General features: G+C 59.1%; 41 protein-coding genes. 21 read left to right on the top strand and 20 right to left on the bottom strand.

Features of this window, described 5'->3' with window-relative positions; translation table 11 throughout:
- Window positions 1–368: 368 nt before the first annotated feature.
- Window positions 369–656: a hypothetical protein gene (locus VNM72_06605; protein ID HXF05071.1), complete on the bottom strand. Its 288-nt coding sequence runs from the start codon at window positions 654–656 to the stop codon at window positions 369–371.
- Complete coding sequence (locus VNM72_06600) at window positions 653–1,105, bottom strand: helix-turn-helix transcriptional regulator (GenBank protein HXF05070.1); 453 nt, start codon at window positions 1,103–1,105, stop codon at window positions 653–655. Before VNM72_06600 ends, VNM72_06605 begins: the two co-directional genes overlap by 4 nt.
- A gap of 721 nt (window positions 1,106–1,826) precedes the next feature.
- Here VNM72_06600 and VNM72_06595 point away from each other — a divergent pair.
- Complete coding sequence (locus VNM72_06595) at window positions 1,827–2,435, top strand: Uma2 family endonuclease (GenBank protein ID HXF05069.1); 609 nt, start codon at window positions 1,827–1,829, stop codon at window positions 2,433–2,435.
- 17 nt (window positions 2,436–2,452) lie between these two features.
- Here VNM72_06595 and VNM72_06590 read toward each other — a convergent pair whose 3' ends face one another.
- Window positions 2,453–2,794, bottom strand: a complete 342-nt coding sequence (locus VNM72_06590; GenBank protein ID HXF05068.1) for an STAS domain-containing protein — start codon at window positions 2,792–2,794, stop codon at window positions 2,453–2,455.
- Complete coding sequence (locus tag VNM72_06585) at window positions 2,781–3,233, bottom strand: ATP-binding protein (GenBank protein HXF05067.1); 453 nt, start codon at window positions 3,231–3,233, stop codon at window positions 2,781–2,783. The genes VNM72_06590 and VNM72_06585 overlap by 14 nt, the downstream gene beginning before the upstream one ends.
- Before the next feature lie 182 nt (window positions 3,234–3,415).
- Between VNM72_06585 and aroA the strand changes: the two genes are divergently transcribed.
- From aroA to VNM72_06570, 3 genes are all read left to right on the top strand, one after another.
- On the top strand, window positions 3,416–4,732 hold the full coding sequence (gene aroA, locus VNM72_06580; protein HXF05066.1) for a 3-phosphoshikimate 1-carboxyvinyltransferase: 1,317 nt from the start codon (window positions 3,416–3,418) through the stop codon (window positions 4,730–4,732).
- Complete coding sequence (locus tag VNM72_06575; protein ID HXF05065.1) at window positions 4,729–5,244, top strand: shikimate kinase; 516 nt, start codon at window positions 4,729–4,731, stop codon at window positions 5,242–5,244. The genes aroA and VNM72_06575 overlap by 4 nt, the downstream gene beginning before the upstream one ends.
- Window positions 5,245–5,643: 399 nt before the next feature.
- Window positions 5,644–7,248, top strand: coding sequence for a hypothetical protein (locus tag VNM72_06570; GenBank protein HXF05064.1), 1,605 nt, complete (start codon window positions 5,644–5,646; stop codon window positions 7,246–7,248).
- Between the two features lie 105 nt (window positions 7,249–7,353).
- Here the strand turns inward: VNM72_06570 and VNM72_06565 are convergent, their stop codons facing one another.
- Together VNM72_06565 and hutI are read right to left on the bottom strand one after the other, a co-directional pair.
- Window positions 7,354–7,647, bottom strand: a complete 294-nt coding sequence (locus VNM72_06565) for a hypothetical protein (GenBank protein ID HXF05063.1) — start codon at window positions 7,645–7,647, stop codon at window positions 7,354–7,356.
- A 226-nt stretch (window positions 7,648–7,873) separates the two neighbouring features.
- The gene (hutI, locus tag VNM72_06560) at window positions 7,874–9,127 is read right to left on the bottom strand and encodes an imidazolonepropionase (protein ID HXF05062.1); all 1,254 of its coding nucleotides are present in this window, start codon (window positions 9,125–9,127) and stop codon (window positions 7,874–7,876) included.
- Window positions 9,128–9,242: 115 nt separating this feature from the next.
- Here hutI and VNM72_06555 point away from each other — a divergent pair, with 115 nt between their 5' ends.
- Genes VNM72_06555 through VNM72_06540 form a run of 4 tightly spaced genes read left to right on the top strand, consistent with a single transcriptional unit; the run spans window position 9,243 to window position 14,494 of the window.
- Window positions 9,243–10,424, top strand: a complete 1,182-nt coding sequence (locus VNM72_06555) for a phosphotransferase (GenBank protein ID HXF05061.1) — start codon at window positions 9,243–9,245, stop codon at window positions 10,422–10,424.
- Between the two features lie 11 nt (window positions 10,425–10,435).
- Window positions 10,436–11,272 carry a sugar phosphate isomerase/epimerase family protein gene (locus tag VNM72_06550; protein ID HXF05060.1) on the top strand — a complete coding sequence of 279 codons (837 nt, stop codon included), beginning with the start codon at window positions 10,436–10,438 and terminating at the stop codon, window positions 11,270–11,272.
- Window positions 11,265–13,349, top strand: a complete 2,085-nt coding sequence (locus VNM72_06545) for a thioredoxin domain-containing protein (GenBank protein HXF05059.1) — start codon at window positions 11,265–11,267, stop codon at window positions 13,347–13,349. The genes VNM72_06550 and VNM72_06545 overlap by 8 nt, the downstream gene beginning before the upstream one ends.
- Window positions 13,346–14,494 carry a glycosyltransferase gene (locus VNM72_06540; GenBank protein ID HXF05058.1) on the top strand — a complete coding sequence of 383 codons (1,149 nt, stop codon included), beginning with the start codon at window positions 13,346–13,348 and terminating at the stop codon, window positions 14,492–14,494. The genes VNM72_06545 and VNM72_06540 overlap by 4 nt, the downstream gene beginning before the upstream one ends.
- 305 nt (window positions 14,495–14,799) lie before the next feature.
- On the opposite strand, the gene VNM72_06535 is transcribed toward VNM72_06540, so the two are convergent.
- The 7 genes from VNM72_06535 to VNM72_06505 are packed head-to-tail and all read right to left on the bottom strand — an operon-like array spanning window position 14,800 to window position 21,086.
- Complete coding sequence (locus VNM72_06535) at window positions 14,800–15,303, bottom strand: c-type cytochrome (GenBank protein ID HXF05057.1); 504 nt, start codon at window positions 15,301–15,303, stop codon at window positions 14,800–14,802.
- A gap of 56 nt (window positions 15,304–15,359) precedes the next feature.
- The gene (locus tag VNM72_06530; GenBank protein HXF05056.1) at window positions 15,360–15,890 is read right to left on the bottom strand and encodes a quinol:electron acceptor oxidoreductase subunit ActD; all 531 of its coding nucleotides are present in this window, start codon (window positions 15,888–15,890) and stop codon (window positions 15,360–15,362) included.
- Between the two features lies 1 nt (window position 15,891).
- Complete coding sequence (locus VNM72_06525; protein HXF05055.1) at window positions 15,892–16,056, bottom strand: hypothetical protein; 165 nt, start codon at window positions 16,054–16,056, stop codon at window positions 15,892–15,894.
- A 38-nt stretch (window positions 16,057–16,094) separates the two neighbouring features.
- Window positions 16,095–17,444, bottom strand: coding sequence for an NrfD/PsrC family molybdoenzyme membrane anchor subunit (gene nrfD, locus VNM72_06520; protein HXF05054.1), 1,350 nt, complete (start codon window positions 17,442–17,444; stop codon window positions 16,095–16,097).
- Window positions 17,425–18,129: a 4Fe-4S dicluster domain-containing protein gene (locus tag VNM72_06515; protein HXF05053.1), complete on the bottom strand. Its 705-nt coding sequence runs from the start codon at window positions 18,127–18,129 to the stop codon at window positions 17,425–17,427. Before VNM72_06515 ends, nrfD begins: the two co-directional genes overlap by 20 nt.
- Window positions 18,130–18,133: 4 nt before the next feature.
- On the bottom strand, window positions 18,134–20,491 hold the full coding sequence (locus VNM72_06510) for a molybdopterin-dependent oxidoreductase (GenBank protein ID HXF05052.1): 2,358 nt from the start codon (window positions 20,489–20,491) through the stop codon (window positions 18,134–18,136).
- A gap of 16 nt (window positions 20,492–20,507) precedes the next feature.
- Window positions 20,508–21,086: a cytochrome c3 family protein gene (locus VNM72_06505; GenBank protein HXF05051.1), complete on the bottom strand. Its 579-nt coding sequence runs from the start codon at window positions 21,084–21,086 to the stop codon at window positions 20,508–20,510.
- 571 nt (window positions 21,087–21,657) lie between these two features.
- Between VNM72_06505 and VNM72_06500 the strand changes: the two genes are divergently transcribed.
- From VNM72_06500 to VNM72_06475, 6 genes are all read left to right on the top strand, one after another.
- A complete protein-coding gene (locus tag VNM72_06500; GenBank protein ID HXF05050.1) occupies window positions 21,658–22,017 on the top strand; it encodes a hypothetical protein in 360 nt (119 codons plus the stop codon).
- A gap of 474 nt (window positions 22,018–22,491) precedes the next feature.
- A complete protein-coding gene (locus tag VNM72_06495; GenBank protein ID HXF05049.1) occupies window positions 22,492–24,294 on the top strand; it encodes a long-chain fatty acid--CoA ligase in 1,803 nt (600 codons plus the stop codon).
- Window positions 24,295–24,367: 73 nt separating this feature from the next.
- Window positions 24,368–26,770: a 3-hydroxyacyl-CoA dehydrogenase/enoyl-CoA hydratase family protein gene (locus VNM72_06490; GenBank protein HXF05048.1), complete on the top strand. Its 2,403-nt coding sequence runs from the start codon at window positions 24,368–24,370 to the stop codon at window positions 26,768–26,770.
- A gap of 119 nt (window positions 26,771–26,889) precedes the next feature.
- A complete protein-coding gene (locus VNM72_06485) occupies window positions 26,890–28,071 on the top strand; it encodes an acetyl-CoA C-acyltransferase (protein HXF05047.1) in 1,182 nt (393 codons plus the stop codon).
- Between the two features lie 249 nt (window positions 28,072–28,320).
- Window positions 28,321–30,105 carry an acyl-CoA dehydrogenase family protein gene (locus VNM72_06480; protein ID HXF05046.1) on the top strand — a complete coding sequence of 595 codons (1,785 nt, stop codon included), beginning with the start codon at window positions 28,321–28,323 and terminating at the stop codon, window positions 30,103–30,105.
- A gap of 70 nt (window positions 30,106–30,175) precedes the next feature.
- Window positions 30,176–31,336 carry an aminotransferase class V-fold PLP-dependent enzyme gene (locus VNM72_06475; protein HXF05045.1) on the top strand — a complete coding sequence of 387 codons (1,161 nt, stop codon included), beginning with the start codon at window positions 30,176–30,178 and terminating at the stop codon, window positions 31,334–31,336.
- 92 nt (window positions 31,337–31,428) lie between these two features.
- On the opposite strand, the gene VNM72_06470 is transcribed toward VNM72_06475, so the two are convergent.
- The 3 genes from VNM72_06470 to VNM72_06460 all read right to left on the bottom strand — a co-directional run bounded on the left by VNM72_06470 (window position 31,429) and on the right by VNM72_06460 (window position 35,041).
- On the bottom strand, window positions 31,429–32,766 hold the full coding sequence (locus tag VNM72_06470; GenBank protein HXF05044.1) for a DUF1015 domain-containing protein: 1,338 nt from the start codon (window positions 32,764–32,766) through the stop codon (window positions 31,429–31,431).
- A 346-nt stretch (window positions 32,767–33,112) separates the two neighbouring features.
- Window positions 33,113–33,547, bottom strand: a complete 435-nt coding sequence (locus VNM72_06465; protein HXF05043.1) for a DUF1761 family protein — start codon at window positions 33,545–33,547, stop codon at window positions 33,113–33,115.
- A gap of 231 nt (window positions 33,548–33,778) precedes the next feature.
- Window positions 33,779–35,041 (bottom strand): Phenylacetic acid catabolic protein, encoded by a 1,263-nt coding sequence (locus tag VNM72_06460; protein HXF05042.1) that lies wholly within the window; start codon window positions 35,039–35,041, stop codon window positions 33,779–33,781.
- 355 nt (window positions 35,042–35,396) lie between these two features.
- Between VNM72_06460 and VNM72_06455 the strand changes: the two genes are divergently transcribed.
- Window positions 35,397–39,242: a TonB-dependent receptor gene (locus VNM72_06455; GenBank protein HXF05041.1), complete on the top strand. Its 3,846-nt coding sequence runs from the start codon at window positions 35,397–35,399 to the stop codon at window positions 39,240–39,242.
- A 739-nt stretch (window positions 39,243–39,981) separates the two neighbouring features.
- Here the strand turns inward: VNM72_06455 and VNM72_06450 are convergent.
- The 3 genes from VNM72_06450 to VNM72_06440 form a co-directional block, all read right to left on the bottom strand.
- Window positions 39,982–40,866, bottom strand: coding sequence for a zf-HC2 domain-containing protein (locus tag VNM72_06450; GenBank protein ID HXF05040.1), 885 nt, complete (start codon window positions 40,864–40,866; stop codon window positions 39,982–39,984).
- Window positions 40,867–40,936: 70 nt separating this feature from the next.
- Entirely contained in the window at window positions 40,937–41,554 is a 618-nt protein-coding gene (locus VNM72_06445) for an RNA polymerase sigma factor (GenBank protein ID HXF05039.1), read from the bottom strand.
- A 756-nt stretch (window positions 41,555–42,310) separates the two neighbouring features.
- Window positions 42,311–42,838: a hypothetical protein gene (locus VNM72_06440; protein ID HXF05038.1), complete on the bottom strand. Its 528-nt coding sequence runs from the start codon at window positions 42,836–42,838 to the stop codon at window positions 42,311–42,313.
- A 1,182-nt stretch (window positions 42,839–44,020) separates the two neighbouring features.
- Between VNM72_06440 and VNM72_06435 the strand changes: the two genes are divergently transcribed.
- The 5 genes from VNM72_06435 to VNM72_06415 all read left to right on the top strand — a co-directional run bounded on the left by VNM72_06435 (window position 44,021) and on the right by VNM72_06415 (window position 53,721).
- On the top strand, window positions 44,021–45,115 hold the full coding sequence (locus VNM72_06435) for a VCBS repeat-containing protein (protein ID HXF05037.1): 1,095 nt from the start codon (window positions 44,021–44,023) through the stop codon (window positions 45,113–45,115).
- Between the two features lie 743 nt (window positions 45,116–45,858).
- Window positions 45,859–46,290 carry a hypothetical protein gene (locus VNM72_06430; GenBank protein HXF05036.1) on the top strand — a complete coding sequence of 144 codons (432 nt, stop codon included), beginning with the start codon at window positions 45,859–45,861 and terminating at the stop codon, window positions 46,288–46,290.
- A 432-nt stretch (window positions 46,291–46,722) separates the two neighbouring features.
- Window positions 46,723–47,292 (top strand): hypothetical protein, encoded by a 570-nt coding sequence (locus VNM72_06425; protein ID HXF05035.1) that lies wholly within the window; start codon window positions 46,723–46,725, stop codon window positions 47,290–47,292.
- Window positions 47,293–47,486: 194 nt separating this feature from the next.
- Window positions 47,487–52,658 carry an AAA domain-containing protein gene (locus VNM72_06420; protein ID HXF05034.1) on the top strand — a complete coding sequence of 1,724 codons (5,172 nt, stop codon included), beginning with the start codon at window positions 47,487–47,489 and terminating at the stop codon, window positions 52,656–52,658.
- Between the two features lie 505 nt (window positions 52,659–53,163).
- Entirely contained in the window at window positions 53,164–53,721 is a 558-nt protein-coding gene (locus tag VNM72_06415) for a hypothetical protein (protein ID HXF05033.1), read from the top strand.
- Between the two features lie 975 nt (window positions 53,722–54,696).
- Here the strand turns inward: VNM72_06415 and VNM72_06410 are convergent.
- Entirely contained in the window at window positions 54,697–55,422 is a 726-nt protein-coding gene (locus VNM72_06410; GenBank protein HXF05032.1) for a hypothetical protein, read from the bottom strand.
- Between the two features lie 214 nt (window positions 55,423–55,636).
- Here VNM72_06410 and VNM72_06405 point away from each other — a divergent pair.
- Window positions 55,637–57,671, top strand: a 2,035-nt coding sequence (locus tag VNM72_06405; protein ID HXF05031.1) for a CHAT domain-containing tetratricopeptide repeat protein, incomplete at its 3' end; no start/stop codon positions are given.

Genomic DNA, 57,671 nt, shown 5'->3' with positions numbered 1-57,671 from the left:
ATGTCCACTCACGTTCCTGGCCGTAACTGGCGGGAGGGCTGCTCCAGCGGCGAGTCGAGCCTCCGACCTCATGAGCCGCAGAACGTTATTGACTCGCTGAAGTTTTGCCCCGGTCAAAAAGTTAAGCGTTGCAGAGCAAATCAACAAGAACCCAAAAATCATAAGAACACTTCGGCTGTGTCCTCCAACCACACTTCCCCTTCCCTTACGCCTGTCGAGCGACGATTCCATCACCCGATTTTTCCTCTCAGGGAATGATAGTATTATCCTGGCAAATATGTGGCCTGCCCTGCATGCACTCTGGATATATCGTCACGCAGGTGCAGCCTATAGGACAATCAACTTGGTATTGGCAGCAGATTCTACGATCACCACAGTAACCCTCCTGGCACGTTGCGAAAACTCGATCTATTGCCAGTTGCTGTGCGGAATAGGCTATCGCTATCAATGAAAAAGCGCATACAAGCAACAGTTTTCCCTTTAATGCTGCTCGAATTATTGAGTTTCGCATAAAGAATGGAATTTTTTCTCTCATTTTGGCCTCCCGTTTTTGAACGATCTTTCGCGGCCATTATATACAACCACTCTTTTGCTGTCTCGTCATTTTGTCTCATTTTTGCGGCAAATTGTCTCATTTTTCCGTCATTTTGTCTCATGGGGGCCGCCGGCGCCCTTCTGGCTCCGCGGGCACGGGCTCAGACAGCACGTTCTTCCGATAGGCTTTGGGCGTGCAGCCGACCCATCGCTTGAACGCTCGCTCAAAGGAACGCAAATCGGCAAACCCAACAGCCCAGCAGACCTCGGTCACATTGAAGCGCCGTCTCGAAAGCAGGGACTTGGCCTTTTCCACTCGCAGCGCCATCAGCACCTGCAGGGGGCTTAAGCCTATCTCCTGGCGGAAGAGCCGATAGAGCTGAGATCGGCTCACCAATGCCTGGGAGGCCACGTCTTGCATCGTGACGGCCTGGTGAAAATGATCGGCCAGGAAGCCGAGTGCCTTGGCCACAGGTCTCGAATACGAATTCAATATCTCGGCCTCACCTTCGAGCAACGCACGAATCAACTTCGCCAGAGGCTCATCCATCACTGCACGCCTTGCCATCATGTCTCTCCCCCCTCTCAGAGGACATGGCTTGTCAGCCTCATCACGCTCATCGGCGGCTTGATTCTCATTGGTTTCAGTGCAGCATCGGTGCTCCTTGAGGGACTCACCTCACCCTGCGCCTTCGGTCATAAGAGTGAACATTCCCGATCTCTTGGGTCGCTCCCCGACCGTCTGAAAAAGATCCAGCCGATTCTCACCTAGATCACGCGGATGATGAGGGCGTCCAATCCCCCTTCGGCGCTGCTGGCGGAAAGAAGTCTCTCGTTCCTTCTAGAACACGTCCCCAACGCAGTGATCACATGCACTGGCCTCCGAGATGTCCTTATCCTCAGCCTCTTTCTGAGGGAGGATTTCGTTCGCTGGAGGGGAGATTTTACTTCTGCCCTTGGGCTAAAAACAAGATAAGTTTGATCTCGTTCTGATTTGGTCAGACTCCCGTGGCTGGTGGATCTATCGGCCGGATCGTCATCTCGGTAACTTTCTCTCTGCCCTCTTTCGATACACTCTCCGGGCGAGCAGGATCACATTAACTTTCGAAGTGTTGTCAACCCCTCGGTCCTGCGCTTCAGTCGTCCCGAATGGGGCGTTGCTGTCGTCGCACCAGGAGGGGAGCTCGGTCTAACGATTTCTTACTGCCTCTCTGGCTCGGAGGTGCGTTGTTCCCTTCGTTTGACCGTGCTATGATTTGAATCTAATTGCATCTCATGGGGGAGACACAGTTATGGCCTCGGAGGACGTTCTCAAGGAAATTCAACCTCGACTGGTCACCGAGATTGCTCAATTGTGGCCCCTGCAGAGAGAGTGGACTGAAGCCGACTATTTTAGTTTGCCGGATACCAACCGACTTATCGAACTCTCCGATGGAGAGCTTATTATGCCTCCCCACCCAACCGAAACCCATCAGCGCGTTGTTGGCCGATTGTACAGATTGTTGGTTTCCTTCGTCGAGACTCATAATCTCGGCATTGTTCGATTCGCACCTCTGCCGGTGCGGCTCTGGCAAGACAAAATCCGCGAGCCGGACATTCTTTTTGTCTCTCACGCCCATGCTGACCGTATCAGCGAGCAGGTCTTTGGTCCCCCGGACTTGGTAGCAGAGGTAATCTCGCCGGGCACACGCCGCATTGACCGGGACGACAAATTTGTGGAATATGCCCGCGCCGGCATCAGCGAGTACTGGTTGGTAGATCCAGAGGTTGAGACCATCGAAGTCTACACCCTTCAAGAGGGCGCCTACACCCTGCTGGTCAAAGCCGGTCCGGGCGAGAAAGCCCGGTCTCACCTGCTGGGGGGATTCGAAGTAGTGGTGGATGAAGTCTTTGCCCGCTAGGGCGATCGGGTTCTTTTTCAGGAAAAACTTCCCACAGCGCGGAATTCATCATCGAAGACCTCGAAGATGGTGAGAAGTTTCGTGATTCTCAGGACATCTTCGATGGAGGGGGGAAGGTTAAGGAGTTTCAGTTTGCCCTCACGATTACTGAGCGTTGTATAAGCACTGATAAGCTCGCCGATGCCCGAGCTGTCTATATGAGTGACGTTGGCGAAATTCAGGATGATTTTCCGTCGGTCCCGGTCGGTGAGGGAACGGAGGGCATCGCGGAAGGGGAGCGTTCCCTCGGCGATGGTCAGCCGGCCGGACAGGTCGAGGATCGTCACGTCACCGATGTCGCGCTGGCTAATGGTGAACATTCTTCGGTTCCGCCTGCCTCATCTTCTTCTTGGTTAATCGCACGACCGTGCCGCCGCCCGGTCGCGGGGAATACTCGACTTCGTCCATAAACGCCTTCATATAAAAGATGCCGCGACCGCTCGGCTTGAGAATGTTTTCCGGATCGAGGGGGTTAGGAGCAGTCGTCGGATCGAAGCCTTCACCTCGATCGCTGACCCGAACCGAGAGGCTGTCGTGGTTGATCATGTACTGGATGTCCACGCATTTGGATCGGTCTTCCTTATTTCCGTGGCGGATGGCGTTGATGACGGCCTCGCGGATGGCCATGCTGATCCACATCGCCGCATCATCGTCGAATCCCACCTGATGAGCAAGGATGGCTGTGACCTGCTCGGCGACTTCGACGTAACTGAGGTCACTGGCGATGGTCAGCCCGACCACACATCGTTGGCGTCGCATTATTGGCCCACTCGACTCGGCGGAGTTAGAGGCAGGGGCGTGATTGAATCCGGATGCATCACCCGTATAAGTTGATCTCGCTTCCTCTGGCGCGTGTTCCGGTACGACCACGTCATGACTCAATCAGGCACTTGCCTCTCTAGCGCAATCGGAGGGTCTTGTGTAACATAAGGCGGCTGGCGATGTCAAGCACGGTCATCAACCCCGCTCGGCGTATCCGCGGTGAGATCGTTCCACCCGGCGATAAATCGCTCTCGCATCGAGCGGCGATGATCGCGGCGTTGGCCGATGGGACATCGCAGGTCACCAACTTTTCTCCCTGTGAGGATTGCCAACGCACGCTCCAGTGCCTTCGGGCGCTCGGTATTGCCGTTGGTCAGTGGCAGACCGAGAAGGGTTCCCTTGTGGAGATCGCCGGGAGAGGGCTTTATGGATTTCGGCCCCCGGAAGGAGTGCTCGATGCCGGCAATTCGGGATCAACCATTCGGATGCTGTCGGGAATTCTTGCCGGGCAGCCTTTTGCCGCCACGATCACCGGTGATGCGTCGCTGCGACGGCGGCCCATGGATCGCATCGTTCACCCCTTGCGTCTGATGGGAGCCACGATTACGGCCTGCGAGGATCGGTTCGCTCCCCTGACGATTCGCGGAGGCGAATTGCGCCCCATCAGCTACCACCTGCCGATTCCGAGCGCCCAGGTCAAATCAGCCATCCTGCTGGCCGGACTTTACGCCCCAGGAGTGACCATCGTTTCCGAACCCGTGGCGAGCCGAAACCACACGGAAATTATGCTCAAGGAATTCGGCGCTGACGTGACCACCGACGAGGGGAAGACCTCGGTTGTTGGACGATCCGGGCTAATTCCCCAATCCTACGAGATCAGCGGCGACCCTTCGGCGGCGGCGTTTTTCATTGCGGCGGCTGCCGCCCTCAGGGGATCGGAACTGGTTGTGCGGCGGATGCTCGTCAATCCGACGCGCACGGGATTTTTCGATGCGTTAAAAGAGTTGGGCGTAACGCTTGACCTTGTCCGGGAGAGTATTGTTCACGGCGAGCGCGTGGCCGATGTCATTGTTCGGTCGGAGAGGGAGAGTCTTCGGCAGCGTTCCGAACCATATCTTGTCGCGGGGCGACGCATCCCCATCCTGATTGACGAAATTCCCATCCTCGCTGTTTTAGCGACGCAAACGCGTCACGGGGTGATTATCCGCGATGCCCATGAGTTGAGAGCTAAAGAAAGCGATCGCATCCGCACAATCGTTACCAATCTCCGGCGGATGGGAGCGCACGTCAGCGAGCAAGACGACGGGATGATCATCCCCGGCGATCAGAAACTCCGGGGAGCGGAAATTGACCCCGCGGGCGATCATCGCATCGCCATGGCCTTTGCCATTGCTGGACTCCTGGCCGAGGGCGAGACCGTCATCCGAGACAGCGAGTGTGTGGCCGTCTCATTCCCCGGGTTCTTCTCCGTGCTCGATCACGTCGTTGAACGATGATGCGTATTTTTCTGGTCGGCTTCATGGGATCGGGAAAGACGACCGTGGGCCGTCTTCTGGCGGAAAAGCTCGGCTTTGAGTTTGTGGACCTCGACGACGAAATTTCCCGGCGAGCAGGAACAACAATTCCCGATATTTTTGAACGGGCGGGCGAGGCCGCCTTTCGCCAGATGGAGACGGAGACGCTCAAAGAGATCGTTCGCCGGACCAACATTGTGGTCGCCCTCGGCGGTGGCGCGTTCGTCGGGCAGGAGAATCGTCGGCTCATCCGGCAACATGGAGTCTCCATCTGGCTCGATTGCCCCCTATCGGTGATTCTCGCACGACTCGATGGAGTGACGGATCGCCCTTTGTTTCGTACTCCCTCTCAGGTCGAAGCCCTTTATCATCGCCGCCTTCCCAGTTATGCCCTGAGCGACATCCGGATCAACGCCGGAAGGGTAAGCCCGGAAGAAGTCGTTCACGAAATCCTCTCCCGTTTGCCGGAATACCTCACCGGAAAATCTTCTTGACGATGCCTGAGGGGTTTGATATAAGTAGCCGCTGGCTCGTGAAAAACGATGGAAATAAGCGAAGGCCCGGCCAAAACTCGACGCAGGAGTTGTTCGTGCCGCTTAAGCGATGCCCGGAAGCTGACAACCAAAGATTCACGGTCTTTCTCAGCCAAGGGCTGACGTCGATTTCGGAAATTGTTCACGATCTGCGAGCTTTTGATCGTTCGCGCAGACAGACGCAGGCACACCTGCCTGCGCGACCTGTTTGAGGGAAGGGGGTTCACCATGATGAAAGGCAACTTTTCCTTGCACAAATCGGTATGGCGAGGGGATGCCGGCCGCGTACTCATAACCTGTCTGGCTCTCCTGGTTGGAGGGGGAAGCGCTCTTCCCGGGCCGGCGGCGCAGTCAGGCTCGATGAGCATTGATTTGAGAAGCGATGCCGGTGTGGCCACTATGGTGGGCATGGGATTCGGCGACGGCGTGAGGGTATCAGGAGCTGGCTCGATGGAGGGTCAACTCAATGCGATCGCGGCCGATCTGAACAATGATGGGTTGTCGGACCTCATCATCGGCTTTCCGTTTAACGGTGGGCCGGACGGCAGCCGAACCAATGCCGGAGCCGTCTTCGTCCTCTTCAGCCGGCCCAATCAGCCCGGTAGTGGCGTGCGGGACCTCGCCGGCGTCAAACCCGATGTGATTCTTTACGGCGCTGATGCCGGAGACCTGTTCGGTTTCAGCCTGGCCGCCGGTGATGTGAACGGCGATGGTCGTCCCGATCTGATCATCGGGGCCCCCCAGGCGGATGGTCCGGACAATTCTCGAACCAATGTCGGTGAGGTCTACGTCTTCTTCGGTGGTTCTTCATTGGCCGGCGCTCCGGTCCGGGACCTGCGTAGCTCATCAGCCGATGTAACGATCTATGGGTGGGGCGGGTTGCCGAACGCGAAGAGTCCCGATCAGGCCGGAAGCGCCGTCGCTGCAGGTGATGTCAACGGCGACGGACTGGCCGATATTGTCGTCGGCGCACCCGGCGTCAGCGGCCCCGATGGCAAACGCGACCAGGCCGGCGCAGTCTACGTCTTCTTCGGTACGCCCGGGCTGCTGAGCGGGACGGTGAAAGATGTCGGAAGCTCCCCCGCATCCGGCCCACAGGCTGTGGATATTCTCGTCTACGGGCAGGCCACGCCGATCTCATTTTTCGGACTACTGACGACTCGGGTGGGAGAAGCTTTGGGAACGGCGGTCGCCGTCGGCGATATGAATGGCGATCGCATCGGTGATATCGTCATTGGTGCGCCGAACTTCAGCACCACGAGCGAAGTGTCCAGGGGTCAGGTCTACGTTGTCTTCGGCAAAACCAATCCCGATAAGATACGTGATACGCGCTCGCAGAATCGTGTGGGTCCGCAGCCTGATGTCATTATTCAGGGTAAAACAGTGTTTAGCTTTCTCGGCAACCCGTTGACCGTCGGTGATGTCAACGGCGACCGCTTCGACGACATCATTATCGGCTCGACCATCGGCAATGGTCCCACGCAGGATCGCTTCGGCGCCGGCGAAGTCTACGTGATCTTCGGCAGCGACAAACTTCGAGGAACTCGTGATCTGGGCAAAAAAGGCCAGGAACAGGACATCACCATCTTCGGCGCAGATGCGGGGGACAGCCTGGGATTCCGCGTGGCCGCCGGCGATTTCAACGGAGATGGGATTGCCGATATCCTGGTGAGCGCACCGGCTGCCGATGGGCCGAATAATGAGCGAGATGGCGCGGGCGAAGTCTATGTCATTATCGGGGGGAGAAGTTTAACGACCGGACTGGTCCTCGACTTCGCTCAACAGTTGCCCCCCATCGTCATCTACGGGTCGAACAAGGGAGACCAGATCGGTTTCGCCCTCGCCCTGGGCAATTTCAACGGGGACGGCAAGCCCGATCTCGTCGTCACATCTCCCTTCGGTGACGGTCCGCCCGATGTGCGTCGTCCCAAAGCCGGGGTGACCTATATCATCGCGGGGCGGTGAAGCAAAGAAAGGAGCGCGAACTTTTCCAGTCTGGGGGTCTTGCAACGGCGAGATTGGGCGAGAAGCTCGCTGCGATGGCTAGCCTCCTGAGCACTCCGCCCTTACTCAAAGCTTGAACAGCGAAAGGAAGGGACTCTCCGGTCCAGGCGCGACTTTCTGCTGTGTGCAATCCACAAGGAGGTCGAGCGCTTCCAGCACGATTTGCCCGATCAGAGGTTCGCTCGCCGGGGGTCCGACGACATAGGTAACGCTTGTGGAGCGACCCGCGGTTCGGACCGTAACGACTCCCGCCAGCGGGCGCTCCTCTCTTCGTTCGTCGGCATAGGCAAATTGCCTTCCGTTACCTGCTAACTGTTCAGAACCCAGGGCCTCCACTACATCCTGAGGAAGGACCAGCATGGCCGACCCGCCGTCAACCAGGGCATGGACTTTGGTCGAGCGGATCTGATTTTTTTGATGTAGCGGAGACGGTAGAGTTCCCGATCCGTTGGGTTTTCCAATTCAATTTCGACCTTCAGTTGTCCCATCGCGGTTGGCCTCTAACTACGAATCTTCGCACTGGGGTGAAACCCCTTTCCAGGATGCCTCGCGCCTTTTGAAGCGGCATCGCTGACGTGGTGAAGCCTCACGGCGCGGGATGAACGAGGCGTCCTCGTTTCATCACCCGCGCGACGTGGTTGACGCCGAAGAAGTAGGGAATCTGGCGATAGTCCGAGCAGTCCATGATCACGACATCCGCCTGCTTTCCGACCTCCAGCGATCCGATGCGGTGGCCTCGATCGAGGCTATAGGCAGCATTGATCGTGGCGGCAGTGAGCGCTTCGGCAGGCGTCATCTGCATCTGCGTGCAGGCGAGCGTGAGGACCATCTGCATGTTCGGTGTGGGCGACGTTCCGGGATTAAAATCCGTCGCCACAACGATGGGCACACCGGCCTCAATGAGCTTACGTGCCGGCGGATAATCGTGGCCACCCAGGGCGAAAACGGCTCCCGGCAGGAGGACGGCAATAGTCCCCGACCGAGCAAGTGCGAGGATGTCCTCGTCGGTGATTTTCTCCAGATGGTCGGCAGTCGTCGCCCGAAACTCGGCGGCCAGGCGACTCGCTCCGGTGCGATGCCATTGCTCGGCATGGATGCGGAGCTTGAGTCCGTGCTCGACGGCAGCAGCCATCAGTGTCCGTGTTTCCGCCGGCGTGAAGGCTCCCCGGTCACAAAAGACGTCGTGAAACTCGGCCAAACCTTCGGCAGCCACCTGCGGGAGAAGCGATTCGGTGATGAGCCGGATGTACAGAGAGCGATCGTGACTGTACTCCGGCGGAACGACGTGCGCCGCCAGCACCGTGGGGACAAGTTCGAGCGGCCCCCGCTGATTGAGCTGGCGAATCACCCGGAGCAACTTCAGCTCATCGTCAACGGTCAGGCCGTAGCCACTTTTGGCTTCAATGGTCGTTGTGCCGTGTTCGATGAACCATTGCAGGCGGCGGGACGCGAGGGCGAGCAACTCGGCCTCTGAAGCCTGACGGGTTTTCCTCACCGTCGTAAGAATGCCTCCGCCTCGCCGGGCAATCTCCTCATAACCCAACCCCATCGTTCTGAGTTCAAATTCATCGGCCCGGTCGCCGGCGAAAACCGGATGAGTATGGGCATCCACCAGTCCCGGCAGCACGACTCCGCCGCCCGCATCAATTCTCTGCGCATCCGGCGGGGCGAGGGCTTCGACTTGAGCGCGAGGGCCAACCGCAGCGATAACCTCGTCGGTGATCAGGAGAGCGCCGTCTTCGATGATGCCCAGCTCGCTCATCTCTCGTCCCCGGCGGGGACGTGCCGGACCGGCCAGAGTCACCACTTGCCGCGCTCCCGTGATGAGAAGAGCCGTCATAAGCCCGGCTGATTCTACGAGGAGACGCTGCCCAGAGGCAACATCGGGGATTTTCCTCCAGGCAAGCATCGGAAGCGCCGGCAATCGCGTCGCACCGCTTTCCGGCCGATCCGGGTTGAAACGCCTCGACCTTCACCGATCGCCGACCTTCTTGAAGCGCCCGGGGGTCTTCTCCGATCCCTTGATTGCAGCATCACTTCTGATCGGCTATACTCCCGGCGTGAGTGAGGAAAAGGTCCACGTGGTGTCGGAAGAGATGCAGGTAATTCGGGAGTATGCGGGAGATTTCTTCTGCACCGATCCCGAAGACATCGCCGTCGAGAAGCTCGCCGGGGATGCATCCACCCGACGATATTTTCGTCTCCGGCTCCCGGATGGAACGAGTTTCGTCGTTGCCCGCTACGCAGAGCCTTTTGATCCAGCCAGCCATCCCTATTGTGATGTCACGGCCTTATTCCTCGCGGCAAACCTCCCCGTCCCCGATCTCTTCGACGTGAACGGGTCGCTGGGGATGATGCTTCTTCAAGACCTCGGCGATCTTCGCCTTCAGGACTGGGTGCCCCGCGCGACGCCAGGCGAGCGGCTGCGAGCCTATCGAGAATCGGTGGATCTGATCATCCGCATCCAGGAGGCCACGCAGCTTGCTTTTGACCGGGGATCGGTCGCATCCAGATTGGCCTTTGACGAGGAGAAGCTCGGCTGGGAACTTCGTTTCTTCTACACCCATTTTTTCGAGACCTATCTCCGGGACCCACTCTCTCCGGGGGAGAAGGAAAAAGTCCTCGCCGAGTGCGAGGGGATCGCCCGCGCATTAGCCGCTCTGCCGCGTGTGCTCACGCATCGTGATTTTCATTCGCGCAATCTCATGCTCTGCAATGGTCGGCAGTACATCATTGATCATCAGGACGCTCGTCTCGGTCCGGCCAGCTATGATCTGGCCTCGCTGCTCGGCGACCCCTATGTCGTGCTCGATCAGGAGCTGGTCGAGGAGATCTTTGCTTACTTCATCGAGAGGAAGGCCGATCGGGAGGGAGAATGGGCGCGCCCTTCCCGGCGGCGCGAGTTCAAACAGGAGTTCGATCTCATGACGGTTCAGCGGCTGCTCAAAGCGACCGGGACGTATGCCTACCAAACGACGGTGGTGGGAAATTCCGTCTACGTGCCCTATATTGGCCGTGCGCTCCAGAGGGCACTTGTCGCGCTGGAGCAAGTCAATCGCTTCCCGGCGCTGCATCGGGCCGTGGCGCGTGCTCTTGACATTCTCGAGCAGTGCGACGGCGCGCTCACCGGGGAATAGGAGGGCGACAAGTGGAATTTGGACTCTCAACGCACATTTTCTTCTCGGACCGACTCACGCCGGAACATCTGGAGCGGATCCGCTTGGCGGGATTCGAGACGACGGAAATTTTCTGCTCCTGTCAGCACTTTGATCACCACGACGAAGAGCAGGTTGCGGCGATCGTCGGCTGGTTGACGAGGCATCACCTGCGCTTGAACTCTCTTCATTCCCCCTTTTATGTCCGGCTTGAATCGGGGGAGCGAGCGTACCTCTCCATTGCTTCCGCAGACGAGGAGGAACGCCGACGGGGCATTGCCGAAATCGCCGCCGCTCTCCGGCTGCGGGAGATGATCCCCTTTCGTTATCTCGTCGTTCATCTGGGAGCGACCGGTCAGCGCCACCAGCGCGATAGTGCGAAACAGGCCAGGCGGAGTCTCTGCGAGCTGATTGATCGGGCCGGAGCACAGGGGGTGACGATAGCCGTCGAGAATATTCCCAATACTCTTTCGACGAGCGATCAACTGGCGCAACTGGCGGATGAATTTGAGGAGATCCGCTTCTGCCTCGACACCGGTCATGCCCACATTGAGGGAGACGTGGCGAGTGTGGCGCGGAGGCTCGGCGACCGGATTGTGACCACTCACATTCACGATAACTTCGGCCGGGAGGACGAGCACCTGCCTCCTTACGAGGGGAGCATTCCCTGGACGGAGTTGCTTGATGCGCTTGTGCGCATTCCCTACCCGGGCGCTTACATGTTTGAAGTTCGCGGAGGCGTTCACCTCGAACGCAACCTGACGGCGACAATCGCCGCCCGAAGCCGGTTTACTCAAGTGATCGAAAGCACGAGGAGGGGTGATGACTGAGCAGCGCCAGCCGAATCGCTTGATCAAGGAAACGAGCCCCTATTTGCGTCAACACGCCTACAATCCTGTTGACTGGTACCCCTGGTGCGAGGAAGCATTTGAGCGGGCCCGTCGAGAAGACAAACCGATTCTTCTCAGCATCGGCTACTCCGCCTGTCACTGGTGCCATGTCATGGAGCGGGAATCGTTCGAGAATGAGGAGATCGCCCGGCTCATGAACGAGCTGTTTGTCAACATCAAAGTGGATCGAGAAGAGAGGCCGGATCTCGATGCCCTCTATATGGCGGCGGTTCAGGCGATGACTGGTCACGGGGGATGGCCGATGACCGTTTTCCTCACGCCCGATGGCGTGCCTTTTTTCGGGGGGACATATTTTCCGCCGGAAGATCGTTATGGGCTGCCGGGATTTGCCCGCGTGCTGGTCGGCGTCGCCCGCACCTATCGTGAGCGTCGTCAGGATGTTCAGCAAGCGGGACGCGAGTTGATGGCGCATCTCCGACGGTTGCACGATGTCGCTCCCTCACCCGAAGAGCCGACGGCCGACCTGATGGACCTGGCCTTCGCTCATTTTTCCCGCACGTTTGATCCCGACGAAGGAGGTTTCGGCGGGGCCCCGAAATTTCCCCCCTCGATGGCGGTGAATTTTCTCCTTCGCTATTTCCACCGGACGGGGCGCGATGAGGCCCGTGAGATGGTCGAACGAACGCTTCAGAAGATGGCACGGGGTGGCATTTATGATCAGTTGGGCGGCGGCTTCCACCGCTATGCCACGGATGCCCGCTGGCTCGTCCCCCATTTTGAGAAGATGCTCTATGACAACGCGCTTCTGGCCCGCGCCTATCTCGCGGCATACCAAGCGACGGGAAACCCGCTCTATCGGCGCATCGTCGAGGAGACCCTCGACTATGTCATCCGGGAGATGACCGATCCCTCCGGAGGGTTTTATTCCACTCAGGATGCCGATAGCGAAGGGGAGGAAGGGAAGTATTTCGTCTGGACCCGGCAGGAAATCCTCAACATTCTGGGAGATGCTGAGGGTGACATCGTCTGCCGCTACTTTGGCGTGACCGATCAGGGGAATTTCGAAGGCAAGAACATTCTCTCCATCCCGCGAGAGAAGGAGATCGTGGCCCGACTCGAAGGTCTTTCCGTCGAGCAACTCGAAGAAATCGTCGAAAGAGGACGACGCATTCTTTTCGCCGCCCGTCAAAAGCGCGTTCCACCCCATCGGGACGAAAAAATCATCGTGGCCTGGAATGGCCTCATGCTCCGCGCCTTTGCCGAAGCGGCGGCAGTGCTGGAGAGCGACGGGTATCGCCAGGTGGCCAGGCGGAATGCCGAGTTCCTCCTGTCCCGACTCCGTCAGGAAAAAGGACTCCTCCATTGCTTCACGGATGGTGTGGCGAAGATCCCTGCGTTTCTCGACGATTATGCCTGTTTGTGCGATGGACTGCTCGCTCTGTATGAAGTGGATTTTGATCTCCGATGGTTGAAAGAGGCAGATGCGCTCGCCCGGGAGATGATCGAGCGTTTCTGGGATCCGCAGCTGGGCGGATTCTTCTACACCTCGAGTGCCCATACCGATGTCCTCGTTCGTCTCAAGGATTTCTTCGACAACGCCACACCATCGGGAAACTCCGTCGCTGCGGATGTCCTTTTGAGGCTCAGCCGACTGCTGGATCGTGAGGAGTACCGGGAGAAGACGACGACGATTCTCCGCCTCGCGCGGGAGGGAATGAGCCGTTTCCCCGGTGGATTCGGCCATCTTCTTTGCGTCCTCGACGCCCTGCTCTCACCGTCGAAGGAATTCGTGCTCGTGGGGGAACCGGACGCCGAGCCGACGCGAGCCATGCTGCGAGTTATTCATCGGCGGTTTCTCCCCAACAAAGTGATCGTCGTCGGTCGTCCCGACGATGATCACGCTCCGGAGGTGATTCCTCTGCTTCGAGGTCGAGTCCCGTCCTCCGAGCCGAGCGGATGCACGGTATATGTGTGTGAGAACTACACGTGCGGGATGCCTGTCGTCCGCAGCGAAGACCTGGAAGAGCAACTGGTCGGAACGGGCCTGCAGAGGTGACGGCGAGAGCAGGACGGATCAGCGGCTTCACAGCCTGTGATGTGAAGGTCCTTCAGGTCGGAAAATTTTATCCTCCTCATTACGGTGGGATCGAGACGGTATTGCACACGCTCTGCCGGGGATTGAGTCGGCACATTTCCCTTCGCGTGCTCGTCGCCAACGATGCAGCCGAAACGACGACCGACGTCATCGAGGGCGTGACCGTGACGCGCGTGGCCCGCTGGGGCACGCTCGCAGCAACCCCCATCTGTCCGAGCTTCCCTCAAGCGCTCGCCCGGTGGGAAGCTGACATTTACCATCTTCATGAGCCCAATCCCCTGGCGACAATCTCCTACCTTCTCGTGAAGCCGAAGGGGCGACTGGTCGTGACCTTTCACAGCGATGTCGTGCGCCAGAAAATCCTCGGCGCCGCCTATCGCCTGGCGGTGCATCAGTTACTGGAGCGGGCCGACAGAATCATCGTTGCGACACCGCACCATCTCGCCTGTTGTCCGGTTCTTCGCTCGATGCACCGAAAGTGCGTGGTCATTCCTTTCGGGGTGGACATTTCGAAGTTTCACCGCGAAGCCGATACGGAGCGCCGCGTGGAACGGCTCCGGGCGCGATTCGGCGACCGGATCGTCCTTTTCGTCGGGCGGCTGGTCTACTACAAAGGGGTCGAAGTGCTGATTCGGGCGATGACGCAGGTTGCCGGTCACCTGCTCATTGTCGGTGAAGGACCGTGGGAGAAGAAACTTCGGCGACTCGCTCGACGACTCTCGCTGGAAAACAAAGTGAGTTTCCAGGGGGAAGTCAGTTCGGATATGCTCGTCGCCTACTACCACGCGTGCGACGTTTTTGTCTTGCCCTCAACGCACCGGAGCGAGATGTTCGGTCTGGTTCAGTTGGAAGCGATGGCTTGCGGCAAGCCCGTCGTGAGCACGGCACTACCGACCGGCGTCTCCTGGGTCAATCAGCACAATGTGACGGGATTGCTCGTCCCACCGGGAGACGCAGTGGCCCTGGCCCGCGCGATCACGCATCTGCTCGATGATCCCGATCGGCGAAATCGGTTGGGTGAGGCCGCTCAGCGGCGCGTCGCCGAGGAGTTCACCGCAGACCAAATGATCGAGCGCACTCTCGACCTTTACCGCCGCCTTCTCTAGGAGCGGCCCCTGATCGGGGGTCGCTTCAAGACGATCGGGGCCGGTTCAGGTCGGTCCGCAGACCTCCTCCCCCCACGGTCGTGAAGGTGCCGTCTTCTGAGCATGGCCGCAGACCCGGCCTTCAGAAGACAACCAGACGTACAACGTCCGGAACGCGGGCCGATAAAGATCGGCGCATTGAAGAGGTGCCCGGCAAATAGTGCGATGGTCAAATGAGGCGGCGCCAGCGTCCTTCAGACCGTAGGGAGACGTGAAACATCCACCTCACTCGAAGTGAAGCCTCTCGGCTTCGGAACAACCCGATCCTACTTGGCGAACGTTCGGATGTAATTCACAATGTGCCAGATGTTCTCCTTGGAAAGCGTCTTTTCATATCCCGGCATCGGGAGCTTTCCTTTGCTGATCATCCAGAACAGTTCGCCGTCGGTGAATTTCCCCATGAGGTTTTTGTCGGTGAAATTGCCCGGTTTTTGCTGAAGGTTCGCGGCCATTGGACCCTGACCATCACCTTTCTCGCCGTGGCACATCTGGCAGTTGGTCTTGTACAGCTCTTTCCCTTTGGCGACGGATTCCGGCGTAGCCTTGATCGGATTTTTGGTCTCTTTGGCATTGGCCGGAAGCTTCCACCCTTCAGCTCCTTGACCGGCCGCGTTCCGGAAGGAGATGGGAGAGGCCACCACGTCGCCGGAAGCCCTTCGCACGGTGAGCGTGCGAGACGATGGCATATGATCGCGTAAGGCCAGCGCGATGTTTAAGAAAATGACGATGAGACAGAGAATAAAAAGTCGGCCCATGAGAGATTTCCTCATATCACGCTCCTTGTTCCCAAAGATGATCGGTCATCAGTGCAAAAAGAGTTCGGTTGCTATCGAACCCTGACAATGGCTGCTCCCGCCTCTTCCAGGACGGTCGCTGCCTGGGCGACTTCCTTCTCGCTCGGGCAGTGGGCGCTCAACAGCAAAGCTCCATCGGCGACGGCCCGGGCGAGGTCCGGTTCATCCAGGTCCGGGGATCGGAGACCACGCCCCAATCCCGTCTCGGCGATGAGCGAAATGACGGTTCCGAAGATCGCCCCGAGCGCTGTCAGCTCGAACGTGACGATACCGGTTGGTCCTGGAGCGATGATCGGCATTGCTCCCGTCACAAGATTCATCGTCATCGAGGTGAACGCCGCCAGCGAGAACCCCACGGCACCACCGAGAAGCCCTCCCAGAGTGGCAAAGAAGGGGATTCGAGTCTTTTGCTCCTCACCGCCGACAGGGAGCCTCCATTCGAGAAAAGGTTCCGAGGACCGTACCGTGATCCACTCGCGGTCGAACCCGGCGGCCAGAAGTTGATCCACGGCGCGTTCTGCCTGTGATGGATTATTGAGCAGAGCGTACACAACCCCCGCCATGTCACGCCCTCCCGATTATCTTTTCCCCCGGCAGGTCCTCACTCTGCTCGGGGAGGGATTTCTCGTTTACCGCGTTGACCTTGTCCTTTGCTTCCTGACGATGGCTCCTGTCTCCCCTCGCACCGGCAACGATGCAGGGGGTGACATCGGCAATTTCCATGAGCATATAACAGTTTCGACTGGCAAAGGTCCCGGGCCTACAGCTCAATCCGCTTCGGCCACAGCGGGAACGCGTCGAATGACGCGATGCTCAACCAGGCGTTGACCTTCCTTGAACTCCCAGATCGAGACGATGGGAAAGAGCTTGGTGAAGATGACGTAGAGCAAGGCGAAATACGCGATGCTGCTGATGAAGAGCGAGATTTCCACCCACGTTGGAGCGTAATCGCCCCAGGCGAACTCCATCCGGGGGCGCGACAGCGAGCCCACGACGATGACGAACCGCTCCAGCCACATTCCGACAAGCACCGATACGGAGGCAATAAAGCATCCGGTGATCGTGCGCGTTTTCCGGAAAGCCAGCAGGGGAACGGGAATGACAAAATTGGTGACCACCATTGCCCAGAACCAGGGAGCAAACGGACCGCGAAGTTTGAACCAAAAGTTCTCCATCTCTTCGCTGATGTTGCCGTACCAGACGGTCAAGTACTCGGCGAACGTGAAATAGAACCAGAGCAAACTCATGGTCAGAAGCAGCAGGCCGAGATTACTGAAATGACGCGGCTGCAAATAGGGTTCGAGGTGGAGAACCTTGCGCAGGATGACCATGGCGACGATCAACGCCGCGATTCCCGAAAAAATCGCGCCGACGACAAAAAGTGGGCCGAAGATCGTGCTATGCCACATCGGCTGAATGGTCATGGCGAAGACGAACGAGACGACCGTATGGACGGAGACGGCGACGGGAATGATGATGATCGCCATGACGGTGATGGCTTTCTCCAGTCGGTGCCACTGCCGCTCGGTCCCTCGCCAGCCGAGCGCCAGCAGAGTGTAGAGGCGTTTGCGCCAGCCGACGACTTTATCGCGCACCACAGCAAGGTCGGGGATCATCGGGATGTAAAGATAAAGAAGGCTGCCCGTCAGGTACGTCGTGATCGCCATGAAGTCCCACAGCAAGGGGCTGCGAAAGTTGGGCCAGAGACCGCGCTCGTTCGGATAGGGAGCCACCCAGTAAAATTTCCACGCCCGACCGAGATCAATGAGCGGATGCATGGCTCCGACCATCAGGGCGAAAACCGTGATGGCTTCGGCACAACGCGTCACCGGGTGGCGCCACCCGGCATTGCACAGCCGCAGAATCGCCGAAATGAGCGTTCCCGCATGACTGATGCCGATATAGAAGACGAAATTGGTGATGTAAAAACCCCACTGAACCGGCCGGTTGATCCCGGCCACGCCCAGGCCCGTGTACAGTTGATAGCCCCACACGGCAGCGCCGTAGAGGACGAGCCCGGCCAGAAGCGTTGCCGTCAGATAGAATCCCCGGCCCGTCTCCACCAGTGGCCGAAGCAAGTCGCGATTGATCTCGGCGTCACTCAGCCGGTGGTTCATTCCACTCGTCCTCCTTGAGGTAAATCACGCGCGGTTTCGTTCCCAGCTCACCGAGCAGATGGAAGGCCCGCCGACTGGCCGCCAGGCGCGATACACGACTCTCCGGGTCGTCGAGATCGCCAAAGACCATCGCTTCGGCGGGACAGGATTGAGCGCAGGCCGGCTGCACCTCTCCGTCCCGAATCGCGCGGTTTTCCTCCCGCGCCCGTTGTCGCGCGCGATGAATCCGTTGAATGCAAAAGCTACACTTTTCGATGATCCCCTTGCTGCGGATGGCGACGTCGGGATTGAGTTGCTCGTCGAGGGGGGTGTCCCACCGCGGATCAAACCAGTTGAAGTAGCGCACCGAGTAGGGACAGTTGTTGGCGCAAAAGCGCGTGCCGATACAGCGATTGTAGACCTGGGCGTTGAGGCCCTCGGGATTGTGATACGTCGCATAGACCGGGCAGACCGGTTCGCACGGCGCCGCGTCGCAGTGTTGACACAGCACCGGGATGAAACGCGCCCGCACGTTGGGATATTCGCCTTCCCAGTAACGCTCCACCCGAATCCAGTTCACCTGTCGGCCCTTCGCCGATTGCTCTTCGCCGACGATGGGGATGTTGTTTTCCGCATGACAGGCGATCACACAGGCTTCGCAGCCGGTGCAGCGATCGAGATCAATCACCATCGCCCAGTGGGGCATTCGGTTACCTCCTCTCCGCTTCCGTGTGACGTCGGTCAAAGCCGATTTTCACAATGCGTTTGCTTCCCTCCGCTTTGGAGACGCGGACGCGCGTGGCGGCCCAGGCGAGCGAGCCCGTGCGCGGCTCCCGCAGGGGAGCAAGAATCTTCAGGGGATTGACGCCGCGATGCTGTGCATAGCGCCCATAGGCATCGTGACCCTGCCCGACGGGAATATGAAGGGTATCGGGCCGCGCGCCCGGAAAGAGCAGTACAGGAGCTTGAACCCTCCCGTAGGGAGATTCGATCCAAACGAGATCATTTTCCTTCACGCCGAGTCGTTCCGCCGTCTTCGGATTGATCTCCACCCATGAGCCCCAGCACGCCGTCGTCATCGGGTCGGGCATCTCCTGAAGCCACGGTTGATTCGCACCCCGCCCGTCACCGAAAGCCACCGAGGGATAAACGATGAGATGAAAAGGATAGTCTGATCCGTCTCCGGCGAACTGCGGTTCTGTCTCCATCTCCGGGATGCCGGAACCCTTTCGCCCGATGACGAATTCAAATTTCCTGGAAGGTGTCCGAAACGCGATCGGAGAGGGAACGGCGTCGTCCCACCAGCCCCCTTTGGTCACCAGTTGATCCCAGAACGAGTCGAAGTCCTCGGCCACGACGGATCCCCGTCGCGCGGCGAACAGGCCGCGAGCCACCGTCTTGAGGACATCGCTGTAACTCTCCCAGGGGAAGGACGCCGCCACACTCCCCCCGAGAGCTTTCGCCAACTGGATCAAAACCTCGGGCGTGCTGCGCGTATCGTGAAGCGGCGCGACAATCGGCTGCCCGATACCGAACACCGCACGTCCTGTTCCTGAGACGGGGATGGCATCGGTCCAGCTTTCGAGCGGAACGTGATCGGGCAAAATGACATCGGCCAGCGTCGCCGTCTCGTCGAGGAAGGGTGAGAAGCTCACAATGAAGGGGACACGGTCGAGCGCCTCTTTCACCTTCGCCGCCTCCGGCAGCGTGAAGACGGGATTCGTCTCATGGATGAATGCCACCCGCATGGGGTAGGGCTGAGACGACAGGAGCTGTTCGGCGAGGGTCAGTGCGCTTCGGGGCGCCCCGCCAAGAGGGACGCGATCAAGTCCCCGTCGCGCCACGTCGTCAAGCATCACCGGCGGCAGGGGCCCGAGTGGGGGAGGCGCGTCAAAGAAAATCCCTCCAGGTGCGCCGATGGCCCCGACCAGGGCATTGAGCGCCGCGACAGCTACCGCTGTGAACAGTCCGTTCGTGTGGGCCGTAGCCGCATCTCCGGCGAGCGCAAGAGCCGGACGATGAGTGGCGAATTCCCGGGCGATGCGACGGATGCGCGCGGCGGCAACATCGGCGAAAGAGGCCACGCGATCGGGATGGTAGTTTTCCTCGACAAAACGCCGGAATTCCTCAAATCCTTCGCTGGATCGGGAGACGAACTCTTTGTCGTACAACCCCTCCTGCATGATGACATGGGCCATCGCCAGGGCAAGAGCGCCCTCCGTTCCCGGCTTCACCGGGACCCATTCATCGGCATTGGCTGCCGTTAGCGAGAATCGCGGTTCGATTTGAACTATTTTCCCCCGGCGCCCGGGACGCCCCTGACGCATATGCCCGAATCCCCGGCTGTACTGCACCGGGGAGAGATAGGTTTCCAGAAAGCCGGCACCGAACGAGAGCAGGTAGTTTGTTCGCTCCAGGTCGAGGGCGGCGTAGGCATCATATCCCATCGTCAAGCGGTTCGCTTCACGCACAGGATCAGGAGCGAACGCATCATGACGGATCAGGTTCGGCGAGCCGAAGGCCTGCAGGAAACGCTCGATGACGGTGGTGGTCGGTCCCTGAAGCGCACCGGTGAGAAACAGCAGCGTGTGCGGCTCGTTTTGCTCGCGCAGCTCCTTGAGCCGGACGGTGACAAGTTCCAGGGCCTCATCCCACGAGGCCGGTTGAAAGTGACCCGATCCCCGCGGGCCCACTCGCTTGAGAGGGGTTTTCACCCGGTCGGGATTATAGAGCACCTGAAGAGCCGCCTGTCCCCGGGCGCACAATCGTCCGCGATTGACCGGATGATCCGGGTTCCCTTCGATCTTTTTGGCCTGCCGCACACTCAAACGGACGCGTTCGCCGTTGACGATCGTCTCCCGCTCTCCCATCATCGTCCGCACGAGGATGCCACACCCCGCCGCACACTGACGGCAGACGCTGGCGGTCCATTGCTCGGCGCCGGGAATCAGTTGCTCCTCCGAGATAAGGAGCGGGATGATCTTCTCTTCGCTATGGCCGCAGCTTTCGAGGAGAACGGTCGAACCTGCTCCGAGTGCCGTCGTGATGAGAAATTCACGCCTTTTCATCGTCTCCCATCTCGCTCTATTTGTGGCAGGTCAGACAGTCGGTTGCCAGATCCGGATGGGCAAACTTCGTCTGATTCTGTTTATGGCAGTCCACGCACCATCCCATTGTGTGTTCCACAGCCCGCACCGCCACCGTCATCTGTGCCACATCGCCATGACAGACCGTGCAAGAAATATTCGCTGCCACATGGCGGGCATGAGTGAAAATGACCTGGGCTTGTGGGGAGAAGCGATAAACACGGACCCAGGGGATCTCTCTGCGCTTCTCCCAGTAGGTGAAGATCTTCTTGACCTCGTCGGTTTGCGTGCCCAGTCCTGAGTGACAGGTCACGCATAACTGAACGCTCGGCATCCCGGCAACAGATTGTGAGCTGGCGTATTGATGGCAAAAAAGGCAATCAATCTGCTTCTCGGCGTGAATACGGTGATTGAAGACAATCGGCTGACCCGCCGACGGTCCCCCCGCAAACTGAACCAGGATGAGAAACGTAACAGTCAGCAATGCAATCGAAAGAATGAGGATAGCTCGACCCACCTCTCGTCGCTGCGGCCTCCATCGGGGCGCAAGCCCTCCACGCCTGATGTAGACTTTCACCCTCACCCTCTCATCGTCATTTTTCCGTGGATGAGTCGTGTTGTTTACCTGAAAATATCCGGCCTGTCAACATGCATTTTCCTTAACTGGCCGGGATCACCCGGTAGCACAAGCAAACACCCAGATAACGCTCTCATCCAAATTTTCGTCACGACGGACCCATCGGCTGATGGCCCAGTCTGCGCCGTGCGCCATCATCCTCCACCAGCACTGGTCATTTTCACCGGACGCGTCGCGACGACATTATCCCTCTCGGTCCCAAGCCGGGTCTACCTGAGAACGTCCGTCCCGTCCCCAGCGTGGATGCGCCGGCATGATGTATGACATTTTGCTGCATCGGTCTTGGTCTCATATATCCGACCCCGCTTGAGCATCGTTTTCGTTGATCTTCCGAATAGACGAGCCCGCTGTAATCGCATCATCAAAGACACAGGGGGTATGAACCGATGAAAGCAGGTACTTAAAGGCAGGCTTGGCCCGTTGACATCTTCCTGGCCACCGTCTATCGTGTTGGGTTGTAACGCGGGAAAGAGTCGTCGAAGGGAGCAAAAATTGCATGACAAACGAAGAGATGGAACGAGCAATTCAGTTTCTGATCGAAAACCAGGCGCAGCTCTCGGCCGAACAGATGAAGCTGACGGCGGAGGTGCAACGATTGACGGCGGACGTGCAGCGATTGACGGCCGACGTGCAGAAGCTCGTCGAGGACATGAAGAATCTGACGGATAACGTTGGCGTGCTCGCGCAGGCCACTTTAACCAACACAGGTCAGATCGGTCAGCTCGCCGAAGCGCAACGTCGAACAGAGACGAAAATCCAGGAAATGGCCCAGGCCCAGGCGGAGTTGACAGAGCGACTGAACATCTTCATCACCGTCGTTGAGAAATACATTTCCGAGCACGGGCATGGGAATAAAAGCGCAGGGTCATGACGCCGCCTCATGATGAAGTTGCTCCTTCCTTCGCGGCTTGTGTTCGTCCCTTCATGAACTGACATCCGGTAGCCGCTCTCTCCAAAGGTTCAGTGGCAGGGTGAAAAGAAGGCCGCCCCGCCCGGGGCTGGTTCAGGTCAGCAAGAGTTCGACAGCACGCCGCCTCGATCTCTCATAAACCAAGGAGGAAGAGGTGCCTTGATTTTCTTCGCAAAAGCGTGCGCTGGTCGGCCGGCGATACTTTCGGAGAACCTTCGCCCGCGGGTATCACGAGGCCGAGCGGCGGGCGCTCTCTCGTTTTTTGTGAAGCACTCGGTTGCGGGCGCCTTGTGAACGACCGGAGACCGTCACCATCCGGAGATTCGATGCAACGAGGGGTCTCTGAGGGGCTTCCTTTGTGCCGGTTAGGAGGAAAAAGAGCTTGCCAACGGGGAACGGCCTGCGTATAGTTAAACCGCTTTCGAAACAAGAAATATGGCGCCGACGCCGACGACGATCAACGAGCTGTTCGCCCACGCCATTGAGCGGCACCGGGACAAGCCCGACCTTCTCAACTACAAGTCCGAAGGATGGTGGATCCACGTATCTGCCGAGCAATTGTGGCGTGACGTTCGTTCGTACGCATTGGGGTTTTATGCGCTTGGCGTCCGCCCCCGAGATCACGTCGCGTTACTCTCGGAGAATCGTATCGAGTGGACGCTGACCGACCTGGCGCTTCTGGCGGTGGGAGCCGTGAGCGTCCCGCTGCACGCGACACAGGCCGTCGGCCAGATTGAGTTCATCCTCCGCGATTCGGGCGCCCGCTGGTTCGTCCTCTCGACCTCCGATCAATATAGCCGCATTCGCGACGCGCTCCGCCGAAATGAAACGATCAAACGGGTCATCACCTTTGACCGGATAGCCACCGACGACAATCTCCTGTTGTTTTCCTCCCTCAAGGAGGAAGGGGAAAAGCTCTCGCTCTCCCACCCCCACCTCTACGATGACCTGCGTCGCAGCGTACAGCCGGATGATGTCGCCACGTTGCTCTACACTTCGGGAACGACGGGCGAGCCGAAAGGAGTCATCCTCACCCACGCCAACATCGCGACCAATGTTCGGGCGTCGCTCGATGTCCTCATGAGTGAGGGCGAAGAGACGGTGCTCTCCGTTTTACCCCTCTCGCACAGTTTTGAACGGCAGGCATTTTATTGCCACCTCTCCCGGGGGAGTTCCATCTATTATGCGGAGTCGCTCGACAAGGTCGGTGACAATCTGCGCGAGGTTCGACCCACGATGCTCGTCGGCGTGCCGCGCATGTTCGAGAAGATGCAGGAGAAGATCATCGCAACGGTTGAGGCTCTGCCGGAGCGACGGCGGCGGCTTCTCCGTTGGGCGTTGTCGGTGGCCCGTCGGTGGGCGGAACTGAAATCGCGTCGGCAGCCCGTTGATCCGCTGCTCGAAGTGCAATATGACGCGGCGTCAGCCTTTCTCCTGTCGAGGATCAAGACGGGAGCCGGTCTGGATCGCCTCCGCTCGATGATTTCCGGCGGAGCCTCGCTCTCACCGGAGACGGCGCTCTTTTTCTTCGGTCTGGGAATCGAGATTTTCCAGGGCTATGGGTTGACGGAGACCTCACCGGTCGTCTCGGTCAATCCTCCGGGGGCGAATAAGATCGGGACGGTGGGGAAACCTATTCCCGGCGTTGAGGTGAAGATTGCTGACGATGGCGAAATTCTCGTTCGCGGGCCGAATGTGATGAGGGGCTATTACAATCGGCCCGACGAAACGGCCGCCTCTTTCACTCCCGATGGATGGTTCAAAACGGGCGACGTCGGCTATCTGGATGAAGACGGATATCTGGTGATCACCGACCGGAAGAAAGATTTGATCAAGACGAGCGGCGGCAAATACGTCTCCCCGCAGATGCTCGAAGGATTGCTCGTCAGCAGTCCGCTCATCAGCCAGGCCGTCGTCGTCGGCAATGAGCGAAAGTTTCCAGCTGCCCTGATCGTCCCGCAGATGGAGTTGCTCAGACGACGAGCGGCCGAGAGAGGCATCACCGTCAATCATGACGAAGAACTCATCGCTCATCCGCAGGTCATCGCCCTCGTTCAGGAGGAAGTAGATCGCCTGATGCAGGACGTCTCGTCCTACGAGCGCATCAAGAGGATCGCCCTCCTTCCCACTCCTCTGACCATCGAAGGGGGAGAACTGACGCCGACGCTGAAGGCCCGTCGCCGGGTGATCGAAACGAAGTATCGTGACGTCATTGACGCGCTTTATCAGGAGAGCTAACGTGGAGCCGACTTCCCCGTCTGCGACAGAGCGGAGGCGGGAAGACCGGCGCTCCTTTCCGAGGAGGTGATTTATGCGCCCACGAATCGAACGAGCGGCTGTTCTGGGAGCGGGCGTAATGGGCAGTCAGATCGCCGCTCATCTGGCGAATGCGGGAACCTCTGTGGTGCTCCTGGATATCGTTCCCCGAGAACTCACTGCCGAAGAGCAAGCTCAGGGACTCACGCTCGAAAGCCCCCAGGTGAGGAATCGGATTGTCCGTCAGGCCCTGGAGCAAACGAAGAAACTCAAACCGGCGGCCTTTTTCGATGAGAGTCTGGCGGAGTTGATCACGATTGGAAATTTTGAAGACCATCTGGAGTTGCTGAAGACCGCTGACTGGGTGATCGAAGCGGTGGTGGAGAATCTCGACATCAAGAAATCGCTCTACCGTCGCATCGAACCCTATCTCAAACCGGAGGCAATTGTCACGACGAACACGTCGGGGATTCCTATTGCGCGGCTGGCCGAGGGATTTTCTCCCGATCGGCGGCGACTCTTTTTCGGCACTCATTTCTTCAATCCGCCGCGCTACATGAAGCTTCTGGAGATCATTCCAACGGCGGAGACGTCTCCCGACGCCGTCGCGCGCGTTGCTGACTTCTGCGATCGCTTTCTCGGCAAGGGGATCGTCTACTGCAAGGACACGCCCAATTTCATCGCCAATCGGATCGGCACGTTTTCTCTCATGTGCTGCCTCAGGGTGATGCTGGATGAGGGATACACCATTGAGGAGGTGGATGCCCTCACGGGACCGCTCATCGGGCATCCCAAGACGGCATCCTTTCGCACGGCCGATCTCGCCGGGATAGATACGCTCGTCTACGTCGTGGAAAACCTCTACGCCAATGTCCCCGACGATGAGAAGCGGCACCTCTTTGTCGTGCCCGATTTCATCAAAGAGATGGTGAAGCGAGGCTGGCTCGGCAACAAAACCGGCCAGGGATTCTACAAAAAAGACCGCGTCACGGGCGAGATCCTCGTCCTCGATCCGGCGACGCTGGAATACCGACAGCAACGGAAGCCGAAGTTTCCTTCGGTGGACATGGCCCGTTCAATTGAGGATACCGGAGCGCGGCTGAAAGCGCTGCTGGAGGCGAAAGATCGGGCGGCCACCTTCATCTGGCGAACGATGAGCGAGACGCTTCTGTACGCGGCTCGTCGTCTGCCGGAAATCGCCGATGACATCGTTCAGGTGGATCGGGCCATGACCTGGGGGTTCAACTGGGACCTCGGCCCGTTCGAGACCTGGGATGCCATCGGAGTGGCTGAGCTGGCCAGGCGGATGGAGGCCGAGGGACAGTCCCTTCCCGATGTCATCAAGGACGTCCTCCGGACCGAGGAGAAGAGGTTCTATCTCAAACGCGACGGACGCCGCTATTTCTTCGACTACAAGACCGGAGCCTATCGGGAGGAAGAAGAGCGGCCGGGCGTTATTCTCCTGGCCTCGCTCAAAGAGCGAAATCGCGTCGTACTGAAAAATCCCGGAGCCACGCTCATTGATCTGGGCGACGGCGTCGCCTGCCTGGAGTTTCACACCAAGATGAATGCCATCGGCGGCGATACGATTGAGATGATGAGGTCGGCGCTGGTGAGAGTCGAGCGCGAGTTCGAGGGCCTGGTCATCGGCAATCAGGGAGGGAATTTCTCCGCCGGAGCCAACATCATGCTCATGCTCATGGCCGCTCAGGAGGGTGAATGGGATGAGATTGATCGCATGATTCGGGCCTTTCAAACGGCCAATATGTCGCTGCGCTATTCGCCCAAGCCGGTAGTCGCCGCTCCTTTCGGGCTGACGCTCGGCGGAGGATGCGAAGTCGTCATGCATGCCGATCGCGTTTGTGCTGCCGCCGAATCCTACATCGGTCTGGTGGAAACGGGCGTCGGCCTCATCCCCGGTGGAGGCGGAACGAAAGAGCTGCTTCTGCGCTGGACGGATCGCGCTCCGAAGGGCGATTCCGTTGATCTTCTCCCCTTCGTCAAGCCGGTCTTTGAGACGATCGGTCGCGCCAGGGTCTCGACGAGTGCCCTGGAAGCCCGGCAGCTTGGCTTTCTCCGTCCGGCCGACATCATCGTGATGAACAAAGATCGGCTCATTGATGCCGCCAAACGAACGGTTCAGGCGCTCGTGCTCGAAGGTTACCAGCCGCCCCGACCACGCACCGACATTCCGGTGATGGGCGAAGCCGGTTATGCCGCGCTCAAGCTGGCCATTCATCTGGCCGTCCGCGCCGGATACATCACTGAATATGATGGACACGTCGGGCGCAAACTGGCCTGGGTTCTTTCTGGCGGTGATGTCAAAAGTCCGCGCTTGGTGTCCGAACAGGACCTGCTCGATCTGGAACGCGAAGCCTTTCTCTCCCTTCTTGGCGAGCGAAAAACGCAGGAGCGGCTCGCCTACATGCTCAAGGAGGGAAAGCCGCTGAGGAATTGAGAAGCTGTTCAGGCACGGGCGTGCGACGGGAAACAATCAGCAGGAGCCCAGACTTTCCAGCGTGCGACCGTGCCCGGGCCGCAAAGCCCGCGTCACATTTTTCGTAAGGAGAGTGCATCATGCGTGAGGCCGTCATCGTCAGTGCCGTCCGAACCGCTGTGGGTAAAGCCTTCAAGGGGACGTTGCGCCACACCCGACCGGATGATATGGCCGGAGCCGTCATCGCTGAGGCTCTCCGACGCGTCCCGCAGATTCAGCCGGAGGAAGTTGACGATGTGATTCTCGGCTGCGCCATGCCGGAAGCCGAGCAAGGGATGAACGTCGCACGCATTGCGGCGTTCCGCGCCGGTCTCCCCTATACGGTTCCGGCCATGACGGTCAACCGGTTTTGCTCGTCAGGGCTGCAAACGATCGCGCTCGCGGCCGAGCGCATCATGGCCGGGTTCGCCGATGTGATCATTGCCGGGGGTACGGAGTCCATGAGCCTCGTGCCCATGGGAGGTAATAAAGTCTCTCCCAACCCCACGCTCGTTGACACCTATCCCGACGTTTACCTGAGCATGGGATTGACGGCGGAAAATCTCGTGCGAAAGTACGGAATTTCCCGTCAGGAGCAGGATGAATTTTCCCTCCGCAGCCATCAACGCGCCATCGCAGCGATTGATTCGGGCGCGTTCAAGGATGAGATTGTGCCTCTGCCTGTGCGACGAGAGAAATTCGGGGATGGAGGGAAGGTCACCGTCGAGGAGATCATCTTCGACACCGATGAAGGCCCCCGGCGCGATACGTCGCTCGAAGCCCTGGCCCGACTGAAACCGGCATTTCATGCCGAGGGAACCATCACGGCGGGCAATTCTTCGCAGATGAGCGATGGAGCTGCTGCCGTCGTCGTCATGTCGCGGCAGAAGGCCGAGCAGTTAGGAATAAAGCCCCTTGCGGTCTTTCGCGCCTATGCGGTGGCCGGCGTTCCCCCCGAGGAAATGGGGATCGGACCAGTGGCGGCCATCCCCAAGGCCCTGCGGCTGGCGGGCCTCGACCTGAGTCAGATTGATCTCATTGAACTGAACGAGGCCTTCGCTGCCCAGGCTCTGTCGGTCATCAAGCTGCTCGAACTCGACATGAACAAGGTCAACGTCAATGGGGGAGCCATTGCGCTCGGCCATCCGTTGGGTTGCACGGGAGCAAAACTCACGGCCACGCTCCTCAATGAGATGAAACGCCGGCGGGCGCGCTACGGCATGGTCACCATGTGCATCGGCGGAGGAATGGGCGCTGCCGGGATTTTTGAGCGAGTGGACTGAGCCCGCGCGACAGCGGTCACCCCCGCACGGGCGAAGGGCGCATCGAGCTTGCGTTCGCCTCGCCACCGCCCGTATCTCTGCTTCTCCCCCGAAGCCGGTGCCCGGGCGCGTTCTTCGAGAGGAATCGGCCATGTGCTATCGCACGTCACAAACGATGATCTCCCCATGGATGAGAAGTGGCCACGGATGTTTTATCCGTACGAACCCTGCATCTGTGGGCGAGGGATTTTCCAAGGAGGCAATGACGCAATGACAGTAACACCGCATCCGTCGCTCAAAGGTGCCAGCTTTCTCATCGAGGACCATCCGGCCGAGGTCACGGTCACGCCCGAAGATTTCACCGAGGAACAACAGATGATCGCGCGGACAACGGAGGAGTTCATGGAGAAGGAAGTCTTTCCCCATAGCGAGGAAATCGAACATCAGAACTTTGAACTCACCATCGAGCTTCTCCGCCGCGCCGGTCAACTGGGGCTGCTGTCGGTGGAAATCCCGGAGACCTACGGGGGCATGGGCCTGGATAAGGTCAGTGCTATGATCGTCTCGGAAAAAATCGGGATGCACAGTTCCTTCTCCGTGACCTTCGGCGGTCACTCCGGCATCGGGACGGCTCCAATTGTGATGTTCGGCACGCCGGAGCAGAAGCAAAAATATCTCCCCAAATTGGCCACGGCGGAGATGATCTCGGCGTATGCACTGACCGAACCCGAAGCCGGGTCGGACGCGCTGGCCGGAAAGACGCGCGCCGATCTCAGTCCGGACGGTCGCCACTACGTCCTCAACGGGTCGAAGATGTGGATCACCAATGCCGGATTCGCCGACATCTTCGTCACTTTCGCCAAGATCGGAGGAGAAAAATTTTCCGCCTTCATCGTTCCCCGGACGACTCCAGGTCTCATCATCGGCAACGAGGAGAAGAAGATGGGGATTAAGGGGTCTTCGACGCGGGCGCTCACCTTCGACAACGCCCTCGTTCCGGCAGAGAACCTTCTCGGCGAAATCGGCAAAGGCCATAAGATCGCCTTCAATGTCCTCAACCTTGGTCGGCTCAAACTGGCGGCGGGCTGTGTGGGTGTGGGGAAGCTCGCCCTCCGCGATGCTGCCCAGTACGCGCGACAGCGTCATCAGTTCGGTCGTCCGATTTCCGACTTCGGTTTGATCAAGCACAAGCTCGCCGAGATGGCTATCCGGCTATGGATCGCTGAAAGCATGGTCTATCGAACGGCCGGACTCATTGATCATGCCCTGGCCGGAATCGCCTCCGATGATCAACTGCAGCGAATGAAGGCCGTCGAAGAATATGCCATTGAATGCGCCATCAATAAGGTGATGGCCAGCGAATTCCTTCACTACGTCGTGGATGAAGCGGTGCAGATTTTCGGCGGCAACGGGTACAGCCAGGAGTATCCGGTCGAGCGCTATTATCGTGACGCCCGCATCAACCGCATCTTTGAAGGGACGAACGAGATCAACCGCCTGCTCATCACCGAAATGCTCGCCCGTCGGGCTCAGTCCGGACATCTCCCGTTGCGCGAGGCTGTCAGGAGAGTGGCGACAGAAGGCGAATCCGCCGCTCCACTTTCGGTCAGCGATGAAGATCCCCTGGCGGCTGAGAAGCTGATGCTCACCCAGGCCAAGAAGGCCCTGCTCTTCGTTGCCGGAGTCGCCCTGGAGCGATACGCCGCCGGGCTGGCCGAGGAGCAGGAGGTCGTCGGCGCTCTGAGCGATATGATCATGGAAATTTTCGCCATCGAGAGCGGTCTCATGCGCGCCGGAAAAATCATCGCGCGGCGAGGCCATGATGCTGCGCAGCTCCAGATTGCCGGCATCCGGACCTATACCACGCAGGCGCTCATGAAGGTGGAGATGCTGGCCGAGATCGCCCTGACGGCGTGCAGCGAGGGCAGCGAACTGTCCCGTCATCTGACGACAGTGCGTCGCCTCTTGCGATACGTCCCGCCGGACACGGTGGCGGCGCGACGTCGTCTCGCTCACGCGGTCGTGGAGGCCGGTCGCTATCCCCTCGGCGAGTGAATACGACGGCCCCGTTCCTTTGCACCCTCACATCCCCAGGACGGAGCAAAAGTCACGGAGAGAACAGGGTATGGATCCACTTCTGGCCTGGCGCAAGGAATTCCCCATCCTCGATACAACCGTCTACATGATCAGTCACTCGCTCGGAGCGATGCCCCGACGGGCAATGGAGAGCCTTCAGGAATATGCCGATGTCTGGATGCGACGCGGCATCCGGGCCTGGGAGGAGGGATGGTGGGAGATGCCCGTGACCCTTGGCGATCTCATCGGGCGGATCATCGGGGCCGGACCGGGCGAAGTGGTCATGCATCCGAATGTCTCCACCTGCATCGCCATCGTCCTTTCGTGTTTCACTTGGACGGGCCGCCGCAACAAAATCGTCTGCGAGAGCCTGGCCTTTCCTTCGACGCTCTATCTTTACCACGCCCAGGAGCGCCTCGGAGCACGGGTTGTCACGGTCGCTTCCGATGATGGCATCACCCTGCCGCTCGAACGGATGCTGGCGGCAATTGATGAGGAAACACAACTCGTGTGCGTCTCGCACGTCCTGTATCGAAGTTCGTTCATCCAGGACCTCGAGACGATCACGCAGCGGGCGCATGAGGTGGGCGCGTACGTTCTGGCCGATCTCTACCAATCAGTGGGGACGGTTCCCGTGGACGTACGTCGCATCGGGCTGGATTTCGCCACCGGGGGCTCGGTGAAGTGGCTCTGCGGAGGACCCGGAGCAGGCTATCTCTACGTGCGTCGCGATCTCTGGAGTCAATTGGAGCCTCGCGTGACCGGCTGGATGGCCCACCGGGATCCGTTCGCCTTTGAATCAGGCCCGATCCGGTACGCCGATACGGCCTTTCGCTTCCTCACGGGGACGCCTCACATTCCCGCGCTTTATGCCGCTCGCCCGGGATACGAAATCATCAACGAGATCGGCGTCGAAGCGATCCGCGCGAAATCCATGCGTCAAACCAACCGGCTCATCGAGCTGGCCGATGACGCCGGTTTTCGCGTGGCCTCTCCCCGGGAGAGTGCCTCTCGCGGCGGAACGGTTGTCCTCGATGTTCCTCATGGTCAGGCCGTCACGCGAGAGCTTATCCGCCGGAACATTCTCGTTGATTACCGTCCCGGCGCCGGCATTCGGTTAGGACCTCATTTCTATACAACGGACGATGAGCTGGAGTGGTGCATCCGGGAAATTCAAACGATTCTCCAAACCCGCGCCTATGAAAAATAGGGGAGATTCTGCCGTGGCTGCACTGAGGTTCGCACGTCAAGAGCGTCTTCAGATGAACAGCCTGGGGTTGATCGGTTCGCTCGCGTCGTTGTTCAGGGCGAGTCCAGCCGATAAATCGTGAGGCCGGAAAGAAGCTTGGGATAAAAGTCGGTTGACTTCTGCGGCAGAACTTCTCCGGCGAGGGCCATCTCCCAGACCTGCTCGACGCGGGTCGGGTTGAGAAAGAAACAGATCGGTGCATTGCCGGAGGCGACTGCTCGAATCCCTTCGGGAAATTCCCGGAGATACGTAATGGGTGGTTCCAGTGCGATCCTTTCAGGCGAAAGTCCCAATCCTCCTTCGAGGATCACTCGATGGAGGATGACAACGTCCAGACTCCGCTCACGGGGACTGAGTCCGTTGAGAAGTGTTTCCGTTGACCCGGTCGGCCTGAATGTCAGGAAGTAAAACCGATCGCCCGGTGCCGGATACATCCCGATGGCGATGCGGTCGCGGCCCCGTCGCCGAAGGTCATCGGACAGAGCGGCGAGGACCTCGTCGCTATGCTCGCCGACAGAAGCGCTGGCCAGCTCGAAATGCTGTGAAAGGAATTCCAGGAGCCTCGGTAAGTCGAACCGTTCCAGCCGGTGAATGAGCCGGTGGGTCGGCAAAATCGTCAGTCCTCCCGCCGCGATGTTGAAGAAGGTCATGGGCATCCGTTCATAGGGCTGTGTGTCGTCCGAGCGGCATGCTTCCGCGCGGCGCTCGTTGCGATAGGCGAGAGCTGTCTCATAACGGTGGTGCCCGTCGGCAATGACGAGCCTGTGGGCCGCCATCGCTTGCTGGACGGCTGTGATGAGAGCCTCGTCGCTAACGACCCACAGAAGATGCTCGACACCATATTCATCCACAACGGAGAGGTCCGGCAAAGAAGCCCTCACGCCTTGGAGCAAGCGTTCGATCACTTCCTCTTCATCCCGGTAGAGCATGAAGATAGATTCGCAATGCGCATGCGTATGCCGGAGCAGGCGCAGCCGATCTTCCTTCGGTGCGCTGTGCGTCCGCTCGTGACGAAAAACAACGCCCGCCTCATAATCCTCGATCTGTCCGAGGGCGATGAATCCCCGGCGGAACTTGACCTCATCGGTTCCGGGAACGCGATACCGTTGATCGTAGAGATAGAGCGCAGGACGGGGGTCCGGGACGAGAATGCCGTCCTTCACCCAGGATTGGAGCGTGTCTCGCGCCCGAGTGTATACGTTCGACTCATCGTCATCGTCTGGGTGCACGCGACCGAGAATGAGGCGCACGAGATTAAACTCGCTCAGGCGATAATACCGCTCCTGCATCTCCGGGGTGATCTTGTCATAGGGTTGGGTCAAAACCCGGGAGAGGTCGCCAACCCGCTCGCGGTTATAACGCCAGGCTCGAAACGGATAAATTTTCGCCATACTCGGTGAAGGTAAAATCTGTCACACCCCGATGAGATTGTCGAGGGTCGCTTGAGATCCGGCCAACACTTTTGCTGTCGGGATGACTCTTCGGAGGGATCGTCGAGGAACCCAGATCTCGTCCTCTGACATCCCCACATATTCGCCGGGATAACCGAGTGAAAAATCCTCGCTTTCTCACCCTTAGGGGTTCGCGTCATCTTCTCTCGTGGCTGACCGGACGAATCGCCGTCAAATATCCACGAGAGGACCGCCCATCATTCCGCCATCAGGAATCAGCAACCGCTTGCGCGCGTGCGCGGGATGGAAAGCATCATCAGGCAATTATCGTCTGAGGAGTTGAGGATTACGAAGCCGCAGCCGGGGCTTGTTCTCGATAGAGATACCCTGCTGCGAGGAGTCCCGCGACGATGTATTCGACAAGGCTCACAACAAGCGCGATAATGCTGAGATCTCTCGGCCAGAGGTTCCAGGGGATGAGGACTACGACCATTAGAAGCGAGCTGACGATCCAGAGATAAATGCTGCAGATAATGGCCGTCTTCGGTCCGGCTCCGTAGCGGGGACGAATGGCAGCATAGAGCCAGGCCAGGGCTATGCCCACGACAAACCCGACAATCCATAAAAGAATGGTGGCCTGCATGCCGGCAGCTTGCTCGGTTACTTTCCTCATGGCTTCGTCCCAGCGCTCGCGCAGCAGGATGCCATGGACGACCTGTTCGACGACATTGATGATTAAACCACCCACGATACCACCAAGGATAATGCGCCCAATATTCATTCTTCCCCCCTCCTTTCGTTTGGTCACCTGCTGGGCGATAGCATAAATCCTATTGCTTCTGCCGTCAATCACTTTTTGGCCGGCCGACAGACTCTCCGGGAGAAGGAGGCAAAGGGATTGCGCACTCTCTGATCGAAAGATCCTCCGGCGCTTAGAGGAGAAGGCTAACAGACTACAGCTCGAACCTGTCTTGCCATCGCCGCCTGAAAGAGGCGGCGTCAGACGTACGCTCTAACCGAAGTACATCTCGCTCGGTGTTTCCTGCTGGTGCTCCGTGAGCAAGGCGACGTAATTCCGGAAATCGGCGCTGCCCAGGTAGCTCTCGGGGAGAACCGTTTGCAGGTAGCGAATGTATTGTTCCGGCGTCAGGGGCCGACCTCCTTCGGTGAGAAGATTCCCGCGAACATCGTAGGGCTTGAGGATGATTTCCTGAGGACCGCGTCGCCGGAAGAATTTTCGATCCGGCAGATAGAGGAGGTCTTCGGGGCGGATTCCCTTTTTAACCTCCCCAGAGGTGAGGATCTCCCGGACAAGCGTTCGGGCCTCATCGGGCGGCATGTTGGGGTGGTGAGTCCGAACGATTGCCACATTCGTTCCCTCGACGATTCCTTGAACTTCAGCGATATATTCGGCCTGGGCCTGCCCGTTAGTCTTGGTCTTGAAGCCAAAGATGACCATCGTTTCGCCACCCTGCTCATTGCCGAACATCTCCAGTCCTCGGGGGTACCACTTGTTCAAGGCACGCTGAATATCGCTTATTGAGTACGGGCCCGTTCCTTGAGTGGCCTGCACGGCCAGCTCCTTCAGATACCGACGACCGAAGCCCATGTGAAAACCTTCTTCCTGAAGCATGGGCATCATGCTCCGCGCCATCGGGGCGTAGCTGAAGACCTGTTGCATATCGAGCTGATACTTTCCGACCAGATCAATGACTGCTGTATAGACGGTGTTGTCGAGGAAATCGCGGAATTCGATGTTGAAAGCATCGAGCACATGAGACCCCATGCGCATCGAGAGAAGCTCCTCAATCGTTTCAGCGGCCACATCGCCGTGACCGGGTTTCTTCCACGTCGGGTCATGGTCGAGGACCCAAAACATTTGATAGGCGTGTCGTAATTCCTCGGCCATGATGCGCAAAATGTCAAAGCGGGCCTCATCACTGACGGCGGTGTCCAGGCTCATCCGATGCTGCTCAATGGAGCCAAACTCGGTCGAGCATTGAGCACGAATGACACGACGCGCCGTGTAGAACATGTTTCCCGCCATCTCGCGGGCCCGCTCGAGCTTCTGGCAGCCTGCATACTTGCCCACTTCGATCGTGTCCGAGCGCAACTCTCCTACTTTCGCCACCAGCTCAAATGGCGGTAGCCCGGGGAAATATTTATGCCAGTATTTCAAAAGAAGTTCGAGTTCGGGAAAGTTCTTCTTCTGCCAATCAACGATGGCATCGTGGTACCTGGAACTAATGCGCGTCGTCGTGTATCGGACTCCCATAGCACCCCCTCAGGCTTTTTCGTTAAAAGCAAGGGCCTATTGTGCCATCGGTCACCGGCGATTGCAAGTAGCAGGCGAGGGGCACGGGTTACGTCGGCGCACCGGGGCGGGACAGTTGAAAGAAGAGGGCAGGACTCCCCGTTTGCCCTCGTGAAGGCTGTTCCCGGCAGGAGAGCCGAATTTCCAAATTTTCGGAGGCGATTTCCAAATTTCTGGAAGATCGGCGGGCGGTCATTTTCACCAGTGACTGGCATTAAAGAGGTTACGGTGGGGGTTGTCTGGCGGCATGGAGGTTGCATATAATCACGGCGACCAAGGCCAGCAGTAAAAACCAAACAAGGAGGAACGCATCTGTATGTGGCGACGCAAAATCACGCGTTGGTGGGCCAGCGGGCTGTGTAGCCTGATGCTCGGCATCGGGCTCACGACGGCAGCGCTGGCTCAGGCGACAACCTCAATTTCCGGCACGGTGACCGATCCGACGGGTGCGGTTGTCAGCGGGGCGACCGTGACGCTGACCCAAGCGGCAACTGGCATTACGCGAACGGTCACTACCAACGAGAAAGGTTATTACACCTTCACGCAGGTTCCACCGGGACGCTACACTCTGCGGGTGGAACAAACCGGGTTCAAGACGATCGTCCGGGAGAACCTGGAACTTCAGGTTAACCTCCCCACCGTCCTTGACGTTCAATTCACCGAAGTAGGGCAGGTCGTCGAGACGGTGGAAGTGGTTGGCGAAGCGCTCATCAACAAAACCGATGCCAGCATGGGGAATGTCATCGGTGAAGTCCAAATCCGCCAGCTCCCGCTGCAAGCGCGAAATGTCGTCAACCTGTTGAGTCTTCAACCGGGCGCCGTCTATCTTCCGACGGGAGATATTCGCAGCGGCAGTATCAGTGGGAGTCGGAGCGATCAATCGAATGTCACCCTGGATGGAGTAGATGTGAACGATCCCCAGTTTGGTTTCGCCTACACATCGGTGTTGCGAATGACGCTTGATTCGGTGCAGGAATTTCGCGTGACGACCACCAATTACAATGCGAGCCAGGGCCGCTCCAGCGCTGCCCAGGTGAGCCTCGTCACCAAACGCGGCACCAATGAGGTTCACGGGTCGGCCTATTGGTATCACCGCAACACCGCCACCTCGGCCAACGAGTACTTCAATAAGCTGGCCCAGATCGAGTCGGGCCGCCCCAACAAACCGCCCAAGCTCAACTGGCACATTTTCGGGGCGTCGGCTGGAGCTCCGATCATCAAGAATCGCTGGTTCATCTTCGCAAACTACGAAGGATTCCGCGAGTCGTCGGAGCTGTCGGTGACCCGCGACGTTCCCTCGATGTTGTTGCGCAACGGCTACATTCAGTATCGTTGCGCAGATCCCGCCCAGTGCCCGGCAACAAGCATCACAATTGGCGGGCGAACGTTTTCGGTTCCGGCCGGCGTGCGTGCTCTGACACCGCAGGAGCTGGCCACGGTTGATCCTCTGGGAATCGGACCGAACCCGGCCGCGTTGGCCCACTTTCAGAGATACCCGGAGCCGAATGAGCCGGGCATTGATGGATTGAATCGTCAGGGCTTCCGGTTCACCGCACCGATCAAAAACGAGGAGAATACGTTCATCCTGCGAACTGATTTCAATCTCGATTCGTCCGGACGGCACGTCCTGTTCTGGCGTGGGAATCTTCAGGATGATACGCGCCGCGGTGCACCGCAGTTTCCCGGTAATCCGCCGAACACGCTGACGCTGGTGAACCCGAAGGGATTCGCCCTGGGCTATGATTCGGTCCTGTCATCCAACGTGACCAACTCGTTCCGTTGGGGGTACACCCGATTTAAGGAGGAAACGGCAGGACTCCAGCAGCGCACACAGGTCACCTTCCGCTTCTTGAGCGATCTCCCGGCAACCACGCGCAGTTCGGGACGGGTGACCACGACCCACAACCTGGTGGATGACATCTCCTGGATCAAAGGTGCGCACACGATTCAGGCGGGGACAAATATCCGCTATACCCGTCTCCCTCGGTTCACGCTCGCCAACTCGTTCCACACGGTCGTCACTAACGGATCCTGGTTGTTGGGTGTGGGACGGTTCACCGCTCCGGGACATCCGCGCTGCGCGCAACCCGGGTGCACCCGGTTGCCGGCGGTCTCCTCCGGTTTCTATGCGGCGTGGGGAGACTCTGCGACCCTTATCTGGGGCCTTATCACGCAAATCACCGCCCGGTATAACTACGACAGGCAGGGCAATACGTTGGCTGAAGGCGAGGCCGTTCGTCGTCGGTTTGCCTCCAACGAGTACGAAGGATATGTCCAGGATGTCTGGCGTATTCGACCCAACTTCACGCTCACGCTGGGCGTGCGCTATAGCTACTTCTCACCCCCGTGGGAGACCAACGGGTTGCAGGTGAAACCGGTGCCCAGCTTCGGCGAGTTCGTCGAGATCCGTCGGGCCAACATGTTGCGCGGTATTCCCTCCAACGAAGCCCCGCGCATCAGTTTCGATCTGGCCGGACCGGCGAACAATCGTCCCGGCTACTACCCGTTCGATTACAACAATTGGGCGCCGCGCTTCGCCGTTGCCTGGTCGCCTCGGGATTTCCTCCGTTTCCTCTTCGGCGAGGGGAAGACGGTCTTCCGGTTGGGCTACGGGCTCGTCTACGATCGCATCGGTCATGGGCTGGCCACGACTTTCGACGAAGGCGGCTCCTTCGGGATGTCCACCTCACTCACCAATCCATCGAGTACGCAAACCGAGGCGACGGCTCCGCGGTTCACCGGTATCTACGATATACCCCGCGTGGATCGAGCGGGCAATGTGATTTTACGGCCCGCCCCACCGGGAGGCTTCCCGCAAACACCGCCCTTCGGTCTTTTCGCCATTACCACCAGCATTGACGATACGCTGGTGACGCCTTACGCCCACATGATTAATTTCGTCATCGGCCGCGAGCTGCCCAAGGGCTTGAGCGTTGAGCTGGCCTACGTGGGCCGCCGGGGACGGAAGTTGCTCACCCGGCGTGATCTCGCCATGCCGCTCGACCTGGTTGATCCCAAGTCGGGCATGAGTTATTTCCAGGCGGCCTCAATACTGGCGCGACTGATCGAAGCCAATACGCCCGTGAGCGCCGTTCCTCGAATTCCCTACTGGGAGAATATCTTCCCCACAGCCGGTGCACGCGCCGGAGGTGGCTTGACCAATACACAGGCGATCTACCAGGTGTTCCTTGACAACGCGCCCGATTACACGACGGCGCTCTTTATCCTCGATGTCAACTGCGTCCCGGCCTGTGCCTTTGGAACGGCCGATAATCCGGCGGGGCGTCCCTTCTCCTTCTTCCATGATCAGTACTCGGCGCTGGCCGGTCAAAGCACGATCGGTTTCTCCGAATACCATGCCTTCCAGCTCGTCTTCCGCAAGCGCTTCAGCGCCGGAACGCAGTTCGACTTTAACTACACCCTCTCGAAGTCGCTCGACCTCACGTCGGATGTTGAGCGCGGAGCTTCCTTCGGTAATGCCGGCTTTGGCGGATACTCCAACTTCATCATCAACAGTTGGAACCCGAGACTTCAATACTCGCACTCGGACTTCGACCTGCGGCACCAGATCAATGGGTCGTGGATCTTTGAGCTTCCCTTTGGTCGCGGCAAGCCGGTCGGTCGAGATGTGCCCGGGTGGGCCAATCATATCATCGGGGGCTGGCAGACGACGGGCGTGTTCCGCTGGACGAGCGGTCTGCCGGCTAATATCATCAACGCCCGATTGGCCTGGCCGACCAACTGGAACCTCCAGGGCAATGCCGAACTCAAAGAGGGCGTCACCTTCAAGGACCTGGAGAAGCTGACCAAAACGAATAAGAGCGTGCGCTTCCCCGATGGCAGGGTTCGACCTTCGATCTTCTCCAATCCTTCGGAGGTGCTCAAGCTGCTGCGCTTCGCCAGGCCCGGTGAGGTGGGGTTCCGCAATCGCATCCGCGGAGATGGGTACTTCACCATTGACTTCGGCTTGATGAAGGCGTTCCCGATCTATGAAAATCACCGGCTCCAGTTCCGCTGGGAAGTTTTCAACCTGACGAACTCCGTGCGCTTTAACACCGGGGCGCTGACCGTCTTGCCCGATATTACGGCGACATTCGGTCAGTATCAGGGGACGCTCACCAGGGAGCGCATCATGCAATTTGCCCTCCGGTACGAATTCTGATCATCCGCAGGAAATATATCGGCTGGCAGCAAGGCAGATCTTCCGCTTTGCTGCCAGTCGCTTTCTTTCTGACCAAAAGCACCTCGGTTAAAGGCACACGAGTCCTTCGTTCCTTCTCGTCCCGATTCCCGGAGTCCTCCGATAGCGGTGAGTCCTACCTCCAGCAAATACAGGCTGATGTTGTTCAGTAGAGGGCTTAAGGGGGCCTATGAGATCACGCGAACCGTCGAGTCGGAAAATTTCTCGCCCGCTAAATCTGGATTTCAACGTCCGTCAGAATGCGAGGTGGCGGAAGCGAGCGACGCCGGGGGGATCAGGACAAACGCCGGTGGCGTTCACCGGTGCGCGCGAGCGTAAAGCCGATGGGTCGTTCCCTTTGACAGCTTGTGGGAATGGTTGGGTGCCATTGTCCTGAGGCAAGCGCAAGCGATCCCCCAGGACACGCGACACCCCAAAATTTTCCCCAATTGCGCGTACGCGCAGGACCAACCTGAAGAAGGCGGCAGGGGCTCTCCATCTCGTTCGCCCATTCTGAGCAGTGAACCAGGGGCGTAGTCGTAAATGGCCAAAAAGGGGAAGAGGCCATCATGTTAGGTCCGTTCCCTCCTTCCTGGGTGGTTTCAAGATTTGTTCAAGCTCGCCTGAGATTCGACTCCGTAGCACTTCAGGTCACACTCTGGCCGCCGGGTCCGCCGGCGAAGATCACCGATTAATGCCGATCTCTCGATCGTGAATCCATCTACCGGTACTGAAGGGAGAGGAGGTATTCGGCAACTAGTTGAGATTGCCTGCCTCTTTGACCCAAGACGATGATGCGGTAGTCCCCCGCGCTCAAGAAGGCTCTCGCTAGCAGGAGCGTGAAATTTCCCTGAGGACCGGGGCGCAGTCCGGTGGCTCGCCAGCGCACCTGGCCGCCGGCATCCACAATTTTGATCTCATACTCGCGATATTTCGCCCGGCTCTCTCCGACGAGGATCACGCTGAAGTTCTCCGTCGTGGGGGGCACTGTGACTTGATTCACCGGACTCGGAGCCCCCGATCGTCGAAGCATCTGCTGGGAGAAAACATCGTAGACCGGGATATTCGGTTGGGGCTGACGGAGCTGGGCCAGTTGTGATTCATACTGGCTCTGCAGGGCGCGGGCCTGTTCCTGCAGGAGCTGATTCTCTCGTTCCAGTTCCTGCCGTCGCGTTTGCTCGGTTTGTAATTGCATGGCCAGTCGCTGCCTCTGCTGCCACAGGTGGAACGTCGAGAGGATGAGACCCACGGCCACCAGGAGACTGGCAGCCAGAGCGAACGCGGGAGAAAGGCTGAACGGAGCGCCGATCACCACTTTCTCTCCGGCCCGCACGCGCCGCCAGAGAGTTTTCCACTCCCGGCGGAGGACGCGCCTGGGGATCGGTTCTTCTCCTTCTCGAATCGGCTCGAAGAAGTCCGCCACGTCTTTGAGGGCCGCCGTACAGGCATCGCACCGTACAAGATGCGACCGCATGCGTTCGGCGTCCTCCGCCTCAAGCTCTCCGCGCACGTAGGCGATCAGCTCGTCCTCGTCGAGATGGCGCCTCAGGCGATCCTCCCATTCTTCGCGGAGCGCTTCCAAATATCGTCGTAGCTCTCCATTCATCGTTCGACCTCCGGCCCTCAATTCTTCGCATAGTGGCGAAGGTCTCAGTCCCTTGTCGCGGTTGGGTCGCTCACAATTCCACCTCGCCGAACAGGGCGCTGAGCCGTTCTCGCAGCGTCTTCCGCGCCTGATGCAGGTGCGCTTTGACCGTGTTGACGGAAATACCCAGGATGGTGGCGATCTCCTGAACCGACTGCTCCTTCACGAGGCGCAGGTAGACGCACCGACGCATCTGCACGGGCAATTGCTCTATGGCCTCGCGTAACTTGTTCAATTTCTCGTTCTCCAGCACCGTCTCCATCGGATCGGCCGTCGCCACTGCACCGGATGGAGCGCCAAAAGGGCTCTCCGGCGTGCTCGCCTGGATTTCCTCGAGCGAAATCTCGGCTGCGGTCCGCTTCTTCGCCCCTCGTCGTTCCATCTCGTTGATGTATGTGTTCTTGGCGATCCTATATAACCACTTCTCGAACCGGGCGCTTTCGCGAAGCTCGCCCATTCCTCTATAGACAGAAAAAAAGACCTCTTGGGTGAGGTCTCGAGCATCCTCCGGCGACATCCCTTTCCTCCGGAAGAACCGGTAGATTGGGCCGTAGTAGCGCTCGAAGAGCAAGCGGAAGTTTTCTTGGACGTTCAGCCCTTGCCCGAGTTCCCGCAGGATCGCTTCATTCGCTTTCTCCCCACCGACCACGCTCCGGATTATACCTTACGAACGTCTGACACAAAATATACCCCTCGCGCACTGTCCCCGGCCGTGAGCCCTGACCGTGCCCGACATTATGCCTCGAACCAAGCATTCAACCCAACCTCTTACTCCGCAGGCGTCTATTGCAATCCCGTGATTTTCGGAGGAGTCGCCCTTAGCGACAGTCATGGCGGGCGGCAGTTTTTTGAGGATAGAGAATTCCCTCATCTTCAAAACTTTCCTTGACTTTTCGAGCCCTGTGCGTATACTAGCTCCGGCAAAAGGAGGAGATAAGCCAGGCCAAAAGGAGTAGTCGGGCCGGAGTGAAGAGAGTGGGAATATAGGGTGTAGGCGCCGTGAGGTGGTGAGTTCCCTGATGCTGAAATGACGCCCTCCAGCTCCCTGAGCATCCCCTGACTTGCGGTCCTTTAGAGCTTCCTCCAAACCGGCAGGGTCAAAGCTGCGGGAAAATTTTGCGAGTAAAAGGAGGGAAGAGAAATGCGCTTCACCATCCCTGATATAACCTCACGATTGTGGGGCTGGCCCGACCGATATCGTCGGCCACGACGGCACGGGAGGACCGTCCCCTTTTTGCTGATACTCGGAGCAGCAACTTGGGTGCTCTTCGGACAGCCGACCAGAGGACCCAACCTAGCCGTCTTAGCATTAGCCCAAACCGTTAGTTGTACCGTGTCCACTGGGGTCACTATTAGCGGTACTACGATCACGGGCACAGTGCATGATGACACCATTGATTGCTCCTCATCTACGAGCAACCTCACGATCAATGGCCTCGCTGGCGAGGATAAGATCACGGGCGGCAGCGGCGACGACACGATTGACGGCGGTCCTGGCAACGACAACAAGATCGATGGTGGTCCTGGTGATGACGTTATTCGTGGCGGCGCAGGGAACGATCAGGAGATCAGAGGCAGCGAGGGAAACGACCAAATCTTTGGTGACGCTGGCAACGATAATATCTACGGCGACAGCGGTGACGATACGATTGACGGCGGAGCCGGCAATAACGAGATTTGGGGCGGCGATGGCAGTGATACGATCACCGGTGGGAACGGTAATGACAACATCCGCGGAGAAGCTGGCAACGACACGATCTTCGGACAAGGTGGTAATGATCGGATTCAGGGCGGCGACGGCGGCGACATTCTGCATGGTGAGGGCGGCACGGATGATCTCGATGGTGGGGCGGGGAGTGATTGCCTCACTGGAGGAGAGGGTATAGATACGCTCACTGGCGGCGAGGGCGATGATTCGCTCTCCGGAGGACAAGGTAACGATACGCTCTATGGTGGTAATGGCGACGATAAGCTCAAGGGGGGTGTTGGGGCCGACAGCTTATACGGACAAGATGGGAGCGATATCTTTGATAACAGCGATGATTCCTCAGAGTACAAGGACGGCTCGGCTCAAGATAGTGTGGCCAATGTTACCATCTTTTGCGAAAGCGTGAGCGTTTGCGGTAATGGTCTGCTCGAATTGGGCGAGGCGTGCGATCTCGGATCAAGCAATGGACAGCTAGGCTCTTGCTGCACATCCTCTTGCCAGTTTGCAAGTAGTACCACTCTCTGTCGTGCGGCTGGGGGACAGTGTGATGTCGCTGAATACTGCACGGGATCGAGCGCCCAGTGTCCGGCGGACCAGTTGAAGTCACAGGGCACCGTTTGTCGTGAGGCTGCGGGGGCATGCGATGAGGCCGAGGCCTGCACGGGATCGAGCGCCCAGTGTCCGGCGGACCAGTTCAAGCAAAATGGCACGCCCTGCAACGCTGACAGTAACGGGTGCACGCAGAACGATTCGTGTCAGAGTGGGGTTTGCGTAGCCGGCAGCCCGCCCAATTGCGACGATGGTTTAAGCTGCACCACTGACACATGCCAGTCAACGGGTGATAGCACATATAAGTGTCAGAATCAGATCAACTCGGGGAGTTGTTTGATCGGGAACACATGCTACACGAGCGGGGAGAGTGACCCCCACAACGAGTGTCAAGCCTGTAATCCGGGCCAGTCACAGACCTCGTTCACCAGCAAGCCGAATGGCACGGCCTGCACCGATGATGGGAAGACGTGTACTGAGGACGTGTGCCAGGCCGGCTCGTGCACCCATCCGATCCAGTCGGGGAATTGTTTGATCAACGAGACATGCTACACGAGCGGACAGAGTAACCCCCAGAACGAATGTCAAGCTTGCACTCCAGGTACGTCCCAGACCTCGTTCACCAATAGGGCGAACGGAACGGCCTGCACCGATGATGGGAAGACGTGTACTGATGATGTTTGCAGCAACGGTTCGTGCAGCCATCCGCTGAAGAGTGCGGGGACCCCCTGTCACCCTGGAGATGATTGCCAGGCGAGTGAAGAATGTACGGGCCAGAGCCCAGATTGCCCATTTCCCGACAACGACGGCGATGGCGTGAGAAATGCATGCGACTCATGTCCGACGACGCCGGGCGGGATGTGCCAGAACCTGATGACGGTGGGAGCTGTTTCTTTCTCCCTGACAAGCGGACAGGCGTCGCGGACCGAAGGACTGGGCGAGGCGCTTGAGACCGCCAATAACATGGGAGTGCTCGTCACCGACTATGCCAATGACCTGGTGTGGGTCTACCTGGGCAAGGGGGATGGAAGATTTCAACGATTCCGCTTCTACGCCGTGGGCCAGGGTCCGATCGCTCTGGCGGTCGGCGACATCAACCAGGATGGGAAGACAGACTGGGTGGCGGCCAATTACCTCTCCAGTACCTTGTCGGTGGCTCTCGGAAACGGCGATGGCACATTTGGTCGGGTTTCCACGCTTTCCCTGAATGAGGGCGAGAATCCATCCTCCCTGGCGATGGGCGATTTCAATGGAGATGGCCGACTCGATGTGGCCGTCGCCAACTTCGTCTCGAACAACGTCACGGTTCTGCTCGGCCGGGGAGATGGCCGATTCCACGAAGCGTTGAGCATCCCTCTTCTTGGTCAGGGGCCGAGTGCGATTGTGACGGCCGATTTCAACCTCGACGGCGCCCTTGACCTCGCCGTGACGAACATGCTCTCAAACGAAGTCTCACTCCTCTTCGGCGACGGAAAAGGGACGTTCGGAGAAGTTGAACGAATTCCTGTGGGAGAGGCCCCGGTGGCGCTGGCTGTCGCCGACTTTAATCGGGATGGTCGTCCTGATCTAGTCGCAGCAAACTTCAACGGGGATGGGCTGTCGCTTCTGCTCTCACGATCAGGAGTCTCTCGGTCCCTCATCTTCACTCGCACTGAGATTTCGCTTAGTGAGAATCCGGTGGCCCTGGTAACCGGAGAGTTTGTTCGAGAGACGCCGGGAATTGCCACGGTACATCTCTCCCTGGGCGAGGTTTCGCTCGTTCACGTGCAGCAGGGACAGGTCGTGCAACGAAATGTTCGAAGAATGTCAGTGATGACTCCCAATCCAACCTCGCTTACTCTTGGGGATTTCAATAATGATGGTCTGCTCGATGTCGTTGTCGTGGGGTCGCCCCTGGGAGAGCTGACCGCGCTGCTAGGTAAGGGTGATGGGACCTTCATCCTTAAGCGGTGAACGACGGAAAAGCCCCCGGCACGGGTCTCTGGCTCGCGCAGGGGGTAGCGCTATGCGTCTCAAGGCAAGCGTGGGGGGATCAAGACAACGCGGTATGCGAAGAACTGATGGGTAATCGGAGCCGGCCCGGCGCCTTGCCGGGACTGACCGGGCTGGCACGACATATCCTCAGAGCACCTTGGGGCCGCCCTGATCCCGGAACGTTCACCATACCCCGACGACAAGTTGGCGTCTCTTGACGCCCATTCTCGGTCATTCCGGATTGTGCCTGCAGTCGCAGGCGATCGAGTCTCACCCGAGGGCGAATCCGCAGGTTGAGGTCGAGGTATTCCCTAGCGAGCCTGCAAATCCGCCGGTTTGTCGGATTACAACCGTTCCCAACACCGGTTGACCGATCCGGTACTGAGCCTGCGGCAGTGGGCGATTGAGCCCCAAGAGGACTGGCGCCCGACAATTCCTCCCAGGTCCCCGAAGGGGGCGACCCCTCCGGTCGCCGTTCGCATGCCCGGCAACACCTGGTGTGATTCAACCGCATGGGCCGCCCGCTCGCGCGGGTTCGCGTGTGGAATGGGTTTGATCTCGAACGGTCCTGGGGGATCGCTTGCGCTCGCCCCAGGCTAAATTTGGACCGCCTCCGTCGAGGGGAGAATTTTGCGGAACCTTCACGGCCGACTAAACCTTTTCCCGCATTTTCTGTCTTTTCTCGGGTGGAAGCGGTACGAAAACTTTCGAGGAGGTGGACGATGATCACGAGACGGAGAACATTGATGGCTGTGACCCTCGGCACGCTCCTGACGGCGAGCGTGGCTTGGGCTCAGGACAGTCGAAACTACTGGGGATCCTCTTACCGGCTGGGCTCTTCGACCTTCACCACGCTTTACGGGAGTAATGGGAGCATGATCTCAGGGTCCTCACACGAGGTGGGATCGCTTACACTCTACAGCTTCTCGGACAACACCGGTCGCTCGATCTGGGGCTCTTCCTATCGGAGCGATCCGCTGACCTTCTACAGCTTCTTTGCAAACGACGGTAGTTCAGTCAGAGGGATGACGCAGCGGCTCGGTTCGTTCACCTTTTATAGTTTCACGGGCAATGACGGAAGCTCGCTGACGGGGTCGTCGCATCGGTTAGGTTCGCTGAGCCTCTACAATTTTTCTCTCCGCCTTCGACAGTAAAGGAAAGTCCACTGCGGGATGCGTTCGGCGCCTTGGGGCAATGTCGGATGCATCCCCCAGCCAATGGCATCTGTGACCATGCAGGAGAGAACCATCAGGCTTAGAACGTATGACGCTTATGAGCAGGGCCCAAGGGGCTATCTCAAGCGGTGCTTCAATTGCGGCGAGACGATCTATCTCTGGCGGGGAGCTGATGGGAAGTGGCGACCTTACGAATCGTGGATCAGCGGAAACGCTTCTGAAGGTGAGTGGATTCTCCATAGCTGTATTGAGAGGGGGCTTCCAAGGATGGTGTTGTGAGTCCCTGGGCGTCATGAACCACTACTAAGGGCGCGCCCGCGTCCTGAATTCCCGTGAGCCGGAGCCCATATTCCTTCACCCTCGCGGCGGCGGCTCACGGGCCATTGACTCCAACGTGAAGGAGAGACGTTTATGAGGAGATTTGCATTTCTCAGCTTCTTCCTCTTAGCGATGGCTGCCATAGTCGCAAGTGACCGTCCAATGTATTCCGAGTCGTCGGTCAGAACGCCTGCGCTCCTTCAAGCCAACAGGGGGAAGGACCTGAAAGCAGAGGGCATCTCGGAGAACATCTTCGAGCTGTGTCAGGCCTTGACCCAGGAACAGCCGCTCCAGCCCTCTACAGAGACATCTACCCGTCAGGTCAACTATCTGCTTCGCGGTGACTACATCTTCTCCTCAACGGGGGCTTCGTATGATTTCGGCCGCACTAATGTCCAGAGCGCCATTGGCATCTTCACCTTCGATGGCAGTGGCAACTTCACGGGGGTTCAGCAATCGCGGACGCTCTTCACGGGGACGCAGACCTTCAGGTTCGGCGGGACATACACGGTGGATTCCAGCGGCGCGGGGTTCTTGTTCTACCTCTACCCGACTCCGCAAACGCACACCATCATCGTCATCAAAGGCGGTGACGCCTTCTTCTTCGTGGACGTCAATAGCTCGAACTTTCGGGAGGCCGGTTATGCCCGTCGGCTCAATTAACGTGTGCGCGTTAGGCTGCGGCGGCGAAGGGTTGAGGCGTCGTCCCAAGGGTAGTCCACTGTCCTTCGGCCAGGCCGCGCGGAGAAAGGGCAAGCCGCGAAAGAGGCTTGAAGATACCTTGCCGCAAGGTTGTTCCCCCTTCCTCGATTCGAGGTGGTGGGATAAAACGAGACGGAGAGAAGGAGGAATGTGAGATGCTTATGGCAGCGCACGAGAGGACGAAGCGACTTATTCGATTCCTCAAAGAATACGCGGCCATCCGTTTCCCTCCCACCCGCGACCTCGATCGTGTGGGCTGGAAGCTGTGGCTTGAGGAACTACCCGCGCATTCGAGCATCGCCGTGCTTCGCATCACCGCTGATGATGGGCGAGAAGACGAGGGGAACGATGGCCCAGAGGTTCTCATGCGCATTCGTCGGCCGCGTCTCTCCCGACCGCCCGCGCTTCTGCCTTCCCTCGAAGGCTGGCTGGAGGGTCCGTATGACGACCCCCTCAAAGAACCTGGAGTGCTCACCGAGCGGAGCATCTCCGATCCGGACGGTACCTCCCGTGTCGAGCGTTTCGAGCAAAACCCAGACCGCGTTCGCGATTGGCACAATTGGCGTGAGCGCTGGCGCAACTGGGCCCAACAAGAGCAACCGGCTCGCAAGGCGATGGAGATTTACGAGCGCTTTTACGAGCTTTACGCCGAATTGCAACGCGAGGGAGAACGCTATGAACTGGCGTTGGCCGACGGCATCCTGTTCTGGCGGTGGAGCGATGGATCACAAGAACGATCCATCCATTTCCCACTGCTCGTGATGCCCGTACAACTGGAGTTCAAGCCGGATGTCCCCGAGTTCATCATTCGGGAGACCGATCGCAACCCCGAACTCCGTACCACCATCCTGCGCGACGCGCCGCTCACCAACCCAACGGTGCTTTCCTCCATCCACGAGGAAGTCACACAAGGTGCTCGTTTCCTCCATCCCCTTGAGGGACCCAATACGACGGCATTTCTCAAAAGCCTGGCACCTCGCCTTGCTCCCGATGGCGAATTCACCGATGAGCCCGTCGAGCCGCAGAAGGTCTCCGGCCCTCACCCGCCACGAATCTGGCGCTCACCTGTATTGTTGCTCTTGCCGCGCACGCAAGGCTATATGCGGGCCGTGGAGCGGGTGATTGAGGACCTCGAACGGCGCGACGATCCTCCGGCAGCGTTGTGTTCGGTTGTAGGCGTTCAGCCTGAGGAGCCAAGGGATGATTCCTCCGATCTGCATCCACAGAAAAACGATCTCGGCATCCTGCGGGACATCTTTTTCACCAAGCCCTGGAATCATGAGCAACTTCAAATCGCCGCGCGCCTCAAGCGCTATGGATGCGTTCTCGTTCAAGGCCCTCCGGGGACGGGCAAGACTCATACCATCGCCAATCTGATCGGGCATCTTTTGGCCGAGGGCAAGTCGGTGCTCGTGACCGCCTATACCTCCAAGGCGCTGCGCGTCGTGCGCGAGCACATCTCTCAACCGCTGCGCCCGCTCGCCGTGTCGGTCCTGGACGACGATCTCGCCAGTCGCCAGCAGTTAGAAGAAGCCGTCATGGCCATCACAAACCGATTGAACGAGGATCCCTCGTCTTTGCACCGACGAGCAGATAACCTGACAAAGCAACGAGAGGAACTGCTCCGCGAGATCGCCAGTCTGCGAACCCGGCTGGTCGAGGCCATTGGCAGCGAATATCGCCCGATTGTCATCGCCGGTCGAGAATATGCTCCGTCAGAGGCGGCTCGTCACGTCGCCGAAGGCGTGGGGCAGTATGACTGGATTCCGGAGCCTGTTGAGCCAGGAGCACCTTTGCCGCTCAGCGCGGCGGAACTCGCCGAACTCTATCGGCTCAACCGCGATTTGCCGGAAGAGGAGGAGCGCGAACTTCGCGCGGCGCTTCCTGATCCGAAGACGCTTCTCGACCCCGACCATTTCCAGGAACTGACGGATCTTCTGCGAGAGTCGCCCGAAGGCCACCACAAGGTGTGGTGGCACAAGGGGCCTGGACTACAGGACATCCCTGTCCTTGAAGGACTGGCAAATGCAGCTCGTGAGCTTGGAAAATTACTTTTGACCGCTGAGCAGTGGGAGCTGGTTATGATCGAATCATCAGAAGCGGCTCTGATTGACCGGCATCTGTTCAGCCCCGCCGAAGCGCTCCTGCAATTGCAGCGCGACAACGCTCACCTCCTCATCGCCCACCGACCCTCCCTTCCTTCCGATGGGACATGGGAAGAGCACGAGCAAACATCTAACAGGCTTGCCGAAACTGCGAAGCGACAGGGCGGGCGACTGTCATGGTGGGATACTCTCTGGCCTCCTCAGCATCGTCGCTTTGTCAAATCCGCGCGCGTCGCCTCCGGACAGCCCCGGATGGTCGAGCACTTCCAGGCGCTCGCGGCAGAGGCGGCGATCCAGAGGCAGCGCCAGCAGCTCCGTAACGCCTGGGGGTATCTCATCACTCAGCACGGCGGCCCTTCGGCCGATGATCTCGGTCCGCAGCCCGAGAACGAAATTCGCCAGCGTGCTTCGCGCATCCGCCGGCTGCTGTCGGTGAAGGAAGAAATTGCTCGTTTACAGGAAAGGCTTCTCCCGCTTGGCTTCCACTGGGATCGCGCTTGCGGAGAAATTTCGCTGCCGCAGGATGCGGAACACCGCCTGCGCGGACTCGGAGAGTTTCTGTCGGATGCCTTGCCCCGGGCCTTGACCGCCATGATCCTTCTTCTCCACCACCGCGATGCCAAGCAGCGCATTCAGGAAGCGAGGAATCGCCTCGGTGAACCCTCTCCCGGCACGGCCGCCGCAGCCCTCCGCGATGCGCTCGCCGGTCGTGACCCAGCCCGTTATCGTGCGGCCTACGCGCGGCTTTGCAAGCTCTACGAGAAATACGTCCACCTTCGACGCCGCGAGGAGTTGCTCGAACGGCTCTCCCGATTCGCTCCCGCCTGGGCCGAAGCCATTCGCGCGCGGCGCGGTGTGCACGGAGGTGATGCGCTTCCCGGTGATCCTGAAGCCGCCTGGCTCTGGCGACAACTGCATCAGGAACTCGTTCATCGTTCCGAGACGTCCATCCAGGAGATTCAAAACCGGCTTGAACAGTGCATGAAGCAACTTCACAGGATCACCGCCGAGCTTGTGAACTGCCGCACCTGGGCATATCGCATCGGGAAAACCACGCCGGAGCAAAGGCAAGCGCTCGTCGGCTGGCTGAACACGATGCGGCGACTGGGCAAGGGGACAGGTCGCTCGGCGCCGAGACTTCGAGCCGAAGCCGCGCGGCTACTCGCACGGGCGAAAGATGCCGTCCCCGTTTGGATCATGCCGCTTGCGCGCGTAGCTGAACAGATGGACCCTACCGCCACGTGCTTCGATGTCGTCATCGTGGACGAAGCGAGTCAGTGCGACCTCCTCGGCCTCATCGCGCTCTACCTCGGCGACCAGGTGGTCGTTGTCGGCGACCATGAACAGGTTAGCCCCGAGGGCGTAGGTCAGGAACTGCGCGCTATCGAGCGCCTTCAAGCCGAATATCTTCGCGGCATCCCCAATGCCCACCTCTACGATGGCCGGCGTTCCATTTACGATCTCGCGCGCGAATCCTTCGGCGGCGCGCTCATGCTGACGGAACACTTCCGCTGCGTGCCCGAGATCATTGCGTTCAGCAACAGACTCTGCTACGGCGGGCGCATCCGCCCGCTACGCGAGTCCGGCAGCGTGCCGCTCAAACCGGCGGTGGTTCCCCATCGGGTGAGGGGGACTGCCCATGCGAAAGTCAACGAGGAGGAAGCGGAGACGATCGCCGCGCTCATTCTCGCCATGCTGGATCATCCGACCTATGACGGGAAAACCATCGGCGTCATTTCCATGGTAGGGGATGAGCAGGCAAAACTCATCGAGCGCCTGGTGCGCCAGGTCTGCCTCAATGATCCTGAGCTTGAGCGCAAGCTGGAAGAGCGGAGGCTGCTTTGCGGCAACCCGGCTCAGTTCCAGGGCGACGAACGGGACGTCGTGCTCATCTCTCTCGTGGACGGTCCGAGTCCGGAAGGACCACTGCCCTTACGCAACGACGACCGGTTCAAACAGCGCTTCAACGTCGCCGCCAGCCGAGCCCGAGACCAGCTCTGGGTCGTCTACTCGCTCGATCCCGCCACCGACCTCAAAGAAGGCGATCTCCGACGAGAGCTGATCGAATTCGCACGGTGGGCGTATAAAAGTCCCGAAGAACTGCTCCACGGCATCGGCGCGGAAGCCGAACGAACCGAATCGCCTTTCGAGCGCGAGGTGTTGGAGTGGCTGAGCGCGAAAGGTTATCGAGTGCGCGCGCAGTGGCCCGTCGGATCCTATCGCATTGACCTTGTCGTCGAAGGCGAGGGTGGTCGCGTCGCCATCGAATGCGATGGAGATCGGTGGCATCCGATGGAAAAAATCCCGGAGGACCTCGAGCGACAGGCTGTACTTGAGCGTCTCGGCTGGCGCTTCATCCGCATCCGGGGATCGGAATTCTACCGGGATCGTGAAGCCACCATGGCGCGCGTTGTGCAAGAGCTGGGACGCCTGGGGATCCGGCCAAGAGGAAGATTCTCTGCTCCAGAAGACGAAGGCGATGACGCGCCGCCGCATCCGCTCGTCGAGGAGATTATCCGAATGGCCGAGAACATCAAAGCGGGCGAGCGGCCCGAAGCTATCGCCTCATGCCGGCCGGTTCACTCAGATGCGGGCACGTCTGAGCTGTCTCTTGCAGCTCCCCCCGCGCGACGCAGCACATCCAGGCCGGACATCCAACCCTCTTCCGGCGAAGGGCGACCCGCCGTACCCGTTCAATCTATTGAGCTGTTCTCCTCAACTTCGCAGCCATGGGATAACTCTCATGCTGACCAGGAATCGCGGTCGCGAGGGCCTCTCAGCGCGGATGATCGCGAGGAGTTACGTGCCCTACTGCTTGCGGAACGCGACCGCCTCCTCAGCATCTACAGGAAACTTACGGAAGGCTTTCACCAGCTCCGAACCGAGGCAATTGAAGAACGTGACGTCATCGTCTACTCCAGCTCCAGGGCGAACACTAGCGCGAACACTTATGAGTTAGAGAAAGTCCTCGCCGTTTTGTCCCTTCTCGAGGAACAGATTCCCTCTCTGGAGGCCGCCCTTCGCCGGCTCGATACCGAAGACTATGGCATCTGCGCGCGGTGCCGCGAGCCCATCCCGATCGAGCGGCTGCGCGCAATTCCCTCGGCAGAGCGCTGCATCAAATGCCAGGCCCGGGTGGAAGCCGTAAGAGAGCGAAGGCGGGCTCAGGAAAAGGGAGACTCCCGGCAGGTTAAGGAGTTCTTTCTGTTGCCTGAGATGTAAGGATGGGAGACAACAAATACCGATGCATGACCTGCTTCGGAGGACAAATGAGCATTTGTCCTCGCCCGTGCAAGGAGGGACGTATGAGGAAATACGCTCCAGGACAATTTGCCACTGAATTTACACACGAAGCGCATGCATGTCGTGTGCCTCTGCCCGAATCTTGCGGGCGCTCCCAGGGGAAAATCGCTGTCGGTCTTTGCCTCCTTTTGGCTCTTGGCGCCGTTGGGATTTCTCAGCAACGCTCTTCCCTTCCAGTCACAAGGCTTAAAACTTCAAAATTCGAAAACTTCGGGGTCGGGCTTGCGTCTTGCGTAATTCTGCAGACAGAGGTTGGCAGGAGTTGTCCCAAACAAAAACCTAGGGAACTTCGGGGTCCTAGAGTTCACAATCCGTTTCAACGATACGCAAAAACGCGAGTCTGACCCCTTATACTCAGGTTGAATTTCTTAGATGCTTTTATGGAAAGATCAGGAATGCCAGAGGGAATAGGAGGTAACGAGCTATGAGGCATTCAGTTCCGGCAAGAGTAGACAGCAAGCTCCTACGAAGTTTAAGCAATATGCTGAAAGTGGCCAACACGTTCGTGAAAACGAGAAAGCTGGGTTCGATTCTGATCATCACGCAGGTTGCCGTTTCTTCGTTTGCTCAGAACGCGACCTTTGAGAAGGTTAAGTTTTTGGGTGGGACAGCCGAGTTTAAGCACAAATCTCGAATCGAAGTGGTTTTCGATGATCAAACCAAGAGTATCGTCCTCAGGCAGGATGAGAGAAGGACATCCTTCCCCTATACCTCAGTCACGAGGATCACCTATGGGCAAAACGTTCGCCGAAGAATCAAGGAAACAGTGATTCTTGGTGTGACGCTCATAGGGGTATTCGCGGCTCCCATTCTCCTCTCAAAGAAGCGTGAGCATCAAATCCTGATCGAGTATAAGGACGCAGAGAAGGCTGGCGCCGTTCTGCTTGAGGCAGACAAGAACCGATACCGTGCTTTGCTCGGGACTCTGCGAGTGAAAACGGGAGTGGAGCCAACAACCGAGGTGGAAGATAGCAAGAAGTGACGAGAAGGAGTTTTCTTCGGGGTCATTCTTCGGGGTCAGGCTTGCGTCTTGCGTAATTCCGCCTTGGGTGACAGGTGTTTTCCCACGCAAAAACGCAAGTCTGATCCCTAGTTGAGTTGTGTTATGACCCCTTGGTTATGTTAATCTTCATTGCTCGGTGCCCGCGTAGGCGGGCGAGCGAGTCTAGCCTAGGGCGAGCGAAGCGAGCCCTAGGACAACAGGCGCCCAGCCATTTCCCCGCAAGCCCCCGAAGGGGGCGACCCATCGGGCCACCCATCGCATGCCCGGCAACACCTGTGTGGTTCAACCGCATGGGCCGCCCGCTGACGCGGGCTTGGGGGAAGATATGGGGCGTCGCGTGTCCTGGGGTTCGCTGGCGCTCACCCCAGGCTAAATTTGGCCGCCCGCTGACGCGGGCTTGGGGGGAAATTTTTGTGGGCTTCCTGATCCTGGGGTTCGCTGGCGCTCACCCCAGGCTAAATTCGGCCGCCCGCTGATACGGGCTCGCACGCGGAAACAAGGTTTGATCTCAACGGGGTTCGCTTACGCTCACCCCAGGCTACGCTCGAATCGCCCGCTGACGCGGGCTCTTTGGCTGTCAAAATGGGTATTGCTTTGGGCGTCGCGTGGAGAGATAATTTGGCCAGCCGGAGGCGGCTCCGAAGGGTTGAAAAAGCCGTCCGGTCAAAGTGAGGATCGCAGGGAGATGTGTTTGGCGTGGCGGAGGAAGAACGGCCTTTCCGGGGAGCGCGGGCGTCTCAGACCTACCCGGCCCGGCCGGTAACGAGCCTGCCGGAGGCGCGCGCTCCCAGGGGCGCTAAACAGGTCCGTGGGGGGCTTCGGCATGAGGTCTCAAGCCAGAGCATTTCTCCCGCGTGCGCTTCAGGCGTAGCGCGCGGGTGGTTTTTTCGGAGGTGAGCGATGCGCGCTCGAAGGGGAGCAGCTTGGTTTTGCGTTGGTCTTGTGGCGTTGGCCCTAGTGTGGGCGGCGCCTATGGGTCGTTCGGGCGTTTGGCGTCAGACTGAGCAGGAGTCGTCGAAGGCTCCGCAGCAGGAGGGGGAGCTTGTCCTGGGGGCGCCGGTTGAGCGGGAGATGAGCGGGGGCGAGGCGCACGTCTATCGGCTGACGCTGGCGAGTGGGCAGTACGTGCGCGTGGTCGTCGCGCAGCGAGGGATTGATGTGGTCGTGCGGCTGTTTGGGCCTGACGGTCGGGAGATCGTCGAGATGGACAGTCCGACGGGGACGCAAGGGGCGGAGGTCGTCTCGCATGTGGCGGAGGAGGCGGGGGTCTATCAGCTTGAGGTGCGGCCGCTTGAGAAGGGAGCAGCGAAAGGGCGCTACGAGATTCGCATAGAGGAGTTGCGGTCGGCAAGCGAGCAGGATCGGATGCGCGTGGCGGCCGAGCGCGCGTTTGCGCAGGCCGTGTTGCTCAGCGCTCAAGGCACGGAGGAATCCCTTCGGCAGGCGATTGGGAAGTATGAGGAAGCGGGGCGGCTCTTCCAGGCTCTGGGGGATCGGCAGCAGGCGGCGATGTGTTTTCGGAATGTCGGCTTCTCCTTCATCCGTTTGGGTGAGTCTCGGAATGCCCTGGACTTCTTTCTTCGGGCGCTGCCGCTTTTTCAAGCTCTTGGAGATCGTCAGGGAGAAGGCATGACGCTGATTGGCCTTGGCCGGGTGTACGACGATCTTGGTGAGAAGCAAAAGGCCCTACAGTACTACACTCAGGCACTTCCCATCCTTCGAGCTGTTGGAAATCAGGCGGTGGAGGCCACGATGCTCGACATTATCGGCCAGGTGTACGCCGATCTTGGCGAGAGGCAGAAGGCGCTAGAGTACTACACTCAGGCACTTCCCATCTTTCGAGCTTTTGGAGATCGGGCCAAGGAGGCCACGACGCTCGGCAATATCGGGGGGGGTGTACTCTGCTCTTGGAGAAAGGCAGAAGGCGTTGGAGTACTTCAGCCAGGCGCTTTCTCTCCATCGGGCCGTTGGGAATCGGGCCGGGGAGGCCACGACGCTCGGCAATATCGGCTTGGTGTACAACGCTCTTGGCGAGAGGCAGAAGGCGCTGGAGTACTACAGCCAGGCGCTTTCTCTCCATCGGGCCGTTGGGAATCGGACCGAGGAGGCCACGACGCTCAACAATATCGGCCAGGTGTACGCCGATCTTGGCGAGAGGCAGAAGGCGCTGGAGTACTACACTCAGGCACTTCCCATCTTTCGGGCCGTAGGGGATCGGGCCGGGGAGGCCACGACGCTCGGCAATATCGGCTATGTGTACTTTGCTCTTGGCGAGAGGCAGAAGGCGCTGGAGTACTACACTCAGGCGCTTCCCATCTTTCGGGCCGTCGGGGATCGGGCCACGGAGGCCACGACGCTCAACAATATCGGCTATGTGTACTTTGCTCTTGGAGAAAGGCAGAAGGCGTTGGAACACTACGGCCAGGCGCTTGCCCTTCATCGGGCCATTAGGAATCGGGATGGGGAGGTTACAGTGCTTGGTGGTCTTGCCGTGCTCAAGCGGGGGCTTGGGGATCTGGCTGAGGCGCGCGCGCATCTGGAAGACGCGCTTCGGCTGTTTGAATCGCTGCGGGCTGCGGCTCCGGGGCCGGAGCTTCGCGCCTCCTTCTTCGCCTCGAAGCGGGGCTACTACGAGTTCTACATTGACCTGCTTTTGCAGTTGCACGAGCGGGAGCCGGGTCGAGGGCACGATCTTCGGGCATTTGAGGCGAGCGAGCGGGCGCGGGCGCGGAGCCTTTTGGAGCTGCTGGCGGAGGCGCGGATTGAGGTCACCTCGGGGATTGCTCCGGAGTTGAAGGCTCGGGAGCGGGCCATTCATGCGCGAATTGCGGGGATTCAGAGGGAGCTTCTTCGGGCTCATGCGCGGGCTCGTCCCAAGGCGCGAGAGATTGCCGCTTTGGAGGAAGCGCTCAAGCGGGCCGATGAGGAGCGGCAGCAGCTTGAGCTGGAGATTCGGCGGAGGCATCCGCGCTATGCCGAGCTGCAGTATCCGGAGCCGGTGGGGGTGCGGGAGGTGCAGGCTCGGCTGGATGAGCAGACGGCGCTTTTGGAATACGTGCTGGGTCGAGAGGGGGCAATTCTTTTCGTCGTCACGCGGGAGGGGTTTCAGGCGATTCGACTTGGGGCGGCGGAGGAGATTCGGGAGCGGGTGAGGAGGCTGCGGGAGGCGATTGCCGTGGGGCCGTTGCGGACGGCGTGGGGGAACTATGTGGTGAACGGGCGGCGGCTGTATCAGCAGTTGGTGGAGCCGGCGGAGAGGTGGCTGGCGGGCAAGCGCCATTTGCTCGTTGTGCCGGATGGGGCGTTGTACTACTTGCCGTTTGAGGTGCTGCTGACAAGTGGGGAACTGACGGTGGAGGATCCGCGTCGGCTGCCGTATTTGGTGCGGAGTTATGCTGTGAGTTATGTGCCTTCGGCGAGCGTGTGGGTGGGGTTGTGGAGGTCGGGGGAGGAGAGGCCGGAGAAGACATTCCTGGCGTACGCCGATCCGGTGTATGGGGAGGCGAGATCGGAGAGCGCGGTGGGGCGGGCGCTCAGCAGCGCGTTTGGAGAGTTGAGGAAGCTGCCGCCGCTGCGCTACAGCCGTCGGGAGGTGGAAGGGATTGCCAGGCTCTATTCGGCCGAGGAGGTGAAGCTGTATGTGCGGGAGCAGGCGAGGGAGGAGAACGTGAAGGGAGAGGCGCTGGAGGGGTATCGGTACGTGCATTTTGCCACGCATGGGGTGCTCAACGAGCAGGCGCCGTCGTATTCGGGGTTGGTGCTGACGTTGCCGTCGGGCAGTGAGGAAGGGCGGGAGGACGGGCTGCTGCAGGTGTACGAGGTGTTCAACCTGAAGGTGAGGGCGGAACTGGTGGTGCTGTCGGCGTGCGAGACGGGGTTGGGGCAGCAGATGCGGGGCGAGGGGGTGGTGGGGTTGACGCGGGGGTTTT

This window comes from Blastocatellia bacterium (assembly GCA_035573895.1).
Taxonomy (GTDB): domain Bacteria; phylum Acidobacteriota; class Blastocatellia; order HR10; family HR10; genus DATLZR01.
The sequence above is the reverse complement of the archived record's forward strand: the minus strand, read 5'-3'. Positions and strand labels throughout refer to the sequence as shown.

Coding starts and splice junctions, on each gene's coding strand:
- VNM72_06605 (HXF05071.1), bottom strand. CDS start 656: ATGAGACAAAATGACGGAAAAATGAGACAATTTGCCGCAAAAATGAGA.
- VNM72_06600 (HXF05070.1), bottom strand. CDS start 1,105: ATGATGGCAAGGCGTGCAGTGATGGATGAGCCTCTGGCGAAGTTGATT.
- VNM72_06595 (HXF05069.1), top strand. CDS start 1,827: ATGGCCTCGGAGGACGTTCTCAAGGAAATTCAACCTCGACTGGTCACC.
- VNM72_06590 (HXF05068.1), bottom strand. CDS start 2,794: ATGTTCACCATTAGCCAGCGCGACATCGGTGACGTGACGATCCTCGAC.
- VNM72_06585 (HXF05067.1), bottom strand. CDS start 3,233: ATGCGACGCCAACGATGTGTGGTCGGGCTGACCATCGCCAGTGACCTC.
- aroA (HXF05066.1), top strand. CDS start 3,416: ATGTCAAGCACGGTCATCAACCCCGCTCGGCGTATCCGCGGTGAGATC.
- VNM72_06575 (HXF05065.1), top strand. CDS start 4,729: ATGATGCGTATTTTTCTGGTCGGCTTCATGGGATCGGGAAAGACGACC.
- VNM72_06570 (HXF05064.1), top strand. CDS start 5,644: ATGAGCATTGATTTGAGAAGCGATGCCGGTGTGGCCACTATGGTGGGC.
- VNM72_06565 (HXF05063.1), bottom strand. CDS start 7,647: ATGCTGGTCCTTCCTCAGGATGTAGTGGAGGCCCTGGGTTCTGAACAG.
- hutI (HXF05062.1), bottom strand. CDS start 9,127: ATGACGGCTCTTCTCATCACGGGAGCGCGGCAAGTGGTGACTCTGGCC.
- VNM72_06545 (HXF05059.1), top strand. CDS start 11,265: ATGACTGAGCAGCGCCAGCCGAATCGCTTGATCAAGGAAACGAGCCCC.
- VNM72_06535 (HXF05057.1), bottom strand. CDS start 15,303: ATGAGGAAATCTCTCATGGGCCGACTTTTTATTCTCTGTCTCATCGTC.
- VNM72_06530 (HXF05056.1), bottom strand. CDS start 15,890: ATGGCGGGGGTTGTGTACGCTCTGCTCAATAATCCATCACAGGCAGAA.
- VNM72_06525 (HXF05055.1), bottom strand. CDS start 16,056: ATGCTCATGGAAATTGCCGATGTCACCCCCTGCATCGTTGCCGGTGCG.
- nrfD (HXF05054.1), bottom strand. CDS start 17,444: ATGAACCACCGGCTGAGTGACGCCGAGATCAATCGCGACTTGCTTCGG.
- VNM72_06515 (HXF05053.1), bottom strand. CDS start 18,129: ATGCCCCACTGGGCGATGGTGATTGATCTCGATCGCTGCACCGGCTGC.
- VNM72_06510 (HXF05052.1), bottom strand. CDS start 20,491: ATGAAAAGGCGTGAATTTCTCATCACGACGGCACTCGGAGCAGGTTCG.
- VNM72_06500 (HXF05050.1), top strand. CDS start 21,658: ATGGAACGAGCAATTCAGTTTCTGATCGAAAACCAGGCGCAGCTCTCG.
- VNM72_06495 (HXF05049.1), top strand. CDS start 22,492: ATGGCGCCGACGCCGACGACGATCAACGAGCTGTTCGCCCACGCCATT.
- VNM72_06490 (HXF05048.1), top strand. CDS start 24,368: ATGCGCCCACGAATCGAACGAGCGGCTGTTCTGGGAGCGGGCGTAATG.
- VNM72_06485 (HXF05047.1), top strand. CDS start 26,890: ATGCGTGAGGCCGTCATCGTCAGTGCCGTCCGAACCGCTGTGGGTAAA.
- VNM72_06480 (HXF05046.1), top strand. CDS start 28,321: ATGACAGTAACACCGCATCCGTCGCTCAAAGGTGCCAGCTTTCTCATC.
- VNM72_06475 (HXF05045.1), top strand. CDS start 30,176: ATGGATCCACTTCTGGCCTGGCGCAAGGAATTCCCCATCCTCGATACA.
- VNM72_06470 (HXF05044.1), bottom strand. CDS start 32,766: ATGGCGAAAATTTATCCGTTTCGAGCCTGGCGTTATAACCGCGAGCGG.
- VNM72_06465 (HXF05043.1), bottom strand. CDS start 33,547: ATGAATATTGGGCGCATTATCCTTGGTGGTATCGTGGGTGGTTTAATC.
- VNM72_06460 (HXF05042.1), bottom strand. CDS start 35,041: ATGGGAGTCCGATACACGACGACGCGCATTAGTTCCAGGTACCACGAT.
- VNM72_06455 (HXF05041.1), top strand. CDS start 35,397: ATGTGGCGACGCAAAATCACGCGTTGGTGGGCCAGCGGGCTGTGTAGC.
- VNM72_06450 (HXF05040.1), bottom strand. CDS start 40,866: ATGAATGGAGAGCTACGACGATATTTGGAAGCGCTCCGCGAAGAATGG.
- VNM72_06435 (HXF05037.1), top strand. CDS start 44,021: ATGTGCCAGAACCTGATGACGGTGGGAGCTGTTTCTTTCTCCCTGACA.
- VNM72_06430 (HXF05036.1), top strand. CDS start 45,859: ATGATCACGAGACGGAGAACATTGATGGCTGTGACCCTCGGCACGCTC.
- VNM72_06425 (HXF05035.1), top strand. CDS start 46,723: ATGAGGAGATTTGCATTTCTCAGCTTCTTCCTCTTAGCGATGGCTGCC.
- VNM72_06420 (HXF05034.1), top strand. CDS start 47,487: ATGCTTATGGCAGCGCACGAGAGGACGAAGCGACTTATTCGATTCCTC.
- VNM72_06415 (HXF05033.1), top strand. CDS start 53,164: ATGAGGCATTCAGTTCCGGCAAGAGTAGACAGCAAGCTCCTACGAAGT.